We start from the raw sequence: 57,671 nt of genomic DNA on the forward strand, positions 1-57,671 counted from the left end.
GATGTTATTACTGATTCACTATCTTGTTTAAAAGCTTTTGGTAAAGATTTACATGGAGTTCGAATTGATACTTCTAAATCAATGCGTGACAGAATGTTTGCAGAAAACGAAGATGAGTTTGGTGTAACAGTAAAACAAGTTAAGAATTTACGAAAGGCGCTTGATGAGCATAACGGCAAGCATGTTAAAATTATTGTTTCTAGTGGTTTTGACGCCAAACGAATTGCTGAATTTGAAGAGCAAAAGGCACCAGTAGATATTTATGGTGTTGGTGCTTCTCTGCTAAAAATTTGGGTTAACTTTAGTGCTGATGCTACAAAATTAGATGGAAAAAAAATTGCTAAAGCTGGCCGCGAATATAGTTATAATCCAAAGCTTCAAGTTTGGAAAGGAAGGTAAATTATGGATGTCGAAAATACTAAAAATAGTAAAAAAATAAATCTTAAAAATCATTTTCTAAATTTTCTTGGGTTTTTTGTAGTCATTTCGTTTTTATTAATTGGGGTAATTTTAATTCTTGCCGCTAATGATATTTTTGGTAAGGTATCAAGGGGTGGAAAAATTGCTAGCTATATTTTTGGAATTATTTTTCTAATTTTATTTATCTTTATTATTATAAAAATAGTCTTAATTCTAAAAGCTGAAGATAAATATCAAAAACAAGCAATTGATGGTGATAAATTATTCGCGGATTTATCACCGTCTTCAGAGCAAGTTGAATTTCATGAACAATTTAGTGAAAACTACCCAAAATTGCGTTTATCAAGAAATACATTTTTAGGCTTCTTATATAATTTTGAAAAAAAATCATTTAAAAGAGATGACATTGATATTAAATCATTAGACGTAATTCTATTAACTGAAGAGATGATTATAAAAACAACAGAAGAATATGGCTATTTTGATGTTTATTTATCAATTGAATTAATGAAAAGCATGAACAAAAAACTTGTTTGAAAAGGTGATTTTAAGAAATACAAAGTTTATTTTGAATTTCTAAGAAAAATTATTCGATCAACTGATGAGTATATAAGATTAACTTTTGTTTCTAAAGCAAATAATAATTTAGCTTAAAAACCCGCAAAAATTAAATTGCGAGTTTTTTATTTTCACTTAGCGATAGGTCATTAATTATCCAAATTTATTTTTGCCAACAGCCTTTAATAAATTTTCTCTATGATTAATGTCACTGTCACATCTAAGCTAAATTATAAAATAGTAGCTTGGTATGTTCAATTAGATAATATTTTTAAACCTTTAATATTTGCTTTTTTATTATTCTAAAAATGCTTCAAGTATGAAAACAAAATCATTTTTCTAGCTTTATATAAACTTATTATTAGATCAGTTAAGAAATATCGTAAAAGAGCATAACTGTGATAAATTTTTGTAATAAAATTAATGTGATAGGAAAAACATCATGAAACTTATTTTAAACAAAAAATTAAAAAGAGAGAAAAGTATTATTTCAGCTAGTTTCTGGCTAACAATATTCTTTTTTGTGTTCTTTGCTGCTAATATCTCAATGCTAATACTATTTTTTGAAAAAGCAAATGAAAGTGGCAATTTTTTCATAAAAAACCCTATTGCTATTATTTTTATTATTTTGCTAGCATTAAATATAATTGCTATTCTAGCGATTGCTACGCTTAAATATCAAATGGCAAAAAAAGAAAATAATTCTCAACTTAGAAAATACTATTTGCTAACACTGGCATTAATATTATTGTTTGTTTGATTTATTCCATTTATTAGTGGCACAATGGCTTCTAAGGAAATTAATAGCGATAGAATCAATGAACATTTTATCTTACAACAAAAACAAAACTCCTAGCGTTTCGTCTAAGAGTTTTGTTTTTCAATAGATTCTTTTGCTTTGGCAGTTGTTTTAAATGAAACTTTAGCAACTTGGTATAAAATAGCTTCGCCGCGTTCTTTTATTAATTTTGCTGCTAGAGCATCAACTTCAGGACCCGCCCCTAATTTAAATTCAACACCAAACTCAGCATTCTGTTCTTTAAGATAATCTAAAAGAATAGATCTTGCCAAAATTGAAGCTGCTGCTACTGAAAGCGATTCATCTTCAGCTTTAGTTTTTAAAATAATGTTAACCTTAGGTTTACGAACTTTCATTCAAGTAATTGATTGAAGTTTTTGAATATGATTTTCAAAGGTTTCATAAGAATTTGTATATTGGTCAATAATAACATCAACTGATTTTTTTAATGCTTTTAAAAGTTGATTTATTGAATTTAGGTGACTTAAAGTCTTAATCTCATTATTGTTAATGTCATTTTTGATTAGATTATTATAACCTTTTTGTGATAGAACATTTTTTTTGAAAACAACATATGGTTTAATTTTGTTAGCTATGTCAAGGATTTTAGCATCTGTTAATTTTTTGCTGTCCTTGACTCCCATTTCTCTAACTATTTCAATATTCTCTTCTGGAATATAACAAGCTACAGATACAACTGGGGTGAAATAATCACCAACACCAGTTTCATCTACTCCAATTAATTTATCAAATTCATTCACTACTATTCCTTACCTTCACCATTAAAAAATGTATCAGCTTTAACGGTGCTCAAATTCTTTCTATCTTGATTTTTTTTATCTTTTGCTTTTTTAATGTATTTTTCTGGATTATTAAGGAAGGCCTCAATGAAATATCCCACTGCACCTTCACGATTAGTTTGTTTCATTACTACTGTTGACATCTTTTTAATTAGTGGTTCAGCATTTGCTGGAGCAACTCCAACATTACCTACATCAAACATACTTAAATCATTGTATGAATCTCCCATAACAACAGTATCATCAATATCGATGTTATAGTATCTCATCATTAATGAAATAACTTTTCCTTTATCAACCCCGATTGACGTAATATCAAAAACTGGACTTAGACCTTCACCTTTTGATCATGAAGAGAATTCACCCAAATCACCATATTTTCTTTTTAAATATGTTAATAGTTCAATAACATCGGTATTAGGTTGCACATCAAAGACAATTCCGGTTGGTTTTAGTGGAATTTTCTCCAAATTGATGTTTTCTCTAAATTTTGTTGCTTGGTTAAATCCAAACACTTTTTCCAAATTTGGATCACGGTGCATTAGTTGTACCCAGTCTGGACCCTCAATTGCGTAATTCGATATTTCTTTTTTAACTTTCTCATCTCCTAAAATATATAGAACTTCATTTAAGTCTAAATATGTAATTGTTGGAATGAAAAATGGGTCAGCAGGATTATGGATATGAGCTCCGTTATAATTTCCTACTATTGCATTTAGGCCAAGTTTTTCATAAACTGGCATGGTGCTTCTTCATGGACGACCAGTGATAATTGAAACAATGTGTCCTTCAGCAACTGCTCTTTTAATGGCTTCTTCAGTTTTTGGATGAATAGTTCCCGCACCTGAATCTGCTAGCAGTGTACCATCAAGATCTAATGCAAATAAAAATCTCCTCTTTTCAGAATCTTTATTGTATGCCACGATACTTCCTTTCAAATATTAATTTTTTAGTTATTGAATAGAAGGAATAAAAATATGACTCAACTGGTTTTCTTTTATTTTCCTTTGTTTTTCAATATATTAGATCATAAAATCTAAATAAATTTTTATCAATATTAATTATAAAATAAAATTAATTTTTAAAGTATTTATACGTCTAAATCCTATTTTTATACAAAAAAAATGCTAATAATAATTAAAAAATGATGAATATTAATATAATTTATGCAAGAATAGGCTAATTTTAATTAATTAGGAGGGTAAAGTGCTAAAAGTAATTAATCATCCACTGATATCGATTAAACTAACAAATATGCGAGATAAAAATGCAGATCATTCAGTTTTTAGAAGAAATTTAAACGAAATCGCTTCGCTAATGGTATATGAAATCTTAAGAAATTATCAAACTAAACCCCGTGAAATTATTACACCACTAGACAATAAATTCATTGGGATGTCATATGATAAATCAATTGTTTTTGTTCCCATTCTAAGAGCAGGACTAGGAATGGTTGATGGGCTACTAGAATTAGTTCCAGAGGCAAGAGTTGGTCATATTGGGATGTTTCGCGATGAAAAAACTTTTGAAGCAAAAGAGTATTTTTATAAGATGCCTAATGTTGCAAAGGATAGTTATGTCTTTGTTGTTGATCCAATGCTAGCAACCGGCGGATCAGCTGTTGATGCAATTAAAAAATTAAAAAAAGACGGATTTGTTAATATTCAACTTGTTTGCCTTGTTGGTGTAAAAGAAGGAATAGAAAATGTCGAAAAAAACTTTGGCAAGGATTTTGGAATTTATTTAGCATCACTAGATAACAAATTGAATTTAAACAAATACATTGAACCAGGTTTAGGAGATGCCGGAGATAGAATATTCGGAACTAAATAATGATATTTACAAAGTGCACAATTATTCGTGTGCTTGTTTTTTATAAACTGCTAAATGTTTTAGACAATGATAATTTAATAATTTATTTCACTTGTTAAATAAAACAAAGGATACTATTAAAACATTAGTTTCTAGTTTCAAGATCAAAAATAAATTAAACATCGTTGGGTATAATTTTTACAATGTTAGGGAGATTAAAGTAAAATGAAAACAATAAGCTTAATTATTAGTGAATATGATAATAAAAATTTAGATAGATTTATTAGACAATACTCTTCAGAGCAAATGATTTATGTAAATGATAAGTGATATATCAAAAATAATGATGGCTTAGAAGAAATTAATTTTAGAATAAAAATTTTAGATTTTAAAAGCATCTCAAAAACAACTTTTTTAAATTGAATTGAAAAAATAATTTTAAAATCAATTGAAAAAGCTAAAGAGGCTACTAATAATGTTGAATATCCTGGTGATTTTATTTTAGTAAATGAAAATTACCAAGTTATTGATAGAGTTGAGAGTTTGCTTTTGCGATATCAATATCAGGAAAATTGAAGTATTATTGATTATTACATTGATTTATTTTTATTTATATTAGAAGCACACCTATTTAAAAATGGAAATAAACGTTTTGCGTTTTCATTGCTTAGAAATTTAATGGTAAGTTCAGGTTTTTACCTTAGATGGTCAAATGAAACTTATTTGAAAAAACACCACTTGTTAATGATTCAATTCATAAAGAGATTATATGTTTGAATATCTGTCTGTCAAATCGATCGGCATCTGATGCGATTATTACAGCACATGAGCAAGCAGATGAAGGTAGCCAAGATTATCTAAATATTTTAGAAAGTTATCAAAATTCTGACATTAAAGTTAGACAAGAGAACATAAAATTAAAAGTAAAAAAATGAATTCAAGACACCATTGAAATAAGCGATTAATTTAAAGGATAAAAATGAAAAATAAAATTGTTTATATTACATGAGATGTAAATTTATTAGGTGATCAGGAACTTGCCAATAGAGAAAAAAGATGATTAGCAGAAAAGGCTAAAAGTGAAACAATCTTTGAAAATACTATGAAAATTCTGGAAAAAATGTAAATTAGAAAATTGCTAAGTTAAAATTGGCAATTTTTTTATAATAAAAACAAGTCAACACTATTAATAATGTTAAACTTGTTAATTTTTATACGAAAGTTAATTATCTAATTTTATTAGTATGAACCTTTATTATCAGCCTTTTTATTTTCCATAATCGCAATTGATTTTGATGTTCCAAGACGACTAGCGCCTAGTCTAATCATTTCATTAGCATCTTCAGTTGATTTAATTCCGCCTGATGCCTTAATTAGAATTTTATCACCACAAACTGATTTCATAATCTTAACATCTTCAAAAGATGCTCCACGGTATGAGAAGCCAGTTGAGGTTTTAATATAATCTGCTCCTGATTGCATTACTATTTCGGTAATTTTCGCAATTTCGTCATTTGTTAATAATGCAGTTTCAACAATAACTTTTAGAAGTCTGCCATTACATGCTTCTTTAATTGCTTTAATTTCATTTAGAACATATTCGTATTGTTGATCTTTGAAACGGCCAACATTGATTACCATATCAATTTCATCAGCACCGTGTTCAACAGCAATTTTGGTTTCATAAACTTTTACACTTGTGGCATTGTAACCAAGTGGAAAGCCAATAACGGTACAAACTAACACGTCTGAGCCTTTTAATTGTTCTTTTGCATATTTAATATATGATGGTGGAATACAAACTGATTTAAAATCTCATTTCTTAGCTTCTTCAATTAGTTTGTCAATATCTTTAAATGTAGCTGAAGCGGCTAAATTTGTATGATCAATATATTTATTTAATTTCATTATAATTTCTCCATTTTTTGTATTTATTAGTATAATTTCGCGAAAACTTCTTGAATTTCATGCTTGTTATTACTAAATTCTATAGCATCTAAAATTTCTTTTTCTAAATTAGTGTCAATTTCTTTTGAAGAATATAGGGTAAATAATGTATCGTTAACCTTTACATAATCATTTGAAGATTTATTTAAATAAATTCCCGCTTCAAAATCAATGCTATCTTCTTTTTTAGATCTTCCGGCACCTAATTTCATTGCAACAAGTCCAAAAGCGATTGCCGAATTAATTTTTAAATAACCTTCGCTATTTGACTTAATTTCATACTTATGCTTTGGATTAAATCAATTAGGATTATCTAATAATTCAACTTTTCCGCCTTGAGCCTTGATTCATTCCCTAAATTTTTCATATGCTTTTCCACTAATAATAGCTTCATCAATCATACTACGAGCTGTTTTTTCATCTTTAGCAACTTTAGCTAACATTAAAAGTGTTGAACCTGATGAATAAATAATTTCTGTAAAATCTTTAGGACCTTTACCTTTTAGTGTATCAATTGCTTCTAGAATTTCAATTTTGTTACCAATTGCTCTACCAAGTGGTTGATCCATATTGGTAATTTCAACTGCAATTTCTCTTCCTAGTTTTTTACCAATTTCAATCATTAATTTACCTAATCTTTTGGCTTCGTCAATGTTCTTCATAAATGCGCCATCGCCACATTTAACATCAAGCAAAATACAGTTAGAGCCAGTTGCTAATTTTTTTGACATAATAGATGAGGCAATTAATGGAATTGATTGAACTGTTGCTGTAACATCACGAAGAGCATAGATTTTTTTATCAGCAGGAACTAAATTTGTATTTTGTCCAATTACAGCAATATTGTGTTCTTTCACAACATCTTTAAATTCTTGATCTGAAAGTAAGATATTATATCCTTCAATTGATTCTAACTTGTCAAGTGTTCCACCGGTGTGACCCAATCCTCTTCCAGACATTTTAGCTACGGTTAAACCAAGTGAAGCTAGAATTGGACATAAAGCTATACTTACTTTATCTCCAACTCCTCCAGTTGAATGTTTATCAACAATAGTCTTATTTAAAAATTTTCAATCCAAAACTTCACCTGAATGCATCATAGCATCGGTTAAATAAGCAGTTTCAGTATCTGTAAGACCATTTAATCTAATAGCCATTAGTAAAGCTGAGACTTGATAATCAGGAATAAATTCCTTAACATAACCATCAATAAAAAATTTTATTTCCTCTTTAGTTAGTTCTTTTTTTTCTGATTTCTTTGTAATAATGTCAATAAAACGCATTTTATTTAAACTCCTCAGCTAAAGATAAAGCTAATTTCATCATTTCATTGAATGAGTTTTGCCTTTCTTCACTTGTTGTATATTCATGTGTAATTAAATTATCTGAAATTGTAAGAAGTGTTGCAGCTTTTTTGTTTAATCTTTCGGCAACCGTGAATAAACCATAAGCTTCCATTTCAACACAAATTGAATCACCTGATTTTTTAGCTCTGTCTAGAGCAGATATATCTGAATAAAAAGCATCTTCAGATAAAATTCTTCCTTCATGAATTGTCATATTCAATTTTTTTGCGTGCTTTTTAATTAATTCATTTAGTTCTGCATTTGGCTTAGCAACATGACTATTATCTCCTAGAATGTTAGTTCTAAATGATGTACTGTCACTATATGCTTCTGAAGCTAAAACCATTTCATAGTTTTTAATTTCTGCTTTAAATGAACCGGCTGAGCCAATTCTAACAATAGCTTCAACTCCATATTGACTAAATAGTTCATATGAGTAAATACCAATTGAAGGAACTCCCATACCTGAAGCACAAACTGATACCCTATTTCCATTATAGTATCCGGTATACATTAGAACGTTTCTTACATCTGAAACAAGTTCAACATTTTCTAAGTATTTATCAGCAATATATTTTGCCCGTAATGGATCTCCAGGCATTAAAACTAGTTTTGCAAAAGCGCCATCTTTTGCGTTTATATGTGGTGTCATAAATCTCCTTTATATTTTAAATTCATACAATAATAATTTTACTATTAAAAATAAAAAGCAAGTACTTTATTATGGCACTTGATTTAAATTTGTTATTAACTTTGCCCCACAATTTATTAGTTCGATATTATCATTTTTATCATCATTTTCCAAAACAAAGCAGAAAACATCTTTTCCTTGTTCAATAAAATTATCAACAATTGGCATCATTTTGTGGTCTGTCGATGAAATGAGTACTAAGCTTTTGGAAACTGAGCTTAAAATTCGATTTCTCGCAAACAATGACTTTCTTGTAGGATGATAAAGATTGGGATATTCGCTAATTAGTAGAACATTGGGGTTATCAAATAATTTTGGATTGCATATTGATTTAAAATATTCAATACCACAATTTAAAACAATAATTAATTTTTGCTCACTTTCTATGATTTTTTGGGCAATTTTGCTATCAAATCCAGCTCATAATTCAGTAACATAGACATAATTTCGTTCTTTAAAATCTAAATTTTCTAAAATTTTATTAGCGGCTGCTGTTTCATAATTTCCAGTCAAACAAATTTTGTTTTTTTCATATAAAATGTCAATATTGCCATAATAATAAAGAATAAAAGGTGGTTTATGCAAATAGTTAAAAAGGTCGGGATAGTGTTCATCTAAAATACTAATATATTCACGGTCTTTGATATTGTCTAAGTTTATATAATCAAGCATTTTTGGCTCTTCAATTTCTTCATATGATTTAATAGCTTTGTAGATGCTATCTCAATCACCGGAATATTTCATACTAAAATATATTAAAAGGTCATTCATTTTTTTCTCCTAATCTAAATTTAGTTGAAAAAATAACATAAGTTGCAAAATGACGAAAAAAATAAGAAAAAAGATCGGGAGGCGACCTTTTTCTTTACACTATAAACCGCTTTTTGTACTACTTTCGTAATGCCTAAACATCTAGAAATGTAGTGCTAACTATTTATCTAAACTATTTTCATAGCTTTCAGACCTTTGTTGAATTTCATTGGTCTAATTCCCCTACCAAAATTTGGGTTTCTAACTCATGAAGTTTACATCGTTGCATCTTAACTTAATAAGCTCGTCTCTGTTGCACTAGTTGTCAACTTTTAAAGTTGCCTAGACTTATTAGGTCTAGCATGATCACTACTTGCATCTCAGCAAGTGCTAGAGCGGATTTTCCTCTATATTATAATATTAATACAGCAGTTAGCCGTGCTCATTAATTTTATAATAAATCTTAAGAATAATTTGCTAATTTATTAAAATAAAGATAAATATTAAAAAATATTAATCAAATAGAAAATATGATAAAATAATAAAGCAAAAATTAATGGCGTTCGTGGCGAAGTGGTTAACGCTCCGGGTTGTGGCTCCGGCATACGTGGGTTCGATTCCCATCGAACGCCCCATTTTTTTTATTTCTTTTTCACAATAAATTAAATATATTTATTTTCTTAATTTCAAAAACAAATAAAAACGCTAATGATTTTGACATTTGTCCAATTGAAAAGTTCATGCGCAATTCAACATTTGTTTCTTAATTATTCTATGACATCAAAATTCTCTTGCATAAATTGATTTATGCGAAATTATCTATTTTGAAATTTCTCTTTGAATGTTATTTATTGCATCATTTGTAACATTCTAGATATCTTTTAATCTGTAGCATTGAAATTATTATTAAGTCATTAAAATTGTTAGCCTTCTTTACTCAAAAATCCATATGATTTGACTATGTAAGAGTGAATATTAATTAATCTTATTAATAATACGCATGAATTTGATTCCATTATCAATGATTTTTATGTCTTTCTAATGATTTCTAAGCAATGCTGTGATTATCTTAATTTTCAGAATATGATTAATTCTGCCATTTCTTTTCAAATTATCGAGACACTTGAATTTATTTTTTTGTAATTATTTTCATAGCAAACTTTTTGTATATAAATTTGAATTGTATGTTTGCATGTGACAAACATATATAAAACCCTCTTGCAAGCAGTTTGAGCGGCTTTTTTATTTATATGAGATATTAAAAAATCAATTTATTTTTACATTAAATGATCGCATCCAAACTTTCGATTTAGGCTTTATTTGGTACGACCTTGTTCACATACTATGATAAAATTTAAATATAATAGAGAAAAGAAAAGAGGAAAATATTATGAAAAAAAATAAATGACTAGCCACTTTATCATTATCTGTTATTGCAATGCCATTAATAGCTGCTGCTTGTAACAATGTAAATATGAAAAAAGAAATGCCACAAACTCCACCAACAACTCCAGAAGCTCCTAAACCAACTCCGCCACAAAATGATTCTCCGCAAACACCACCAACAAATCCGAAATCTCCACAAACTCCTCCAAAAATGAATGATTCAAAGCCAGATTCTAAGGATATGACACCAAATACCCCGCCACCTAATAATATGGACAATAAAAAAGAAGAAAGCCCAAAAATGCCTTTAGACCCAAAAGATTCAAAACCTTCTCCAATGAAACCAATTGTCCCTGATAAAGATAAAACAGAAGCGGATTGAAAAAAGTTTTTACTTGAAAATGTAGAAATAGATTATTCTGAAAAACCAATAGATTTAAGTAGATTTGACTCTAAAAAAGTAACAGTAAAGACTCCGGATGGATGAGTTGCTCATTATGACGAATTTTCTATTAATGTTTTTCCTTCTGAAGATTCAAAATCTCTACAAATTAGTGTTAATATGACATTGACAAATGAAAAATATCCAAATATTAAAATAATGATTGACAAAAAAAATGGTATTCCTTTAAAAAGTGAAATGAAATAATTTTTTATTAATTCTAATAACGCAAAAAATTGAAATTGCTAAAAGAATATTAAATAATTAAAATTTAAAAATTTACTAATTATTTACCTGTAGATATTAAAAACTCTAAAATCATCTTTATAAATAATTAAACGTTTAAACTAATAATATTGGAATAAAAATAGCAAATAAAATATAAAAAATTATAAAATTTTTTTAATAAACAAAAAATCATAGAAAAAAAATATATAATTTAATTGAATTTTTCCAAAATCAAAGTTCAAGTGCAAGCTAGCACTTGAACTTTTTAATTATCTTATAATGACAAAATTCTTGCATAAATTGGTCAGATGATGTTTCATAATTCAAAATTTCTCTTGACATGTTATTTATAGAATTTATAATTTCTTCTAATTCATTTTTAGTTATCAAATTAAAGTTAAAACCTTTTTGAAATTCTTTTAATTAAACCATTAAAGTTTTTTTACTTCCCCATTAGAAATAATCATACTATTCCACTTTATGAACTTAAATTTTTATAATTTAGATAATAGCTCATTTTTACAAATTCGATACCATTATTATCAGTTATGACTTTTACATTTAAAAGATTTCCCCAACCAATATAATATTTGATAAATTATTTTATAAAGTTAACGATTTTTTTGTTTAGGTCAAACTTAAATAAATATTATTTTTATCGCTTTTAAGTGATTTATAGGTAGCAATTTTTGAGTCATAGCTTCTATACTTAATTTTATTTATCTTCAAATTGTTGGGATACTTTGATTTAATTCTTTTGTAACCATTTTCATTGGCATACTGTTTTATATATGCGTTTGAATTAGTGTTCTCTCTTTACCTGATATATTTTGTATTTTCTTGCTCTATAAATTATATAAATCGTTCACTAAAGCCAAATTGAGGGATTTTTATTTTAGCCTTTTCTATAATGATAAAAAATATTAAAAAATTCAAGGCCCCAATTTAATTTTTACATTAATTAATTGATTGCTCTTGAAATTTCAATTCGGCAAATGCCAATGATTTTAACGTCTTCTATTATGCATCATATTCAGCTAAATTTTGTGTTTCTGCTTCTAAATCTTTTACAATTTCAGGAATTAATTTTGCGTCGTTAATTTGTGCACCAGATGCCCGGTGATGACCACCGCCACCTCATTTAAGGGCAACATTTCGCACAGCACAACCATTTGAACGGAATTCGCAACGGATTTGGTTAGGCTTCTCTTGAGTGAAAAATACTCAAGCCTTATTATCATCAATTGAAGCTAAAGTGAAAGGACGATTAGCTTTTAGAGGATCGTCAATTCCCATTTTCTTTTGATCTTCAAGATTAAAATAAAATCAAACAACACCATTAGCAATATTCATATTTTGTTGAATAAAAGCATTAATGCGGATATCTGACAATGATCTTTTTGCCATTTCACTATGAATTAAATCTTTTCTTGCTTTATTTGCTCATAATCAACTTACTAAAAACATCGTTTTTTCATTGGTAAGATTAGTAGTTAAACGAACTGAATCAGTATAAATTCCTAAATATAGATATGTTGCTGCATCAGCATTCATTTTTCAATTTAGGCCATATGCTAATTCAACAACTTGTTGAGCTGCAGCAGGTGCTTCAGCTTCAATTCATCTAACTGAGGCATTTAAATCATCTTCATTTGGATGGTGGTCAATGCGAATTACATCATCAAATAAATTATTATCTAAATATTCACGTTTTTCTAGACGCTCTTTATAATTAGCATCAACAATTATTGCTAATGAATTAGGTAATTTTTTAAAAGGTAATTCATCCATTTTATCAAAGCCAAGATATGGAAAACTTCCTTTTGCATCACCAATTGCATACACATTCTTATCCTTAAAATTTTCTTGAATTAAGGCCTTCATTCCAAACTGCGAACCTAGGCAATCACCGTCAGGGCGAATGTGGTGAAAAATAACAATATTTTGATATTTTTTAATTTTGTTTTCTATTTCCTTAAACAATTGTTTTTTTTCTTCGTTTATACTAATCATATTTTTTAACCTCTGCCTTTAGTTCATTAATTAAATTACGAATATCTCGACTATTTTTACATGTTGCTCCAGCTGCGAGTTCATGACCACCGCCAGGGGCAAATCTTTGACAAACGTGATTGATTCAAATTTTATTACTTCTAACTCTTGCTCTAATGCTGCCATCAGGTTGATCAATAAATAGCACTCAAACCTTACAGTCACCAATATTAGATAAAATGCCTACGTCGCTAGCTTCAGTTGGACTTAGATTAAACTTTTCAAGCATTTTTTTAGTAACGTGAAAATAAATAACATTGTCTTCTTTTTTATAATTGTAAAGTACATAAGCATTGAACTTTACTTTTTTCTCTTCTCTAATTGATAGTGGAAAGTTTATATCTCAAACCTTAAATCCTTCGGCATTGTGTAGATATGAAACAACATCAAAAGTACGTTTTTGAACATAATCATACATAAAACGGTTTGAGTCAGTATTAATTCCTAAATATAAATATCTTGCAGTTGGCAGAGAAATTTTTAAATTTGCCATCATAGCAATATAAGCAATTTGTTCAGCACTCGCAGCATAGGTTGCATCTTCTCAAGTATAATCATATGCAATATCCGGATCATTTGGATGATGATCAATACGTAGCATATGAGTAAAATGTTTTTCTAAAATAAGATTTGAAAATTGAATACGAATTGAATCATTTGCATCCACCACGATCCCAAGTGAATTATTAAGATATTTTTTATCAATATCTTCAAATTTATCAAAATCTCAAATCATAAATGGAAAGAGTTCTTTATTTTCTCCCAAAACAAACACATTTTTTTCAGGAAAATTGCTTTTAATTAGCTCCCTTAACCCAAACTGTGAACCCAAACAATCACCATCAGGTCGAATGTGATGAAAAATAAAAATATTAGCATGATCTTGAATTGCTTTAAGCGCAATTTCTCATGTATTTTTTGCCATAAAATTATCTCCTATTATATTTCGTTGAATATATTTAAATTATTAACTTAATTATAATATTTATTTCTTTAAAATCATAAGTAAATAAAATAAAAAGCATTTTCTATTTTTTAAATGCTTTAATAATTGATTTATTTTTATTTAAATAGATATAGCGATAACCTTCTTTTTCTAAGATATCTTCAACTATAAATTTTATTGCCCCACTGCCGTTTCCGGCAATGAAAGTATATGTGTTGTGATATTCATCTTCCTCTAATTCTTTTAAGGCATTCAAGACTATTGCTGTTGCTTCTATAGAATCACAACCATGTAAATCAACTTCTAACTCATCAAAATTAAAATTCATTAATATACCTTTTGACAATTAGGACATGAATATGTACCACGTTGATTTACTTTAATTTTTTCAGTTGCATTTCCACATTCAAGACATTTTTTGATTTTATCATTATGAATTCTTAAAAAGTTTTGGTATTCACCGATTTGTTTGTTAAGACTTTCATAGGAGAATAGTGTCGTTCCCCCTTTTCTAAAACTTTCATCCATAATGGTCCTAGCATTTTCTAAAATGTTGGCAATTTGTTCAACTGTTAAATGTGAAGAGGGTGTGGTTGGATGAATTTTAGATTTAAATAGTGCTTCATCAACATAAATGTTTCCAATTCCGGCGACAATACTTTGGTCTAATAATTTGGTTTTAATTGGTGTTGAAGAGTGATGAATTTTTTTAAAAACTTCACTCGCTAAATTTTTAGATGGTTCCATAGCAACTTTTGATAGCGGTAGAATTTTTCTGTAATTTTCATAATTTCTTAAATGAAAAGTGCCAAACATTCTCGAATCAACATAATGTAATGATTCACCACTATCAAAATATATTTTCATAATTAAATTTGAATCATGAGACTCTTGATTTTTTTGATAGAAACGATATTTTCCTTCCATTCTAAGATGTGATAATAAAATCAAATTATCACTTAGTTTAATAATAATATGTTTTCCAATATTTTCGATATCTAAAATCATTTTATTTTTTAAATTTTTAGCAAAGATATGTGAATCATATTCTTTAAATAATTTAGGCTTAAAAATAAGGACTTCACTAATTTTTTTATTGATAATATTTTCTCTTAAGGCTTGACATACGACCTTAACTTCTGGTAATTCTGGCATGCATTTATTATATTATCTTTTACCTTTATTTGCTATAATATGGTTGTGTTTAATAAATTTAATAAACTATTTATTTCAACTACTGACACAGTACTAGGAATTGGAGGAGCAGTTGAAGATGATGTTAAGAATTTAATTTATGAAATTAAAGGAAGAGATCGAAATAAAAAATTGATAATTTTAGTGGGTTCGATTCAACAAGCGCGAAGCTTTTGACAATGAAATAATGAAGCAGAAAAATTAGCAGAAAAATTTTGACCAGGACCAACAACCTTAGTGGTAAATGATCAAGGATTTAGAATGCCAAATCAAAAAAAATTATTAGCATATTTACAAGCTAATGGCCCAGTTTATATGTCAAGCTGTAATTTATCTGATGCGCCGGTTTGTCAAAATATCAAAGAAGCTAAAATAGTTTTTCCACAAATTAAACATTTTTATAATTTCGGGAAAATGACACAACAACCAAGCCAAATAATTAGTGTTGAAACAAAAAAAATATTGCGAAAATAAAGGAGACACAATACTTATGATAGTAAAAATTACAAGTGATCATGCCGGTTATTCAGCTAAAGAAGAATTAGCAAAAAGATTAGAAGCTGAAGGATACACAGTTGAATTACGTGGAGCAACTTCAGCTGATATCCCAGTATCATATTCGGATATGGGAATTGATTTTGCAAAAGAAATTGTTAAGGATAATGACCCAAATATTAAATATGTTGCATTTTGTGGTTCAGGAGTCGGCATTAGTATTGCTTTAAACCGTTTTAAAAAGATAAGATGTGCGAGAGTAACAAATACTGAAGAAGCTAAATTATCAAAATTACATAATAATGCTAATGTCCTATGTATGGGCGGAAGGCTATTAGATGCCGAACAAGTTGAAGCAATGTTTCACGAATGAGAAAAAACCGAATTCGAAGGTAACCGTCATATCCCTAGAGTGAATAAACTTGATGAAGTTGGTCAAGAAGTTAAATAGAAAAGTAGGTTTAGACCTACATTTTTTTATAACTCAGGCAAAATAACTTAAACAATCACTATACATAGTATGAAAACATAGTATGGCGGTTACAATCTAATTTTTTGTATTATTTCTAAATTAGAATATCTTATACATTTACTAATTTAACTATAAATTATCCTCAAATTTGAATTGTTTTATTTTATAAGATCGATATTCTATCATTACAGACTTGTAAAAAATATTCTAATCGTTATTTTTTAATGAGTGTACTTCAGCTAACACTGATTGCCCTTAGCGAATTAGTTAAAGATTCATAAATAAAGTGAGTTTTTTTGTTATTTAAAATAATTAATTTTGTTATTCATAACAAACGATGATTTATCTTCTAATGATTTTCATACTTTTGCTTTTAGATTTACAATAAATGTATTTTTGCAATGACTTTCCTTATCTAATCTATGTATTAGGGTAATCATTACTGAAATTATTTTTAACTAGATTTTTATTAGCTAAGTATAATTAAACTTTCGAAAAAAGAAAATAAAAAACTAGAAAAATTAATTTAAAAAAAGAAAAAGAAGTTAGAAAATGCTAACTTTTGTATATTTATCTTTATATTTTTTTGTTTTTTTAGAAAAGATTAAAAAATATGATAATATTAAAATACAAAACAGGTCGGAGCGAAAGCTGTTGGCCAACCATTCAAAAAGCTGGAGAAATCCAGCTTTTCACATTTAATTTTAATATTAATAAATTTATTAAATTTATAAATTCAATTAAACTACCAATTAATTTAATAATTTATGAAAATCATAGCAAGGCTTTTGTTGCATTTAGCGGTAATTTTTATATAAATAATTATGTATGTTATCTTAATTTTCATACTAGAAATAAAAAATGATATTCTCACCCTATTAATTTGCTAAAAGCTTGTAAATCTAAAAAATTTCCAATTTAGGAAAATAATTAAATTTGAATCTTTATACAAGTTAAATTTTATTGATTTAAATAAGAATATAAGTGCTAAAAAAGCAAAAGATATCTATAGACATTATGCAAAGAATTTAAAAATAACAATATTTTAATAATTTATAAGGTGGCAAAAGATTTTTTGCAAAATTAAATATTATATTCGAATATTCTAAGTGCTAGTATAACGCCGTTATTTTTGCAGTTGTTTTTTTATATCTAACCCGTGCATTGAAGCAGTGATGTCTATATTCTTCATAACGGTATTTACTATTAAAAATAAACTAAATTGAAGCAATTTAAAATCCTTTTTCACTTAATTTGTAGTATTTTATTTTTTCGGTGAATAAAAATTGTTTCAACATAAAAACACTCCTTATCTTGGAGTGTTTAAATTATGCAAACTTGATTAATACATTTATTTATTCGATTTTTGAAGTATTAAGTTTTCCAAAAATATTATGAATTTTGGTTGTGGTAATTCATGCGTCAGGATCGGCTTTTAAGACTTCTTGGCGAATCATATTTTGTTCTAGATATAAAGCAAATGTTTCAATTTTAACAGTTTCGGTATTAGTATATCCTGAAACCATTCTAGCAATGTTATATCCATGTCAGTAGTTAATTGCTTTAAAATGGGCAATAATCACATCTGGTTTCTTAGTATAAATTTCCATTTTGATCTTTTTATATTTTGGATAGATAAGTTCAATAAAGTAGTTATATAAGAAGACATAGCCAACTGTACATATTGCTCTTAGTAAAATTGCAGCATTATTCGTTGGTTTAGAATTTTGAGCTGAAATTGCTCCAGTTAGTTCAAGAAGTGAAATCAAAATAATTGAGAAGCTAGCAAAACATAAGGATACAATAACCGAAACGTGGCCAACACTCTTTTTCTTTTTTCTTGAAATATAGTAGATTATAAAATCACTACCAGCGGTTGAAGCAGAATTTTTTCAAGCAATTCCACCAGCTGAACCCGCACATATACCACCAATAACAGTGTAGATAATGATTGGTCAAGTTGGATTTGAATAACCGGTTTTTTGAATGGTATCAATAAATGTTTTAATATTTTGAATATCATTGTAAGTATAAACGACACTATTAATAGTAATAGTTCCACCTTCTTTTATACTTGAAAGATCCACGGCTTGAAAATCTTTTAATTTTAGAAAGTAATTTCCGTAAACATTTCATGGAATCAGGGTTCTAAATGAATTAACTGAATTTTCATTTTTAGGTGAATATCAGTTAACATAATAAATTGAAATTTTATCAAAGAAATTAGAAATAACTGGTATTAGTAAAAATGATTGAAATGCTACTTGCCAAATTAATCAATAAACTGTTAGTAGAGTGAATAAACGCGAATTTTTTTTCCAAAAGATAATAATAATTGGAAGGTTAATCGCGAGATAAATATAAGCAAAGTACGGAGCAGTTGCTGTAACGGTATATGTTAATGATTGAACCAAAGCTGAAAATCCTGTTGCAACTGTTGCTGCTTTTGCCAAAAATGTCGAAATCCCGACGTTATAGAGAATGGCCGAGATAAAAATCATGACCATTTTCTTAGGGAATTTAACCCAAATATTGAAAAAATTTAAATTGTATGGATTAAGAGAATTAGGATCAAAAATAGGTTTTTTATTTGGATCCTTGATTCTTTTTTTGGTTTGTTTGGTTACCATTTGTTGTTGTGATGTAATTTCTTGTGTTTTCATAATTGTATTGATGAAAATAATAATACCATTTTTTTATTTTTTTTACAAAATATTAAAATATTTGTATTTAGTCAACATATGAAGTATCAAATTCACCGACTAAACCATGAATATTAGAAATCGTAATTCACGCATTTTTATCCACACGTTTAACTTCATTAATGATCGTATCACGTTCTAAATATAGTGCAACAGTTTCGATTTTTCCAAATTCCGTGTGACTATAACCACCAACACCGTAGAAAATATTAAAGGCATGAATGTATCCAAATTTTTTGAATGCTTCAGCAACAATTTCTGGTTTTTTGGTATGAATATCAATTTTAACTTTTTTGTATTTAGGATAGAATTTGTTAACAATGAAAGTTAAAAGGAATAAATAGATAAATGTCCCCATAATACGAACAATAAATTGCTCTGGTCTTCATGGGTGACCTTTAATGTAACCAACTGATTCAAGTGACCCAACAACAATTGTTGAAAATGAAGAGAAACATAAAGCTACGATTAAAAATGTATTACCAATTGGCTTTTTAGTTTTTGAAGCTATATAGTTTGAGATAACAGAAGTTCCTCCAATTGAACCTTTTTGAGTTCAAGCAATAACTGAGGCAAATCCTTCGCATACCCCTCCTAATGAAGCGTAGACAATTACTGGTCATGTTTCTTTATTTCACACTTTGCCAGTAATATTATCTCCAATTTCTCCATATGGATCTCAATAGCTTCCTTTACCATTTGGATTATAAATTGAGAGACCTTCATTAATAAATTTGACAATTGGACTAGCGCCACCATAGTCAATAAAAATTAATTGAATTCCGACTTGGAACAACATTCAATAATATGTTAGCACCATAAACATCCGTGGATTTTTTCATCAAAAGAAAATCATAAGTGGTAGATTAACTAATACATAGAAAAGTCCATAGAATTGCTCAGTGCTAGGAGCAAGGAAAGTTATAATTTGTGAAAGTGAAGATGTTCCACTAGCAATAGTTGCTGCTTTTTTTAAAAAAACTGCAATTTCCACATTATAAAGAAAAGCACTCACAAGCATTCATAAAACTTTTTTAGGATAACGCTTCCAAATATTCATAATATTAATTTTTAAAGGATTAAGTTGCTCCTTATGTTCTTGAGCTAAAGCTTTCTTTTTAGCATAAAGGGCTGCCCTCTCTTCAAATGAAAGCATTTTTGGATTTTTTTTCATATCTTAATTGGCATCCTTTCCAAAATCAATTGATTGATTATTTTCTCTTATTGATTCATCGGCGAATTTATTATATTCCGGAATAAATGCCAATTCAACAACCCCTGTGCCACCATGACGGTTTTTTGCTACAATCACATTAGTTTTGGATAAATTTTGGAAAGGGCGCTCACTATCAAATGAGCTACTATTTGAATTTTCATTGACATTTTTTTGTTTATTATAATAATCAGGACGGTGTAAGAATAGAACAGCATCGGCATCATTTTCAATTGAACCCGATTCACGAAGATCTGACAAAATTGGAGTTTTATCTTCTCTTCTTTCCACGCTCCGACTTAATTGTGCTAATGAAAGAATAGGACAATTAAGTTCACGTGCTAATTTTTTAAGTCCACGAGAAATTTTACTTACTTCATTTTGTCGATTTTCTGATCCACGTAGAGAAGAGTCGGTGATTAATTGTAAATAATCAACAATTACTAAATCGATTTTTTTATTGTTAGCGGCAAAACGCCGTGACAAGGTAATAATATCGGATATTGTTAGTGATTCATCATTACTCAAATGAATATTTCACTTTTCAATATCATTAATAGCCCAATTTAAACAATTTCTTTCATCGTTAGTTAATAAATTCTTTTTAAGTAAACTAATTGGAATTAAAGATTCAATTGCCAGCATTCTCTGCACTAGTTGCATATTTGACATTTCAAGTGAAAAGAATAGTACAGTCTTACCAGCTTTTGCCACAGTGTTGGCAATATTTAGAGCAAATGCAGTTTTCCCCATTGCTGGACGGGCTGCTAAAATAATAAGATCTCCTGGATTGACGCCCAGAAGAAGCTCATCTAGCTCTTTAAAACCAAGTGACAGTCCCACACCAGTTTCATTATTTATATTACTATAGATATCTCGCACAATTTTTTTGGCGACATCACCAATTTTTTGATAATCTGAATTAATCTGTGAGATATCTATATCAATTAAATCAAGTTGTAAATTACTAATAATTTTATTAACTTCATCTGGATGTTTTTCAACTAGGTCTTTAGTTTTTTCTAATAGCTTATTTAAACTATCTCGTTTAAATTGATCAAGTATATTTTTAACATATGTATCAATTTCAGAACTATAACCGGCATTTTCAGTTATAAAAGTAATATAGTTAACGCCTTTATAATTTTGAACACCAATTTTGTCAATTAATTTTTTTGATACTAAATAATTAATTAAAATAGTAGCATCAAATGATTTCGAAGAATTATGGACTTCAGAAATTGCTTCATAAAGTATTTGATTACCGGGAAAATGAAACATATGAGGTCGGAGAATATCCCCAACCTCCAAATAACTATCACCTTCACGCATTAGCAAACCGAGCAATGAAGCTTCGTTATTTGCAATTGATATTTCTTTTTCGTTTAAAACTGCCATATGTCTCCTTTATAAATAATAATTTTTATATGCTACTTTTAAAATACTATTTTTCTTCAATAATAGTAATTGCTAAAATAGCCATGACATGGGGATGTAGTTTGATAAATACTTTATGATTCCCAAAAGTATTGTAAACATCATTAGATAGTGAATGATGTGGAATTTTAATATCATGTTTTAGCAATTCTTTGACAATGGCTTTGTTTGTGACATGACCATGTACTGTATTCCCATTTGATTTTAAAGAAAAAAACAAATTTAATTTTTCAATATGATTTTTTAGAGCATTAGCCTCAGCAATTCTCTCTTCTTCTTGTTCTTGTAAATCTTTTTTTACTCTTTCTAAATTAGCAAGAGTTTTTTTGTTAACAGGTTGAGCATATCCATTTTTAATTAGGAAATTTTTAGCAAAACCATCGGTTACTTCGATGATTTCATTTACTTTGTATTTATCGTAGTTTTTAATTAATATCACTTTCATCTTTTACACTCACAATCGCTTGTTTTATATTATCAATAAATAAATCTATTGATTCGGAACTTTCTGCTGCGGCCGTTCCGAAATGACCGCCACCGCCAACTAATTCAGCAATTAACTGAACATTAATCCCGTTACCACGAGCTGACATTTTATATTTTTTTACGCCTGGTAATTTAGCAACCACAAAGGCAGCTTTTCGACCATTTACCCGCAAGATTTCATCGGTGGCAATTGAAATCATGTCAGTTGAAGCTTCAATATTTTTATAGGCTAAATAATAACCTGATTTAACTTCTTGTAGATTTTCGAGAAGTTCTTGGACAACATTAAACATTTTCTCATTCATCTTTAGGGTATTAACTGAATGAATAATTTTAGCTCCCCACTCTTGAAGAAGTGATGCCGCAATAAATGTTTTGGCTGTTGTTTGTTTTTGAAATGTATTAGTATCTAAATAAATTCCATCTAGTAGATGCTGAGCAACTTTGCTATTAATTTTGTCATGATTGTTTGAAATAGCAATTATTTCAGTCACAATTTCAGATGCCGAACTGGCTGATGAATCGACATAGAAATTTTCATGAATAGCAAAATTTTGATTTTTACCAATCCGGTGGTGGTCAATAACTAAGATATTTTCACGCTTAACACCACTAAAGGCATTAATATTTTCAATTCTTGTTTCATCAGACGTATCACATAAAATTACAAGGGTTTTATCATCATTTAAAAAAGTTGCATCTTTTGGACTAATAAAATCGTTTTGCACATCTTTATCTAGTTTTTCATAAATTCGAGTAGTAGTATCATCAAATGTTTGGTTTTGAATATATGCTTTTTTATTAAAACTTTTTGCTAAAGTATAAATCGCATAACATGAACCAAAAGCATCTAAATCAGCATTTTTATGTCCGTAGATAATTACTTTTTGAATTTGTTTTGATTTTAGTTTTAGCAGAAGATTTTTTGCCATGAATTTTACGTTCGTTCTTGATAGATTAACATCAATTTCCGAACTTGATCCATAGTGACGCGGTTTTTCATCTTTAGTTAAAATAGTAACCTGGTCTCCGCCCCGAGTTTGTGATTGTAGTAGAGCCTCTTTTGCCATTTGATCAAGTAAATCATATTTATAAATACCATATGAAAACCCGGCTGAAACTGTAACAGTAATATCATCTTTTAAATTTTCTTTTTGCTTTAGATCATTAAAGAACTCAAAATTTAGTTGTTCAAATTTTTCTAATGTTTCTTGGTTAGTGATGATAAAAAATCTTCCATTTTCATATTGACGATAAATTAAATTATATTTTTTGGCTAATTCATCAAGTAAATTAACAACTGATGAGTATAGTTTAAATAATTGCTCCTGTGGCAGTGAATTTTGATAAAGATTGATATTATCAATATTAAGCTCACCAAAAACAATTCTTTGAAGACGATAATCGTTCAAAAGATTGGTTTGCATTGTAATATCTTTTAAAATTACGATATTATGTTCAAGTGAAACGTGTACCTCATACTCAATATCATTAAATGAAAAATTAAAGTCTAAATTATCAACTCTCCACTCATCTACTTTAAAAATTTCCTTAATATTTTTTGAAATAATTTTTTTACCAAAATTGTTCTTAACCATGTCAGAGATCCAAATTATTTTCCCACTATTCATGAAAACAATTGTTCCCACACCATACTGAGAGATCTCTCTTTGAATATAGTAATTTAGTGAACTCTGGGATACGGCAATATTTTTTAAATATCTTGTCATCGATATTGCAAGATAACTTCCAATAGCAATAATATAAATTGTGTACAAAATTGCCGAAATTATTTGACCAAGGCCACTTAATTTGAAAATCACAACATAAAAAAGAACTGAAGGGATTAGAAATAAAAATATTATCTGCAAAATCAAGTGAATTTTTTTACGATTTTTATCATTCATAATTTTAATTATATAGAAAAACCAGATAAAGATATTAATAATAAAACAAAGCAAGAATTATAATTCATAAAATTCAATTATTTCCTCAAGACCTTGTTTTTTAGTAGCAGATACTAAAAAAATATTAATATCATCGCTAAATGTTAGAGCTTGTTTTTTTACTTTATGTTTTTGTGCTTGATTAGCTTTGTCAATTTTTGTAATAAAAATGTCAAATTTAATTTTAAGCTCGGTTAAATATTCAATCATTTCTAAATCGATTGGCATAAATCCAACTCGTGAATCAATTAAAATGCAAACATTTTTTTCATGATGATCATTTTTGAAATAAAAGTCAATAATCGAAGCAATTTTATATTGCATTTTTTTGCTTACAGCTGCATAGCCATATCCTGGCAGATCAACAACAATTTTTTTATTAGTAGTTTCAAAGTAGTTTATTAATCTTGTTCTTCCAGGAGTTGATGATGTTTTTGCAATTTTAGAATTTGCTAAAGCATTAATCAAACTTGATTTGCCAACATTTGAACGACCCCAAAAAATAATTTTCTTTCCCACAATATCAAGTCAACTACTATCAGCTGACGCACTTTTTAAATATTTTCACATAAGCTAATTATATAATTATTTTCGCCACTTTTCATAAGCTAGCCGCGCAATCATCATCGCATTATCAGTGCTATATTCAATTAAAGGTAAAAAAGCAGTTCTGTCAACTTCAAGAAACATTTTTCTAATCGCAGAATTAGCACTAACTCCACCAATTAAAGCAATTGATTTGGGTTGATATTTTTTAATGGCTTTTTGCAAATGATTTTTTAGATAAATTACAACTGTGTTTTGAAATTCAGTTGCATATTTATTAACATCAATTTCCTCTTTACGATTAATTTGATTATTAATTAGGTTAATAACTTGTGTTTTTAACCCACTAAAAGAAAAATTAAATTCATTTTCGGTGTGCGGTATTGTATAGTGAGAATGATATTTATCAGCATTTTCCTGTCAAAGTTTATCGATAATTGGACCGCCGGGAAAGCCAAGATTTAGTTTCCGAGCAATTTTGTCATAAACTTCGCCAACAGCATCATCTTGAGTTTCACCAATAATTTTATATTCATCTTTTGAGCTATAAAGCATTAGCTGCGAATGCCCACCAGAAATTAAAAGTCCTAAGGCAGGATATAAAACTTCTTTGCCAATGAAGGCCGAATAAAAATGACCTTCAAGATGATTTAGGGGAAGTAGAGGTTTATTTAAATATAAAGCAATTGCTGATGCTACCATATGTCCAACATGTAGTGAACCAATTAATCCTGGCTCTTTTGTATAAGCAACGAGATCAATTCTGTCAAGATCAATAATACTCTTAACCTCATTTACCAAAATTCCGATATTTTTAACATGCAAACGTGAAGCAATTTCAGGAATTGTACCACCATAATGTTTGTGAATTTCAGTTTGTGATAAGGTTTTCATTCATAATGGATTATTATCTTCAAGTAAAGCAAATGAAGTATCATCATGTGAACTTTCAATAGCTAAAATTATCATTATTGTCCTCCAATTTGTGGATTATGAAAATATTGTAAATCAACATCACTAACATCATCAACTTCATGAAAATTTAATAAGTATTGACTAATATGATTTTTTAGGAGTTGATAGTCCAAAATATCAAAATTATTATGATTTTCGATAAGATTGCATGAAAATGATGGATGAGTTTTAATTTCATAAATATTATATTTGTTAGCCTTGATTCTAATAGTCAAATTCTTTTCATTTAAAAGTTGTTTTTGAGTTAGAAATAAATTATAAGTTGGAGAAAGAAATAATTTAATATTGGAAATTTGTGAAATAGTTTTGGCAAAAAGAAATCCAATTCTTGTGCCAGAAAAACTTCCGGGACCAGTAGTTGTGTATATTTTTGAAAAGTTATTTATTTTTACTTTACTATTTTTTAGCAGTTGATTTAAACCATCATAAAAATAATCAGTTTTTTTCACAAGATCTTTAACATGTAATTCATCTACTATTTTTTCATTGTCAATAATGGCAAAATACAAATCCGCTAGAGATGTTTCGATAAATAATTCCATTAGCTAACCTCTTTTACAATTTCAAAAACATGATTTTGATTTTCATCAAAATAAACATCAATGGCTAAATAATTTTTAAAATTAGTAATAACATTATTTGCCCATTCAATCACAACCAGCTTATCTTCAAAATAATCTTCATAAGCAAAAAGATCACCTTTTAGTTTATAAGCATCAATATGTACTAATTTGTCATAAACTAAAATTGTGTTAAAAGTTGGTGAAATAATTGTTTTTCTTTCACCTAACTTATTAGCAATTTGAGCTACCAAAGTAGTTTTACCAGCTCCTAATTCTCCATTTAACAGTACTGCTTCTAAATTTTTTATGCTTAAAATATAATCAACTAATGAAGTTAATTTTTCAAATTTTTTAAAAACAAATTTTTTATGCATATTTATTGATATTTAATTTTATTTAATTCAGCTTCGTTAAACTCTTTAACAAAATGAATTAATAAATCTCCAGCTGCTAAAAGATCACTTATCGCACAAACTCCAATTGGACTATGTAAATATCTTTGGGGAAGTGAAATTGTTAAAGTAGCAGCTCCACCTTTTGCATATTGTAATTCATGCGCATCAGTTCCACCACCCATTGCTATATATTTATATGAATCAATATTATGCTTTTTCGAAAGATCTTGAAATACTTTTACAAGCTTTGGATCCATCATTGTTCCACGGTCTTTAATTCTAAGAGCAGCTCCTTTAAATAGAGCAGTATTACCGGCAATTGTTCCGATTGTATCATGTGAAGCACATGTATCTAGAGCAATTCCAATATCCGGATTAATTAGTGATACACTAGTTCTAGCACCACGAGTTCCGACTTCTTCTTGTGTTGTTCCAACTAAATATAAATCAACATCTAATTCAATATTTTCAATACTTTTAGCAATATATTCTAGTACTGTGACTCCAGCACGATTATCCATGGCTTTACCACCAATTAGATTTTCATCTTTAAATAAAATAGTTTCACCGCTCATAAAAACTAGATCACCAACAGCGGCTCCTTGCGCCATAGCATCTTCATCACTTTTGAACCCAAAATCAGCATATATCTCATTATTAGTTATAGCCTTTTTCACTGCTTCTTCTTGCATGATATGAATGCTAGTGTGTCCAAAAACTCCTAGGAATTCTTCGTTGCTTTGAGTTAGCAATTTTGCCTTAGTTCCAATCACAGTACTTGGTCAAATTCCACCAACTGGTGAAAGAAGTAGTTGACCTTTTTTGTCGATAAATCTAACCATGTAACCAACTTCATCCATATGAGCAGCAATCATTACTTTTGGCGCATTAGCTTTTTTAGATTTTTTATAAAAAATAATTGAACCAAAATTATCACGGCTAATTTCGAAGTTTTTATCTGTTATTGATTTTTTAAGTTCTTGAGCAACTGGATCTTCATATCTTGACATTGCCTCAATTTCCATATATTTAATTAAACGATTTTTAAAATTTTCTTCTTTTTTCATATTATTATCTCCTAACTTTATAAAGAATTATAACTATAATATTTTAGCATTAATTTAAACAATAAAAATTAAAGACGAAAACCCTTTCTAAAAGAACTTATAATACTAAATTTAATGTTAACTGCGATTTTAAGATAAATAAAAAAGTTAAATTAAATTAATGATTTTAGCAAAATAATAAATGTCATCGCATTATAAAGATAGGTAATTTTAATGTTATGTGTTGTGTAATTTATTGAATTTTTCAAAGAAAATATTACTAAAGGCCTATATTATTCACTTTTATGATTACAAATGATGGTCATAAAATTAGTAGTTTATAAAATTTTTAGTTAAGAATATTAAAATTTTTTATTAGCTAATTTTTAAATTATAAAAATTTGTAATTAGAATTAATAAAAATAGCTAAAAAATCTAAATAAAATTTTTTAAAATAAATTATAGAAATTTTATAGGAGATAAAATTGCCAAATTATTTGAAATTTAAACAAAAATTATTGATTTTTTATTGAATTTTAATAAAATGAAAAATTAAAATTTTTTCAAATTGAGGCAAAAATATATTTTTTTATAAAAAATACATATAAATAAGACTTTTTTTGCGTAAATTTAGCATTTTTTTTAAAAAAAATGGGAAAAAATAAAAATAAATTGAAAATTATAATAATATTATCTTGTTCGTAATTGCTCTTAATTATTTAAAACCGAGATATTACAAACATAAAATTAAATAGAAATATTAATTTAGGTGCTTACAAATCAATGAATTTTCAATAAAAATTCAATAAAATCTAATTTTGTTTGATTAAAATAATTTAACTTAGGTAAGTTTTAGAAGAATAATAATTCTATTTTGTTTATATAAATGTTAAATTAACTATAAATATATTTTTTCAAACCCAATATGTTTATATATAGATAGGAGAGAAAATCTTATGAAAAAAAATAAAAAGTTTGCTAAAAAATTAATGACATTAGGTGCGTTTATTGTTTTAGGATCAGCCGGAGTTATCGCAGCTTCATGTACCACTAAGATTAAAAAACCAACATATGAGCGTTTAGTTTTTGATCAAAGTGAAGTTTCTGGACAAATAGATTATGTTGCTTTAGGAGATGATTATGCCGCCGGAAATAACTACAGTGATAATAATTATCTTTTAAATGAATATAATATCGACACCGAAAGTATACAAGGAGTTTCATACGCCTCATACTTTGCTAATGCCGTAAAAGAATTAAAAGATAGCAAAACTAATTTAAGAAGTTATAAAAATTATGGTCTATCAGGATCAACAATTGAGGAATGACTTTATCTTTTAAACCCAGAAAAATACAGAAGCAATGCTATAATTGAAAAAAACTTTGAATATAACAAAAACCTAATGGCAGCTAATGGATCTAAACGTTTAGAAAAGACTTTTGGCAACTTCGAAAATTCAAATTATAATGAGCTAAAAGATAGCATTAAGCGAGCAAATCTAATCACCCTATCTCTTGGATATAATGATTTCTTTGCTACAAATGATATTTTTAATTTATTACTTGAATTTCATAATATTGATAGTAATCTTTCACAAATGGAAGAAAAATTAAAGGCATGGTTAGATAGAGCAGAACAAGTGTCATCATTTATTTATGAAAATTATGACCGTTTACTAACTGAAATTAGAAGAATTAATCCTAATGCTAATATTACTTTAGTGGGATATACCAACCCATTTTTAAAATTAAGCACAATTATCAAAAATCAATTTGCTTCAAACAAAGATTACGTTCATGAGGGCTTAGAAATTTTAAATAAACAAATTAAAGCTGTAGCTCTAAGCAATAATGTTAACTTTGTTTCATATTATAATGAAGAACAAATTCTTAATAATCCAAGCAAATTTTCTTCAGATTTATTTGAAATGTTCCCTTCAGTTGAAGGATATAAGAAATTGGCGCAAGATTTATTTATGAAGCTTGCACTTGGAGAAAGTGAATATAACGCCATCATAAGTGATCAATTAGTTGTTGGAGTTGATAATCAAGGATATAAAAAATCGATTCTATTTGATACTAAATCTGATAGCGTTAAATCAGCTATCGTTGGAGATAGTGGCGATGGATTAAGTAAAAAATACGATTTTGAATCTCAAGAAATTAACCAAAAATTAATTGATAATCAAAATAGTGGTTTCAATGCCAACATATTTGGAGTTTATAAAGCCCAATTTAATAACGGAATGAATATGTCAGGGTTTGAATTAATTGAATATTTCTTTAAAACATTGAAAATTGTTGGAATTGATTTAAATGAATATCGTGATTCATTTACTTTGCTAGAAGATGAACTAGGCAGAGATGACACCCGTAATTTATTTATCGAATTCATAAATACTGTTTTTGATAGTCAAACTCTTGATAGTGAACTTAAATCATTTAATAAAAAAGCTAATGAATTAATTAGAGTAACTCCACCAGAAATGCTAACAACCAAAGCAATTGCTAAAATATACTACGAAGAATTTTCTTCACCTGACCACATTTATAATTTTTTTAAGGAAATAGCTAAATCTAAATTTGTTCAAGATCCTAAAATTAATAAAGAATTTAGAGAATATCTAAAACCTTTTATGAGGAAATTAACTAGTTCGAATTTATATAAAGCATTTTTCGATTTATTAAAAGTTTCAATCGAAGAAAAATCACTTGCTCAAATTGATTTCGAATTACAATTAGATACTTTTGTTGATAGTATGATTAACTTAGTATTTGACGAACCTAATAAATATTCAGAATATTCAAATTACATTGAATTTTTAGGAGCATTAACTCAAAGAAGTAAAGTTGAAATTAAAACCGTTCTAGATTCATTTGTAACTTGACTACAACAAGACAAAATCGTAGCCGATAAAATTGTTGATAGTATTGCCGGATCACTAATTGATCTTTACAAAATTGATGGAGAAAATGCCAAAAGTGTTAGAGAATTTGTTCGAATTTTTGTACTAAACTTTAACAAATTAAAAAATTCTGATGTTTTAGTTGGTTTCATAGCTGAATCATTTAGCAGCATTAAACTTGAAATTTCTAAAACACCAACCGTTAGCGAACTTTTTGCCACCTTCATTGATAGTATGATTACTGATAGATATGATGCAAATAATGAAAATAAACTACTATTTACTTTGGCATCAGCAAATCTAGGACAAACTGAAGAAGAGAAAAAATCATACCAAGCTGGACTTGAAGTTATCAGTTTATCATTTATTGCAAAAGAAGATTTCTTTGACACTCAAAATACAAATTATTTAGAAAACAACCAAAAACGTGAAAGATTATTCAAATTATTAACCAATCTAATTAAAGATAAAGATAAAGAACTAACCCAAGAAGGAAGACAACTTATTTCAAATGTTTTAGGTCGATTAGTTGAACAAGCATTTTTGGATGAAAAATCAGACCTAAATGTTACAATCAAAAAATTATTAGATTACTTCATTATTGAACCATTAATTCTAAACTTCAAAAATAACTTCAAAGGCAACGATGCTAATGGAATTGAATCAATCGAGAAATTCATTAGAGACATTTGAGCTACATTATGATCACAGATTAAAAATAAGGATTCAATTGATGGAATTAAAAACTTATTTGCTAAAGTGCTTGAAAGAGCAGAGCAATATGATAATGAATCACTATATGCATTCGTAATTAGTGTTTTCAAAGACGGTGAAAACAATAAACTATATGACTTAATTAAAATCATAGTTTCACAACTAACGGCAACCGATGGAGTGTTTGATAATGTCTTTAATAAAGCGATAGATTGAATTCAAAAAGAAACTAAACACACATTTAGTGAAGAAAATAAAGCTAAAATTAGTGCTTACTCTAAAGAAATACTAAAAAATGCCCCAAATACTACTTTATACGACCATATTGAATCTAAGGTAAAAGAAATTTCTAAGACATTAGATAAGACAAAACAAAGAAATTTCGAAGAATTCTCAAAATATTTTGGTAGTGAAATGAATAAATTTCTAACAGTTAATAATAAAGGAATTGTTCCGGAACTTCTGGACGTATTTTTAGCCCGTGATAGAGATAATAAATATCACATTGAATTTAATAGAGTTATTGAAACATTATCACTATTTTTCAAAGAGGATAAAATAATTGAATATATTATTAATAAATTCGATTTAAAAACAATTATTGAGTCAACTTTAGATAGTATCAAATTTAAAGGTGAAAATAGTCAAAAAAATTGACAAAAGGTTCTAATTGACCTAAAGAAATTTATTAATGATAAATATACTAATTTTATTATTCCTACAATTAGGAAATCTTTTAATACAATTTTTTCTGATAAAGAATTAATCAAAAAATCTAAATCATTTACGGAATTAATTGTTAATTTTATAACTCAAGAAAAAGAAGAATTAAAAAAACAAACTGTTAAATATGTTAATGAGTTATTATTGGATAATAAAACAAATTTAAAAAATAATATTTCAGAGCTAATTGTTTCTGTTGTCGACGAAAGTTTTAATAATGTAGCATTAAACGATAACCAAAAGTTGGAAACAAAAAAAATGATTACAAAATTATTAGACTCATTTACTAAATTTAAATTAACTGAAAAAATGGTTGAGATTATATTTAACAATTTAGAAAAGAATATTAAAACTCAATTATTTAATTTTAGTAGATATGATATAAAATTAAACTTAGTTGAGATTTTCAATGGAGTTGATCATAGTGAGTTAATCAATTTTATAAAAGAATTAACATCAAGTGAAGTGAAAAATATTTCAATAATTGCTCTTAAAAATTGAAAAATAATATTAAATAGTTTTATAACAAATTCTAATGAGTCTAACTCAAATAATCAACAAAATGGAATTTTCGAGTTATCTGGGGATTTAAAAATAAGTAGTAATGTTTGATTAACTTTATTCAAAGAAACATTTAGTAAGTTAGATGAACAAGGCAAGAATGAAATTAAAGGCGAATTAAACAAAATTTTGGTTGATGGTTTTAGCACAAATGTAATATTCAAGCAATTTATAAAAAATCAATTTAATAATATTAAAAATCAAATTATAGAAAAAGAACCCTTAGCTGATAAATTACTATCCAAAATATTTGATTCAACTTCTAAGACTTTTGAGGATCAATTAGTTACAAATATACTAAAAAACGTAAGTGAATGATTAGTTAATCTGGACGGAAAAACAATAAATAGCATTTCAGAGTTAAACATGCAAATTACTACATTGCTTAATGAAACAAAAGAAAAATTTGTTCAATTAGTTAAAAAAACAGTTAAAGATCAATTTAAAGAAAAAGAAAACACACTGGAATTGTCAGGATTAATTTTTGATTTATTAAACCAAAAATATGAATTAGATGCTTCAAATATAAATAGCGAAAATATAAAATTATTTATATCTAGATTATTTAAAAATATTGGAAATTCTGCAATCATTGATAATTTCATTGAGAAATTAATAGAAAAAATATTTCAGATTAAATTACTTGATGAAGAATTTATATTTAGCAAAAACAAAACTTTAAAGCAAACTAAAGAACTGATTGATTCTATTAAATTTGATGAAATTTTTTCAAAAGATAATTTAGATAAGTTATTTTCAGATATGTTAAAAAATAACGAAGTTGATACCTTAAAAGGTGAAATTGTATCATTATACGAATATATTACAACTAATCTTTCAAAATTAAAAGAATTAAAAAATGAAAATAAAGATTTATCTAATAAATATTTTGAAAAATTATTTAAGGATTACAAGAAATATATAATTAGAACCTTAAATTCTATAAACAAAACAATTAAGGATGATGGTACTAATAAAATTAAAAATTCAATTACCGATTCATTAAGAGAAATATTGAAAAAATCAATTGATGATATTGAAGATTCAAAATTAGAAAATAAATACATTGCTCCTGATAAAATCAAAAAAATTTCAAGAATGGTAATTAATTATGATGAAACAAAAAATTTAATAAACAACTTAATAACAAAACTTGGGGAAAATGAATTTGAAGAAACTGGTAATTATGATGAAATATTATGAAAGGTTTTTGACAGTTCAGAAAAAGATTTAATTACAGATTTGACACGAATTATTACTAGAATATCAAGTGATGACAAAACATTAGATATTCTTGTTGACGAAATTTTTAGGTTTTTATCACTAGAAAATGTTATTGAAGAAGATAAAACATTTTTCAAGAATTTAATTAAAAAAATGGTTCCAAAAATTCAAGAAACTGATTTTTACAAAAAGAAGGTAATGAATCGCTTATTTAAAATCTTCAAAAATAAGGCAAAACCAGCTGGCATTCTTAACTTCAATGTTTGAATAAAAGAATTAATGGAAGAATTTGTTTCAATATTTAGTTTAAGAGATGTAGGAATATTTGTTGACTTAATAGGTGAAGGAAATGTGATTGATGGTCCTGAATTTGTTAAATTAATTAATCTAATTTTAGGTAAATCAAATTTAGAAAATTCATTTGTTTATAATAGTCTAAAAAATATCAACAATAATCCTGATGCTCTAAAAAGAAGCAATATTGATACCTTGAATAATCTTGCTTGAAATAGAAACTTCTTTGGTGAAGAAAAAATTAGTGATGACCCGGACAATGTAAAAGTTGAATTTGACCCACTTGCTTTTTTAGACAAGGCATTTAAATTATTAGCTATTGAAGTAACAAAAGAATTTAAATTATATAAAGATTATGAAAATGACTATTTGATTAGATATAATAAGGAAGCATATAAAGCTACATATCGTTTCTTAGTTGCTTTAAAATTTGCAATATTTGAAATGTTTGGTAGAGAAACAATTGATTATTATAGAGAAGTAGGTCCCACAAAAGTCGGCCTTTACACTAGCAAAACAGCTATATTATGAGAAATTCAAGAAGGTTCTGGTCTTAAATGAATATCAAATGTATTTAAAGGAATGCAAAACTACTTTTTACACACAAATATAAGAAGAGAACTAACTAATTATGTTGATAGAAAAGGAACATTTAATTATTACTACGCTCAAGAAGAAAATTATACTCCTAGCTCAATTGATTATTTAATTGTAACTAGCGGATATCATAGTTCTGAACAAAATAAATTAGTTCCATTTAAATATAAAGTTACTAAAGATGGCCAAACGAGAACAATTAGCAAAAGAGATTACATTCTATTAACAATTAGAGAAGGTGGATTTGCTAAATTTATGAAAATAAATAATGAAAAGTCGAACTCTAGTTGAAGTGGTCTTGATAAGGTTGATTTTTCAAAAGTAGAGGAATAATTCAAAAAATGTAAAAGAAGGCAAAATAAGCTTTCTTTTTTTATTTAAATTTAAATTCATTTGCCTTAACCATTAAATAAACATTAATAAAATCATATTTTTTCATATAAATAATTATTAGTTATTTTATGAATTAGGTATTAAAAAATGCTTATGTATATTTATATATAGACATAGTATTTACAAGTGTTTCTCATACAAAATTTAGTTGAATTTAATACTATTATTAGTGTCTTAAAACATTTTTCGTTTTTATTTAACTTTGTTAAGGTCAAAAATACAACAGTTAGAAATAAAGATGATTAAGTAAATGAAATTTGTTTACAAACATAATATAAATAAAGGAAAATTATGAAAAAGAAAAACTTTAAGTGTGAATTGCTTTACCAATCACAATTGCAACTTTACCGCTAATTGCTGCAGCATGTGATCAAAATAATAAGAAAACTAAGCCTATAACCAAAGGTGTAGAAGAATCTAAGCAAAGAGATAAAAAGTACTACATCCTATACTTCTCAACAAGGTAATAAAGGTACTTCAAATGAAGGATATCAACAAGATAGTAAAAGTACTACACCTGATGGAAATCAAGAAGAAAGTAAGGGTACTGCAACTGAAGAACCTCAAAAAGATGACAAAGGTACTCAAGATAATCCTATTACGGCTTGATTCAAAAAAATATTCGGTATAAAAAAATAATAATCAAATAAGATCGAAGAAATAAGTTATCTTTGAATATGTAAAGAAAACTGGTAGTGGTGTAAACAATTTCAATTTTTATAAAATTCAATTAAGAGACAATATTGATGTAATCAAAAAATAAATTTGAAATTGTTTTAATTCAATTTATCATCACACTAATATACGTGATTAGAATTTGAATAAAATCACTACAAAAATAATGTATTATTTTTTAACTAATTTAAGGAAGGCAAAATAAGCTTTCTTTTTTATTTAAATATAATTTAATTTGCTTGCGAAGGTAGTTAAACAAGCACTAAAATAAATCATATTTTTTTACCAAAATAACTAATAAGTTATCCACTAAGAAGGGTAGCAAAAATGTTATATATATATAAATATATATAGAACAACATAAATGCGCGTATTTAGCATATTAAATCCAGCTAGTTTTAAGACTATTATTTAATTTAGAACACTTTTTATTTACCTTTTGTTAAAAGCAATTAACAATTATAAATGAAGATATCATGACTAAAATGAAAATTGTTTGCAAATATAAATGAATAATTAAGGAAAAGTATGAAAAAGAAAAACTTTAAGTGATGAATTGCTTTGCCAGTGGCAATTACAACCTTACCACTAGTCGCAGCGGCATGTGATCAAAATAATAATAATGAAAAAAAAGAAACTAAACCTATAACTGATGGAAGTGATCAAAAAATAACTACACAAGATAATGGCATTAAAAAAGATCCAATGACAAATTTACCAATGACTGATCAAGATGGCAAAATGGGAGAAAAAGATAAAAATAACTCAAATCCTGTTCCCCCAACAACTAAAAAAGAAGAAGGAAAGAAAGAAGATACCGAATCTAAAAACCCTCAAACAAATGAAGGAAAAAAGGATGAAACTCCAAAACCCCCAGCAGTTGATAAAGATAAATCTCAATCTGATGAGCAATCGTCTGAAAACAATTCCTCAGATTCTACAAAAAATGATAGTAAAACTAAATCCGAAGAAAAATTAAAAAAAGAAATGGAATTGCAAAAACAAATACTTGATAAAAAAAATAAGATAAAACAAATAATAAAAGCATACTCATTAGGTGATGAATTAACAAAAGAACTAGAAGTTGAAAACAACTTGGAAAAATTAAACGCGGTTGAGTCTAAAGCATTAGAAGAAGTAAGTAAACGTATAAAGCAAGTTCTAGAAAATGAAAATAAATTAGATGATATTCCTTCTCTAATTCAAAAAATAAAAAATCTTGACTCTTCAACATCAGAATTAGTTGGAATAAAAGAAAAAACAATTAAAGAATTTTACTTAGAATTTATTAAGGGTTTAGAATCTAAAAATGTTGTTGAATTTATGGAATTGCAAGATTTAATTAATAAAAATAATAGTAACAAAGATTACTCATTCATAGAAAAAATCTATAATTCATATAATTCTAAATACTCTCCAATACTACAATTAATAAAAAAATATAATTTGGAAACAAATTACAAAAAGCAAATAGATGCTAATAAATCATTTTCTCAGTTATATGATTTAAAAAAATTGGTTGATGAATTTATTTCCAAAATAAAAACTATTAAAGAAATAAAAATTAATTCTGAAAACAATGAGTTTACATTCCAACTAAGCGACGGTAGAAAAAAATTAGAAAAGGATAAATTTCAAATATTTTTTAAACAAATAGATGAACCTAAATCAAATGAATCTATTATTGCCCCAACTCGAGAAAAATATAATGATATTACACTTGAATATACAGTAAAATTCATGAGAAGAAAGGGTAAAAATAAGAATATAAAATCAAAAATTTATCTTTTAGGAGTGCAAATAGAAGATCAAATATACATAATTCCTGATATATCATTAGATAAAATATTAGAAATTAGAAAAAATGAAAATTTTGAGTCTAAAAATTACCCCGAATTAAAATATGTACTAGAAATTGATTAATTTTGAAAAAAATAAAATAGATATATACTACCTTTAATTTAAATAAGTTAACACTCCGGGATAAGGGGTGTTTTTATGATAAAACAATTTTCATTTAATGAAAAACTAAAATCCTGCAAATTATTATAGAGGACATATTTGAAATTCCTTTAATTCAATTTATCGTCGATATTAATTATCAATATAAAAATATATCGCCAAAATAATACATAGATTAGATATGAAGAAAGGACACTAATTTCACTAATTTAGAGAAAGCAAAATAAGCCTTTTTTTTATTTAAATTTACTTAATTAAATCATCAACAAGCACTAAAACAAAGCATATTTTTTCATCAAAATAACTAATAAGTTATTCATTAAGAAGGGAATAAAAATGTTATATAAATATATATAGAACAACATAAATGTGAGTATTTAGCATATTAAATCCAGCTAGTTTTAAGATTATTATTTAATTTAGAACACTTTTTATTTACCTTTTGTTAAAAGCAATTAACAATTATAAATGAAGATATCATGACTAAAATGAAAATTGTTTGCAAATATAAATGAATAATTAAGGAAAAGTATGAAAAAGAAAAACTTTAAGTGATGAATTGCTTTGCCAGTGGCAATTACAACCTTACCACTAGTCGCAGCGGCATGTGATCAAAATAATAATAATGAAAAAAAAGAAACTAAACCTATAACTGATGGAAGTGATCAAAAAATAACTACACAAGATAATGGCATTAAAAAAGATCCAATGACAAATTTACCAATGACTGATCAAGATGGCAAAATGGGAGAAAAAGATAAAAATAACTCAAATCCTGTTCCCCCAACAACTAAAAAAGAAGAAGGAAAGAAAGAAGATACCGAATCTAAAAACCCTCAAACAAACGAAGGAAAAAAGGATGAAACTCCAAAACCCCCAGCAGTTGATAAAGATAAATCTCAATCTGATGAGCAATCGTCTGAAAACAATTTCTCAGATTCTACAAAAAATGATAGTAAAACTAAATCCGAAGAAAAATTAAAAAAAGAAATGGAATTAAAAAAACAAATAACTGATAATAAAATAAAATAAATATAAAAGCATACTCATTAGGTGATAAATTAACAAAAGAACTAGAAGTTGAAAACAACTTGGAAAAATTAAGCAAACTTGAATCTAGAGTTCTAAAAGAAGTAAGTAAATATATAAAACAAGTTTTGCAAAATAATAATAAATCAGATAATATTCCTTCTCTAATTCAAAAAATAAAAGATCTTAACTCTTCAACACCGAAACTAGCCGAAATAAAAGAAAAAACAATTAAAGAATTTTACCTAGAATTTATTAAAGGTTTAGAAGCTAAAAATGCTATTGAATTTATGGAATTGTAAGATTTAATCAATAAAAATGATACTAACACGGGTTACTCATTCGTAGAAAAAATCTATGCATTATATAATTCTAAATACTCCCCAATACTACAATTAATAAAAAAATATAATTTAGAGAATAATTACAAAACTCAAATAGATAACAATAAATCATTTGAACAATTATATAATTTAGAAAAATTAGTTAATGATTTTATGTCTAGCATTAAAACCATTACTAATGTAAAAGTTGAATCTGATAAATTCAAATTTAAATTAAGTAGTGAAAGAAAGGTGGTAGAAGGTGGTGTATTTAACGTAATTATTAAAAAAGTAGACACAACTACGCCGTCAAATTCAAGAGATTCTATTATTATTTCAGAACCAATTATATTTAATAAGGATACAAATGAATATGAAGCAAAATTTAGAAGGAGAAATAATAAAACAAATATAAAATCAAAAATTTATCTATTAGGCATAGCAGTTACTACAGAATCTGGAAAAAATACTGCTACTATTTAATTCCTGATTTATCATTAGAAGAATCCACTAAAATATGTGATGATCAAAATTTTAAATTTGATAAATATCCTGATGAAATAAAATCAAAATTAAAATATGTGTTGGAAATCTAATAATTTTACAAAACAATCATATTTAATTTTAATTTACATTAAACTCCTAATTTAAAATCCATATTTTCCTACATATAATACGGATTTTATTTTTTATTTTTTTGATTTAAATTAATAAACTCGATGTTATTTAGCTTATATATTAAAATTTTTTATTTAATTTTGTCTATTGTTGTTTATATCCTTTGCTTAAAAATTAAAAATGCAAATTTTATATAAAAAAATCAAACAAAGCTATTTGCTATTGTTTGATATTTAAAACCCTAATAATTATTTATTATTTACTAGATTTATTATTTGGATTTAATTGTTTTCCGCGATTTCCTTGGACATTAGAGTAAGCTTTGTTTTGTCCACTTGTACCTTTGTTAGGATTTGATTGATTAGATTTATGATTGTTATTATTTTGATTATTCATATATTTACTTTTTTTATAAGTAATTTTTTGATTTTCACCTTTTTTCGTTATATTACATTCATTATTTAAAAATTCAATTAATTATCAACTTAAATGAAAAAATAGCTAATTTAAAGTATAAAAAAAATCCAAAACTGGATTTTAGTGCGTTATGTTTTTGTTCTCTGAAAACTGAATATCGTTGTAATTTAGATTAATCTGCTATAGAATTCACTATTAAACCGTTCAATTTATTAGTACTGGTCAGCTGAATGCATTGCTGCACTTACACCTCCAGCCTATCAACCTCATAGTCTATAAGGAATTTAAAAGGGAATACTCATCTTTGAGGGGGCTTCCCGCTTAGATGCTTTCAGCGGTTATCCCTGCCGCACTTGGCTACCCAGCTATGCTTTTGGCAAAACAACTGGCACACCATCGGTGCGTCCACTCCGGTCCTCTCGTACTAAGAGTAGCTCTCATCAATATTCCAACGCCCACATCAGATAGGAACCAAACTGTCTCACGACGTTTTGAACCCAGCTCGCGTACCGCTTTAATGGGCGAACAGCCCAACCCTTGGAACCGACTCCAGCTCCAGGATGCGATGAGCCGACATCGAGGTGCCAAACCTTCCCGTCGATGTGATCTCTTGGGAAAGATAAGCCTGTTATCCCCGGGGTAGCTTTTATCCGTTGAGCGACGGCCTTTCCACAAAGAACCGCCGGATCACTAAGTCCTGCTTTCGCACCTGCTCGACTTGTAGGTCTCACAGTCAATCACACTTCTACCTTTATGCTCTAAGATACGGTTTCTGACCGTATTGAGTGTAACTTTGAACGCCTCCGTTACCCTTTAGGAGGCGACCGCCCCAGTCAAACTACCCACCACACACTGTCCTCTTACCAGATCATGGTAACAAGTTAGAAGTTCAACGTAACAAGGGTGGTATTTCAACGGTGACTCCACTCAGACTAGCGTCTAAGCATCATAGTCTCCCACCTATCCTACACATGTTAAATCAAACTCCAATATGAAGTTATAGTAAAGCTCCACGGGGTCTTTTCGTCTAGATGCGGGTCTCCGGCGTCTTCGCCGGAACCATAATTTCACCGAGTCTAATGTCGAGACAGTTAAGAGATAATTACTCCTTTCGTGCAGGTCAGTATTTAGCCGACAAGGAATTTCGCTACCTTAGGACCGTTATAGTTACGGCCGCCGTTCACCCGGGCTTCACATCAATGCTTCGCAGATGCTAACACCTTTGCTTAACCTTCGGGCACTGGGCAGGAGTCACCCCATATACATCGTCTTACGACTTAGCATAGAGCTGTGTTTTTGATAAACAGTTCCCCCTTACTATTCACTGCGGCCCACTTTTTAAGGTGGGCATCCCTTCTTGCGAACTTACGGGATGATTTTGCAGAGTTCCTTGACATTAGTTTTCTCGCTCGCCTTAGAATACTCATCTTGGGGACGTGTGTCCGTTCTCGGTACGGGTTTCACAGAATTTAAGTTAGCAGCTTTTTTAAGAGGTATGAAATCGTATAATTCGCTACTTTGTTGCCATTTCACTATGCATCATAACTCCCGGTTATGCCGTGCGGATTTGCCTACACGACCCAGTTATTATTTACCCCACAATCCAATAAGTGGTAATACTATCCTCCCCCGTCACTACATCACATTCTAGAAAGTACAGGAATATTAACCTGTTGTCCATCGGCTACGCCTTTCGGCCTCGTCTTAGGACCCGACTAACCCTGGGTGGACGAACCTTGCCCAGGAAACCTTCCCCAATAGGCGTCAGAGATTCTCACTCTGAATCGTTACTCATACCGGCATTCTCACTTGTAAGCGCTCCACCAGTCTTCACAGTCTGGCTTCAATGCCCTTACAACGCTCTCCTAACGCATTTCTGCCCGTAGCTTCGGTATTGTGTTTTAGTCCCGTTAAATTATCGGCACAGAGTCTCTCGACTAGTGAGCTATTACGCACTCTTTAAACGATGGCTGCTTCTGAGCCAACATCCTAGCTGTTTAAGAAACTCCACAACCTTTCTCACTTAACACAATTTTGGGACCTTAGCTGACGATCTGGGTTGTTCCCCTCGCGTGCATCGACGTTATCACCGATGTACCGACTGCATAGTAGTTCATGATAGTATTCGGAGTTTGATTATAGTCAGTACGGCTAGGCGCCGCCATTCCATATTCAGTGCTCTACCCCCACCACTTAACACTACACGCTAGCCCTAAAGCTATTTCGGAGAGAACCAGCTATCTCCAGGTTCGATTGGAATTTCACCCCTACCCACAAGTCATCCGGGCACTTTTTAGCGTACTACGGTTCGGTCCTCCACTTAGTGTTACCTAAGTTTCAACCTGCTCATGGGTAGATCACCTGGTTTCGGGTCTATATCAACATACTAAAGCGCCCTGTTAAGACTCGATTTCTCTACGGCTTCGCTTTATTCCACTTAACCTTGCATGTTGACATAACTCGCCGGTCCATTCTGCAAGATGTACGCCATCACCCATTAACGGGCTCTGACTAACTGTAAGTAATTGGTTTCAGGATCTATTTCACTCCCCTCCCGGGGTTCTTTTCACCTTTCCCTCACGGTACTAGTTCGCTATCGGTGTCTGGTTAGTATTTAGCCTTACCGGGTGGTCCCGGCGGGTTCAGACAGGGTTTCACGTGCCCCGCCCTACTCAGGATACTACTTGAAGACTTATTCATTTCGCTTACGGGAATTTCACCCTCTATGTTTAAGCATTCCAGCTTATTCTGCTATGTTTAAGTTTTGTCTAACTTCGTATAAGTAGTCCTACAACCCCAACATCAAATGTTGGTTTGGGCTCTTCCCCGTTCGCTCGCCACTACTGAGGGAATCATTCTTTATTTTCTTTTCCTGCTGCTACTGAGATGTTTCAATTCACAGCGTGTCTCTTCATTCGACTATGAATTCATCGAAATGATAATTGAGGATTAGCTCAATTGGGTTTCCCCATTCGGAAATCCCCGGATAACAGCTTATTTCCAGCTAACCGAGGCTTATCGCAGGTAATCACGTCCTTCTTAGACTTCCAGACCCAAGGCATCCACCAAAAACTCTTATCTTGTTTAATAGTTGTTTTGTTATTGTTTGTTGTATGACCTATTGTTGTCTTTAATTTTGATATATATATTCTATAGGTTGATCTAAACTTTGAAATATTAATTAATATAATTTTTCAATGTCGATATTCAGTTTTCAAAGAACAAATATAGAGAGATAGATCTCTCAAAACTGAATACGAATATTTTTTCCATAACTAGGTGTACTCCGTAGAAAGGAGGTGATCCATCCCCACGTTCTCGTAGGGATACCTTGTTACGACTTCACCCCAGTCACCAGTCCTACCTTAGGCAGTTGCCTCCGAGGTTAGCAAACCGACTTTGGGTATTACCAGCTCCCATGGTGTGACGGGCGGTGTGTACAAGACCCGAGAACGTATTCACCGCAGCATAGCTGATCTGCGATTACTAGCGATTCCGACTTCATGGAGTCGAATTGCAGACTCCAATCCGAACTGAGATCGGCTTTTTGAGATTTGCTCCATGTCGCCATATTGCTTCTCTTTGTACCGACCATTGTAGCACGTGTGTGGCCCCACTTGTAAGAGGCATGATGATTTGACGTCATCCCCACCTTCCTCCCAGTTACCCAGGCAGTATCTCTAGAGTCCTCAACATTACTTGTTAGTAACTAAAGATAGGGGTTGCGCTCGTTGCAGGACTTGACCAAACATCTCACGACACGAGCTGACGACAACCATGCACCATCTGTCACTCCGTTAGCCTCCACTATATCTCTATAGCTTCGCGAAGGATGTCAAAAGTGGGTAAGGTTTTCCGTGTATCTTCAAATTAAACCACATGCTCCACCGCTTGTGCGGGTCCCCGTCAATTCCTTTAAGTTTCACTCTTGCGAGCATACTACTCAGGCGGATCATTTAATGCGTTAGCTGCGTCAGTGATTCCTCCACCGACTAATGATCATCGTTTACAGCGTGGACTACCAGGGTATCTAATCCTGTTTGCTCCCCACGCTTTCGTCCCTCAGCGTCAGTATAGACCCAGTAAGCTGCCTTCGCCTTTGGTGTTCTTCCATATATCTACGCATTTCACCGCTTCACATGGAATTCCGCTTACCTCTATCTAACTCTAGTTTGCCAGTATCCAAAGCGAGCCAGGGTTGAGCCCTGGAATTTGACTCTAGACTTAACAAACAGCCTACGAACGCTTTACGCCCAATAATTCCGGATAACGCTTGCGACCTATGTATTACCGCGGCTGCTGGCACATAGTTAGCCATCGCTTTCTGACAAGGTACCGTCAGCTCAATAGCATTTCCTCTACTGAGTGTTCTTCCCTTATAACAGCACTTTACAATCCGAAGACCTTCATCGTGCACGCTGTGTCGCTCCATCAAGCTTTCGCTCATTGTGGAATATTCCCTACTGCTGCCTCCCGTAGGAGTTTGGGCCGTATCTCAGTCCCAATGTGGCCGTTCAGTCTCTCGACCCGGCTAAACATCATAGTCTTGGTGGGCCATTACCTCACCAACTAACTAATGTTCCGCACCCTCATCCTTTAGTGGAGCTTTGGAGCTCCTTTCACAACAGAATCATGCGATTCTATGCGTATCCGGCATTAGCCAATGTTTCCATTGGGTATTCCAATCTAAAGGGCAGATTAAGTACGTGTTACTCACCCATTCGCCGCTAGGTCCTAAAAGAACCTCGCTCGACATGCATGTATTAGGCACACAGCCAGCGTTCATCCTGAGCCAGGATCAAACTCTTAATATTTGATTTTGGTTGTTATTTTGTTTTTTTGTTATTTAAATTATTTTTTAAATTGACGTTATGGTATTCGTATTCAGTTTTCAAAGAACTATCTAGGCACAACTTAATAAATCGCACAATTACTATTATACATATTTTATTTTTTTTAAGATGAAAAAATATTTTTTTATTATAAATTTATTTTGTCGTAAAAAAATAAACCGATTAACTCGATTTATCACTTATTAAATTATATATATAATATTGTGTTAATTCTAATGTCACTTTTAAATTATAATATTGATTCAATTTTGACTTTATATTTGTGTGGAGCTTCAACTTCGACTATATCTTTAACTTTTTTTCCTAATAAAGCTTTTGCCAATGGTGAAGTGTTAGAAATTTTATTATTAAATGGATCGGCATCCAAAGCACCAACGATGGTAGCTTCTAATAATTCATTTGTCTCCAAATTAATTGCTTTAATTGTTGATCCGATTTTTACGTTGTGTGATTTTTTTGATTCAATCACTTCACAATTTTCTAGTATGTGTTGAATTTCAAGAATTTCATTTTCAATTATTGCTTGCTTATCACGAGCAGAATCATATTCCGCATTTTCTGAAAGGTCACCTTGATTTCTAGCTTCTTTAATTTCTTCAATAACTTGTGGTCTAGCTACTTCTTGTAAATATTTTAAACGTTCTTTATACTGTTCAAAACTTTGGACTGTAAGATATATTTTTTTATCATCTTGTTGCATAATTATCTCCTTAAAACTAAGATAAATGTATTTTATCTATTTATCAATAAATAATATCATATTATTAATTATTCTTCACTAACTTTGTCTTTAATTTCTTCATGTGCTAAAATTAATACTTTTTCATTTGCAAATTTTAAATTTTCATAACGCAACTTATAACTTGTTAAAATTGGTTTTGATAATTTTATTTGTTCAAAACTATTAACTGATATAATCATCATTCCCTTTTGATTCAAAAATTTTAAATATTTTTGTAAATGTTGCTCAATTGAAAAATTTTCATTAGACGAAAATATTAAATCATAATCTTGTTTTTGCGATATACCATAAGTTAATTTAATTGTTGACAAATCAGGAAATTCATTTTTTATTTCATCGTATTTTGATAAGTATTTCTGATGAGAATTATCACAAAAAACATTTGATGATGCCAAAGCTGCCGATGAAATAGCTAAATAATCATTTTGGTCATTTATTAAAACATTTTGATATTTGTTCAAATATATTGTGTTGATTAAAAAAGCTACAAAAAAATCATTAATAATGTTGTTATCATAATATTTTTTTATCCCATTTAATACAACGCCATAATTTGGATTTTTTACTCGTAGTTTGGCAATTTCTACTTGCTCTTCTGGATTAATCATTTTTTTAGATATCCGTTTTTTAATAACTAATGTTGCAATAAGAATAACAATAGCAATTATCAAAACAACTACCATGCTAATTGCTAGTGCAGTTCTAACTTGTGGGGAAAGACTTGATGATTTACCACTAAATAGATTTTTCACTATCGTCCCCAATTAATTTTGCAAGTAGGTCACTTTTTTGATCTCGATCTAGAACTAAATTATCTTTGGCAAATTTAAATAATAAGTCAACAAGAATATCAATTTCACCCTCGTCATCAATTTCTGTGATTTTTCCATTGTGTTCTTTTACAAAAAATAGCGCTTCTCCATCAGTTAAAATTAAATAATAATCGCCATTTTCTTCTAAATCAAATAATACATAAATCTCATCACCATCATCAGTAATGATTCTTCGGTCTTCAGTAAAAATATTTATTTCTTTTCTTGACATGATATTCTCCTTAAATACTCTTCTAAAATTAGCTGCGCCGCTAAAGAATCTTTTTTGGTTTTTCGTTTCTTAGAATTAAAACCAGCATTTATTAATATTTCTTCAGCATTAATTGTACTTTGTCTTTCATCCTGAAATTCAATTGGAAGTGAAATAATTTCAGACAATCGGGATGCAAATCTCTCAACCATATAGGTTCTTTTACTTTTTGATAAATCCATTCTTATAGGATATCCTAAAACGATGGTATCAATTTCATTTTTAAAATTACTTTCATTAAGATAATATAAAACTTTTGCAATAACAAGCTTAAAGTGGTTTTCTTCAAAATTAAAATTTTCAAGACCAGTAGCGATGATTCCAAGCGGATCAGAAATGGCAAAACCACATGTTTTTGTGCCCAAATCTAAACACAACTTACGCATTTAAGTCCTTTTTAATTCATTCAACAACGTCTGATAATTTAAATTGATTGTCAATTGACCCTTGACTTACAATTTTATTACCTCCACCCTTACCATTAAATTTAGCAACTAATAAATCAAAAATTATTTTTGAATCATATGTTTTAGAAGCAACCATAACAAAAAATGTATTTTCTGATTTAGCAAGTCCAATAATTAAAGAATCATTATAAGTTTCTCGTAATGATACAATTGCTTTTCGCATAGTATTAGCATCTAAATCCAAAATAATAAATATCTTTTTACCATTAATTATTTCCGGTTTATAAGCTGATGTATCAACATTTTTTGATTGCTCTTGTTTTAGTAGTTTTCGATAATCTTCACGAATTGCATTTTCATCTTGGTCATAACTATCTAGTAACATTTCTTTTGCTTTACTTGATTGTGGAGTAGTTTTTAGAAAATCAAAAGTGTATGAACGATCAAAATTTTTATTCGCTTCAACTAAAGTTGCTAACAATTTTTCTTTATTCTTAATTTCATTTAATAAATACTCTTGTACCAAAGCTGATGAAGTAATAGCCCTTAGCCGATATATACCAGTTCCTTTTGAATCAACACCGACAATTTTAAAGTCTTCAATTAAGCTAGATCTCTCAACGTGAGTTCCCCCACAAAGATCTTTTGTTATTCCTTCAAATTCCACAACTCTAACTGCCTTGGCATCATGATATTCTGATTCTTCGATAGTCATATAAGCTCCCATTTCTTGAGCTTTTTTTATTGATGTAACAACGTAATTTCGCTTAGAATCTTTTTCAATATATTCACGCATGATTTTTTCAATTGATTTTATTTCATCTTTAGTAGGTCGATGATCTAAACCGAAATCAAAAGTAAAATGTTCAGGAGTAATATTTGAACCTAGTTGTTCAATAATTTCATGCGGATATGTCTTTCTCAAAGCATGAAACATAATATGTGTTGATGAGTGATTTCTAGCATAATTAAGGCGTTTATCAGCATCAACAAAACATTCAACTTCTGATTTTTTATTAATTTTTCCTTTTATCATGTGAACATGATTTCAAAACTTATCTTTGAAAACATCAAGAATTTCAATTTTATTGCCATCTTGTAATATATATCCAAAGTCATGATTTTGACCACCACTAGTCGCATAAAATGGAGTTTTATCTAAAATTAGATAAGAAATTGCTTCACTATCATCATTTTTTTCAATCATCTCTTGATCATTTAATAAATATAAAATTTTTGATTTACTTGTTAAATTATCATATCCAATAAAATCAGAAACCTTGTTTGGAATAAATGCAAGTGAATTAATAACTTTTTGCATTCCCATTTCTTGATTGCCACGAGAGCGTTCTTGATGTTCTTTTAAATAGGCGTTAAATTCATCAATATTCAAACTAATACCTTTTTCTTTTAAGATTTCATTGGTTAGTTCAAAAGGAAAACCATAGGTATCAAACATTTTAAAGGCAATTTTCATATCAATTTTTTTATGTTTCTGAAATTCTTGTTCTAATAATTTTTCACCTTCATGAATTGTTTTGGCAAATAACTCTTCTTCTGCTTTAATAATATTTTTAACATATTCAATATCAATATCAAAAATTAAAGATTTTTTTACAATTTCAACTAAACGATATAAAAAGGCTTTTTCTTGAATATGTAAAGCCATACCTGAACGGTAGGCGCGACGAATAAGACGACGAATAATATATCCTCGACCAACATTCGAAGGGCTTACTCCATCATTAATCGCATTAACAGAAGCACGAATATGGTCAGCAATAATTTTAAAATGAGTATTAATTTTACTTTGAGCAGCATCTTTTGTAAAGTAATTATTAATGTCATATCTTAGTTTAGTAAACTTTTCAGTTTCACGAATAATCGGTAAAAATAAGTCAGTGTCAAAGTTTGTTGGTGCATCTTGTAATATCGAAGTAATTCTTTCTAGACCGGCACCAGTATCAATATTTTTGGTAATTAGTTCTGTGTAATTATTTTCTCCATCATTATTAAATTGTGAAAAAACAATGTTTCAAATTTCAACATAGCGATCATTTTCAATATCATTAATTAATAATTCAATTCCCCTTTTGTCATATTTTTCACCACGATCAAAAAATATTTCAGTATCAGGTCCACAAGGTCCTTGACCAACATCTCAAAAGTTAGTTTCGCGAGTCCCTTTAATCATATGACTAGGATCAACTCCACATTTAACTCAAAAGTTATAAGTATCAGTATCTTCAGAAAAATAAGTAATATAAATCCTATCTTTTGTTAATTTTAAAACGTTGAAAATAAATTCATATCCGAATTCAATAGCTTCTTTTTTAAAATAATCGCCAATTGAAAAGTTTCCCAACATCTCAAAAAAAGTATGGTGGCGCGCAGTAATTCCCACATTTTCAATATCATTAGTTCTAATTGATTTTTGTGAATTAGTAATCCGCTTCGATGGTGGAACTTTTTTACCACTAAAATAATCTTTTAAAGTTGCGACACCAGAATTAATTCATAGTAGTGAGGGATCATTTTGCGGAATTAGTGATTTTGATTCTACTACTAAGTGATCTTTTGATTTAAAAAAATCTAATCACATTTGTCTAATTTGTTTTGATGATAACATTATCTTTTTTCTCCTAATTATAAATAAGTTTTTTCTTTACCTTGATAATATACTTTATCAATTATAGCACCGCCAACCACCTTATCTCCATCATAGACAACAATTTCTTGTCCGGGAGTAACTGCTTCAGTCATGGGATAGGTTACTTTAATTTGCGAATTTTCAAGTATTGATAATTGAATCGGGATGTCATTTTGACGATATCTAAATTTAGCGGTTAAATTATTGATATTGAATTTATAAGCAATTCGATTGAAATTTATGGCAATAAGCATATCTGAAAGTAAATATTCTTTATGGTCATCATTTGCCACATAAATAATTGATTTTTCAATATTATGTCCAACTACAAAATATGGCTTACTAAAACCCCCTAAATTCAATCCTTTTCTTTGCCCAATTGTATAATACATTGCCCCTAGGTGATTACCTACGACTTGATTTGTGGCGATATCGTAAATTTTTCCAGGTTTAGCCGGAATATAATTTTCTAAGAATTTAGCAAATTTTCTCTCACCAATAAAACAAATTCCTGTCGAATCTTTTTTATTAGCGGTTGCCAATTTAAGTTCCTTTGCAATTTCTCTTACTTCAGGTTTTGTTAATTTTGCTAAAGGAAAAATTACCCTTTTTAATTGTTCATTATTCAATTGAGCTAAAAAATATGATTGATCTTTATTTAAATCCTTAGCTTTATAAAGTTCACCATCAATTGCATCTGCATAATGACCCATGGCAATAAAATCAGCATTCAAATTATTAAAAGCATAATTAGCAAATGATTTAAATTTAATATATTTGTTACAAAAAATATCAGGATTAGGGGTTCTACCAATTTTATACTCTTCAATTAAATAGTTAAAAACATGATCTCAATATTCTTTAACAAAATCAACGCGATGAAGTTCAATTCCTAGCGCATTTGCAACTTCTTGGGCATCTTGATAATCTTTTTCTTGTGGACATATTTCTTGGTCAAGATCATCATTTCCTTTAAAATCATTATTCAAAAATGAATCTCAGTTTCTCATAAATAAACCAACAACTTCATATCCTTGTTTTTTTAGCAAATAAGCGCAAACTGATGAATCAACACCACCGCTCATTCCCAAAACTACTCTCTTCTTCATGGTATTTCCTTTCCTTAATTTAAACTCACAAAATAAATATAGTGCATTTAATTAGAATGCTTATCAATTAAAATAGTAAATAATTCTAAAAATGTAATATTAAGTAAATTAATTTTTTGAAATTTTTAGAATACAATTTCTAATAAGAAATTTTAAATTAAAAAATAAATTTAATGTCTTTTTTAACAATTAAATTTATTTTTAAAACCCAAATAAGTATGATATTTTATTTAATTAGCTTTTTTATTCAAATCAATTAATAAAATGTAACTAAAAATACAATAAATATTGTTTCTATTAGCTAAATTAACTAAATTGTTTTTAGATATTAATTTAAATTTTTTCAATAATTAATACTTTTTCAATTTTTGTAGCTTTTCCCGCTTTCGAATTTAGCATATTAGTTGTTTTATTGTTTTGTTTATAATTTTTATCATAGTAGATATTAACGAAAGTATATTTAATTTCGTTTTTTAATTTTTCTCAAACATTTTCTATTAGTTTTTCGCCTTTTATATCACCAACAACCAAACATACTTTGGCATTTTTTTTAAGTTTAGGATAAATGGCATTTAAATAGTTTTTAATAAAAATAACATATTCATCGTATTTTAGCTTATCTGATAATTTTATATCCTTTAAAGTACTTTTGCGATCATATCCTAAAAGTCATAGTTTGATTCAATTACTATTTTTATAATCTACAATGTTCAAATAAGGTGGCGATGTGATTACCAAATCTACCGAACTATCCATAATTGCATCATTTGTTTTTGTTGAATCAAAAAGAAAACATTTCCCGCAATATTCTTTAGATAATAAATCATCAAATTTATTTTCAATTCTAGATTTAATATTTTCAAAAATGTTTATTTTTGGTTTTATTAAATTGTGATTAGCCACATAATTTTTAACATAATTAGGAGCCATTGATATAACATTTGGCATATCTATTGAAAAATAAATTGATGAGCCATCTTTTTTAGATTTTCCATGCATCAACCCTAAAGCAAAGGCAATTATGGCATTTTCATTTTTTCCTAATTCGTATCATTTTTTTCCATATTCTTCTCTTAAAAAAATTAATTGCCTTAATGTGTCATCAGAATAAAAGTATTTTAATTCTTCATATTTGTCCGGAATGGCAAAATTCATATAATTTGAATTTAAAAATTGGTTATTCATTTTATCTAATAAATTTAAAATATCTTGCTTATTTAATTTTGAAATTTTAAAGTTAGTTAAAACATAGGCATATGGGTTTAAATCTGAACCAATGAATTTCCTATTACATTCTCTTGCTACGAGTGCTGTAGTACCTCGACCAGAAAAATTATCCATAACAGTGGCATTTTCATTAGTATATAATTTTATAAAATAATCAGGAAGAGAGGGGGCGAACATCGCCAAATACGAAGAAATACTATGTATTGGTGAAAAATTTTTATTCTTTGTTCGACCCCAATTAATATTTAATGTTTTATAACTCTCTTGATTACTAATAGGATTTTTATCAAAAATCAATATTTTATAATCGTTCATTTTAGCTAATATCCTTTCTTTTTTTAAAATTGCATACTATGAAAAGTCACTTCAAAATTTATAACTATTTCTATTATAGAGATAAATTAACTATTATTATTTTAATAACTAAAAAATGATAAAAATTAAAATTATTTATGGTTTAGATAATAAAAAAATAAATATAAAACAGTTTATTTGGCATTTGTACGTTTTATAAAATTTCTAGGATTAAATAAAAATTCAGCATAAAGTATTTTATGAGTTTAAATATTTAAAATTGGATAAATTATAGCTCTATTAATTAACAAAATGCTATACATATATGTCTTAACTTAATTATAACAATTATAATATAAGGTATAAATGTAAAAATTAAATTATAAAATTTTGGAGCAAACATGAAGATTAATTTTAAGCCATTAGCGGCTACTGATGATGAATTAGATAATAAAATAGTAAAAATAGACAATGTATTTTTAAGTCCAAATAACCCAAGATACACGCTTTTAAAAAAAATAACCGATGATTTAATGAAATTCATAACAAATGAAGGTCACGAAAGTATTTCAGATCAAAAACAAAATGAAATTTTCAAAAAATTACTAAAATCAGAAGGAGATTTTAAACAATTTAAAAGTTTATTAGAATCTATTTATGAAAATGGATTTACCAATAATTCTGAACCGCTTTTATTTATAGAACTATTAAGTGATATAGATAAATTCATGATAGCTGAAGGAAATAGAAGACTAACTATTTTAAAGTTGATTGTTGGTTCTTTTAGATTACCTGATTTTGATCATTTTATTAAAAATGAAATCATTTATGTGGACACTGATTCGACAGATGAATTTAATGTTGACTATAAAAATAAATCAAACGTAAAAGATACCTATGATGATTGTCGAAATTTAATAGAAGAAATAAAGAATAAATATTCGGAATTTAATGTTTATTTCAAGATAATAAAAAATTCAGATGAACTATGAGATGAAATCTATAATAAACATTTAACCGGTGAAAAACCAGGATTAAAAAAATGATCACGTTCAAAATATTTTGCAGACCTTTTAAATCTATTTCCCGAAGGAATTTCCGATGAAAATTTTAGTGATATTTTTAAAAAAATTAAAAGGGATAAAAAGAGAGTTGTTGAAGATTTTAAGCAAGCTCAATTTGTTTACTCGTGTTTTTATGCAAATAAAAGAGAATCTGATTTTTCAAATTTAAAATTTAATGATGAAGATACTTTAGGAAGGATGGCACTTGCTTCTGGAACATCCGCTCTTGAAGCAACGCACGCATTTTCTACTGTTAGAAGAAGTATTTGCCAAGAAATTTTAAATATCGATGAACAAAAATTTAAAGAAGAATACTTCGAAGTCACATTTAATAAAAATCATCAAATTTTATTCAATAGTAAAAAATTAAATGCTAAAGATTTATTGAATTTTATATTTGAAAATTGATCGAAAAATATATTAACTACCCGTAATATATTAGAAAAAAATAAAGGAATTTTTTTAAATGATCTTAATTTTTTATTAGCAAATACCGATGGTTTAGATTATGAGAAAACCGATGAACAGCTAGCAGGAATAGAACCATTTTCATTATCAAAAGAAGCCTATGACTTAGTTTTAGAAACGAACAGGTTAAGAAAAAGTGAAGAAATAACAAGGCTTAAAAAAGAAAAAAATACAATATATTTAAACGAATCCATATCAAACGAATTAAAAAGTAAAAATCCGATGCAAATATTTTCAATATTAATTCAACAATTTGAATATTTACAAAAAAAACCAAAATTTATACAAGGAATTGCCGCGACAATTAGGGCTTTGTTAGAGCAATTACTATGTTGAATGTACTACAATTACCTAAAACAAAACAATTCTAAAAACGATCCATATAACTATATAGATTTTTTAAAAAGTTTAACAAATCTGGACACAGTTGAAGAAAAAGACCAATATAAAAAAGTGTGAATTAGTAATTTATTAAATGAATTTGTTTCTAATAATGATAAGAATGTAAATATGCGTAAATTAAGTAATATGCTAAAAAATATCTATAAAAACGGGTGTCCCGAAGAGATATTCGATGATCATTTACGTAATTGAATAGATATTATTTTGAGAAAATGAGATTATTTTGAAATTGAAAATTATTTAATGATTTTAAACAAAGCAATTCATAATTCTCATAGAATAATTATTTTAAAAAATTATAATAATTTACTTGAAGCCTTTAATAAACTTCAAGAGTTTTTGTCAAATGTAGTGTATTGACTAGATGATGATAAATTAAAAGAAATTAACGATGATATCTTAAATAAAATAGACGAGCAATAATTAAATTATTTTTGTTCAAAAAATTTTAAATAAAAGGCCTAATTACTTTAGGTTTTTTTAAGATTTTAAATTACAAAATCTTTAATTTTCATGAATATTTGGTCTAATATTTTTGATAAATCCGTTATTTTATCTAAAAATGAACTATCATATTCCAAACCATATTTTAAGCAATATTTTTTTGCAATTTTGGCTCAATATTCTTTTTTATTATTAATTATGTTTGTATCTTCTGATCAAGAAAGCTGAACTAACATTCCATTATTCGGATAAGTAGTTTGGGCCAAAACTATTAAATAATGTAAGAAAAAATGTTCTTCAATAGAAACTAAAATTGCTTCGCCATATTTATAATCTTCTAGTGTTCTAAAAATTGCTCCTGATATTTTAATTTCATCAATATGATGCCTTTGAAAATATCAAACTTTAGTTTTGAATTCAAGAAAATTTTTGGCATATTTTTTTATCCGCAATTTATTAAAAGGCATCACCACATGTTTAAAATCAGTTTCATTTTTTAATTTATCAATTATTTCATAATAAATTTTTACATACTTATTTGTCAAATTTTCTTCTTTTCAATTTGGATTTCTTAAATTTGTTATTTGATTTTCGGGAGATGGAAAAGAATATAAAAAATTCGATTCATCTTCGACATCTTTTGATAAGAGATCATCTCTAATTATCTCATTAGCAATTTTTTTGTTCATACTAATTCCTATCTTACTTTATTGAATAAGTTTAATTTTATAACCATGTTAAGTTTTGAATATAATTTTGTAAAAAAACAATAAAATATATTATTTTGAATATATTCATTTTAAATAATCTAATAAAACTCTCCCCATAAAATAAATAGGGAGAGTCATTTGGTTTGTTTTTAACTAAAATTGTTTATAAAATTGCTAAGGTTCTCATAATTAAATCAATATCTTTATTTTCCATTTCTTGAATAATGTGTAAATAAGTTTTTTGAGTGGTATGAATTCCGGAATGTCCAAGTCTTTGGGCCACAGTTGCTGTTGAAACACCAGCAAATAAAAGTAATGAAGCGTGAGTGTGTCTTAATCCATGAATTGAGATTATAGGAATATTATTTTTAACACATAATCTTTCAAGACGTTTATTTATTGTTGAATTGTAAATTTTTTGATTAACAAAAATTGGTTTATTTTTTGGAAATTCTTTTAATAATTCTGAAAATTTAACAACAATTTGCCAATCAATTCTTATTTTACGATTTGACGATAAATTTTTCGTTTCAGCAAAACCAGAATGTTCTTTATAATTTCAAGTTTTATTAATTCTAAGAATTTGATTTCTAAAATCAAAATCTTCCGCTGTTAACGCAAGCGCTTCTGAAAAACGAAGCCCAGTTTTTGCAACTAATCAAATTAAATAATCTCAATTAATTTGACCTTCTAATTTAAGATTATTTAATAGTGTTTTGAGTTGAAATTGATTTAAAAATTTTATTTTTTTATTTCCGGGATTTTTTCCTTTTATAATTGCTTTTCTTGTAGGGTCCTTTTTTATTAATCCGTCATCTAAAGCATCTAAAATAACTGCTTTTAGATGATGATGAAAATCCATGGTGGTTTGTTTTTCATGTTCTTTTGAATAGCGATTTAAAATCATTTGATATGTTACTCGGTCAATTTCATGAACATACAAATTTGGTACTATTTTTAATAGTCATTTATAAGTATTTAAATATTTTTGATAAGTAACTTTTCGTACTCCACCCTCTTTATAAATTGATATTCAATTTTTAAAATATTGATGAAAAATTAAATTTTCATTTTCTTTATTTTTCATTTTTTGCTCCTTGTTATTTAAGATCGTCTATGAGTCAAAATAACAAAAAAAGCCCACTTAGCGTGTAAGCTTATTATTAATTAATTTCTTGAATATCTTTTATTTCCCAATTATAGTTGTCGATATCAAATGTGTGTTTAAGCACAAATTTTTTAATAAACTCTTTAAACATTGTTTTAATTTTAAAATCTTGATATTTAATGGAATTATTATCAAAATATGTTTTTATTTCTTCTTTGGGAATGTTAATGATTTCATCAAGTACCCCATCTTTATTGATATCATAACTACCACTAATTGGTTTATTAAGTATAATTTCAAGTTTATCAAAATTTAAACTAGGAAAATTTTCTATTAATTTATTTATATAGTTCTCTTTAGTTTGATTTTTTCTTCGTTCTATTTCTTGAGTAAGAATTAAATCTGTGTAATCACTATTTTTTACTTCATTAATAATTTCCTTTGCATATTTTTGATCTTCGCGACTCATAGACGCAATTGTTTTTTCAAGGTCATCAAATTTTTTATTTTGAAATAGGTAATTAATGTATTTGTAATCAATTTTTCCAAGATCTTCATCAACTAAATCTGGATTGATATGAATTTCCATTGGTATACAATCATTGTCAATATCTTGCTTTACTTGTTCAACTATATCGCGATATTGATTTTGAAAAATTTGTAATGAATTTTTGTTAGGCAACAAATTAACTTCCTCAATTCGTTCTTCTCCAAATTCTAATGCTTGTTCTTGACTAATTATCTCAAAATTATTTTCATCGTCAAGAGCAAAATAATAAGAATCTTTGTCAAAATCCAATCCCTGAATTTTGGCCGCAGTAATTGTTTTCATTAAATCGTTATAAAGTTTTGTAAATTTTGTTATATTTACTTGGTCTTGCAATGGTTCAGTGATATTAATATTTTCAGATGAATATAGATCTTCAATTTTTTTATAGATATCATTAATCTTTTTAATATTTTCTGGTAATTTGTCAACAAATAATTTTAGTTGATTATTTTTAGAAGAATAAAGTTTAACGGCGTC

General features: G+C 28.1%; 49 protein-coding genes, 1 tRNA gene, 2 rRNA genes and 1 other RNA gene (2 of these 53 running past the window's edge). 18 read left to right on the top strand and 35 right to left on the bottom strand.

Going from position 1 to position 57,671, the window contains the following annotated elements:
* The 3 genes from DA803_RS01850 to DA803_RS01860 all read left to right on the top strand — a co-directional run.
* Window positions 1-399, top strand: the 3' end of a protein-coding gene (locus tag DA803_RS01850) for a nicotinate phosphoribosyltransferase (RefSeq protein ID WP_114190934.1). It extends 600 nt beyond the left edge of the window; 399 of the gene's 999 nt are visible here — the last part of the coding sequence; its start codon lies off the left edge, out of view; the stop codon is at window positions 397-399.
* Window positions 400-402: 3 nt separating this feature from the next.
* Window positions 403-1,074, top strand: a complete 672-nt coding sequence (locus tag DA803_RS01855; protein WP_114190935.1) for a hypothetical protein — start codon at window positions 403-405, stop codon at window positions 1,072-1,074.
* A gap of 346 nt (window positions 1,075-1,420) precedes the next feature.
* Complete coding sequence (locus DA803_RS01860) at window positions 1,421-1,834, top strand: hypothetical protein (protein WP_114190936.1); 414 nt, start codon at window positions 1,421-1,423, stop codon at window positions 1,832-1,834.
* Between the two features lie 8 nt (window positions 1,835-1,842).
* Here DA803_RS01860 and DA803_RS01865 read toward each other — a convergent pair whose 3' ends face one another.
* Window positions 1,843-2,538 (bottom strand): ribonuclease HIII, encoded by a 696-nt coding sequence (locus DA803_RS01865; RefSeq protein WP_114190937.1) that lies wholly within the window; start codon window positions 2,536-2,538, stop codon window positions 1,843-1,845.
* A gap of 2 nt (window positions 2,539-2,540) precedes the next feature.
* Entirely contained in the window at window positions 2,541-3,500 is a 960-nt protein-coding gene (locus DA803_RS01870) for a Cof-type HAD-IIB family hydrolase (RefSeq protein ID WP_114190938.1), read from the bottom strand.
* Between the two features lie 283 nt (window positions 3,501-3,783).
* Between DA803_RS01870 and upp the strand changes: the two genes are divergently transcribed.
* From upp to DA803_RS06340, 3 genes are all read left to right on the top strand, one after another.
* Window positions 3,784-4,410: a uracil phosphoribosyltransferase gene (gene upp, locus DA803_RS01875; RefSeq protein WP_114190939.1), complete on the top strand. Its 627-nt coding sequence runs from the start codon at window positions 3,784-3,786 to the stop codon at window positions 4,408-4,410.
* Between the two features lie 204 nt (window positions 4,411-4,614).
* The gene (locus tag DA803_RS06335; protein ID WP_114190940.1) at window positions 4,615-5,250 is read left to right on the top strand and encodes a type II toxin-antitoxin system death-on-curing family toxin; all 636 of its coding nucleotides are present in this window, start codon (window positions 4,615-4,617) and stop codon (window positions 5,248-5,250) included.
* A gap of 118 nt (window positions 5,251-5,368) precedes the next feature.
* A complete protein-coding gene (locus DA803_RS06340) occupies window positions 5,369-5,515 on the top strand; it encodes a hypothetical protein (RefSeq protein WP_170120264.1) in 147 nt (48 codons plus the stop codon).
* 113 nt (window positions 5,516-5,628) lie between these two features.
* On the opposite strand, the gene deoC is transcribed toward DA803_RS06340, so the two are convergent.
* The 5 genes from deoC to rnpB form a co-directional block, all read right to left on the bottom strand.
* Window positions 5,629-6,297 carry a deoxyribose-phosphate aldolase gene (deoC, locus tag DA803_RS01885; RefSeq protein ID WP_114190941.1) on the bottom strand — a complete coding sequence of 223 codons (669 nt, stop codon included), beginning with the start codon at window positions 6,295-6,297 and terminating at the stop codon, window positions 5,629-5,631.
* A gap of 26 nt (window positions 6,298-6,323) precedes the next feature.
* Window positions 6,324-7,619 (bottom strand): thymidine phosphorylase, encoded by a 1,296-nt coding sequence (locus DA803_RS01890; protein WP_114190942.1) that lies wholly within the window; start codon window positions 7,617-7,619, stop codon window positions 6,324-6,326.
* 1 nt (window position 7,620) lies between these two features.
* Window positions 7,621-8,334, bottom strand: a complete 714-nt coding sequence (gene deoD, locus DA803_RS01895; RefSeq protein WP_114190943.1) for a purine-nucleoside phosphorylase — start codon at window positions 8,332-8,334, stop codon at window positions 7,621-7,623.
* A 69-nt stretch (window positions 8,335-8,403) separates the two neighbouring features.
* Entirely contained in the window at window positions 8,404-9,144 is a 741-nt protein-coding gene (locus DA803_RS01900) for a DNA-processing protein DprA (protein WP_114190944.1), read from the bottom strand.
* Window positions 9,145-9,241: 97 nt separating this feature from the next.
* Window positions 9,242-9,567: RNase P RNA component class B (gene rnpB / locus DA803_RS01905), an RNA gene on the bottom strand.
* 115 nt (window positions 9,568-9,682) lie between these two features.
* On the opposite strand from rnpB, the gene DA803_RS01910 reads away from it, so the two are divergent.
* Together DA803_RS01910 and DA803_RS06345 are read left to right on the top strand one after the other, a co-directional pair.
* Window positions 9,683-9,758, top strand: a tRNA-His gene (locus DA803_RS01910).
* 755 nt (window positions 9,759-10,513) lie between these two features.
* Window positions 10,514-11,158, top strand: coding sequence for a variable surface lipoprotein (locus tag DA803_RS06345; RefSeq protein WP_114190945.1), 645 nt, complete (start codon window positions 10,514-10,516; stop codon window positions 11,156-11,158).
* Between the two features lie 1,041 nt (window positions 11,159-12,199).
* Here DA803_RS06345 and nrnA (DA803_RS01920) read toward each other — a convergent pair.
* The 4 genes from nrnA (DA803_RS01920) to mutM all read right to left on the bottom strand — a co-directional run bounded on the left by nrnA (DA803_RS01920) (window position 12,200) and on the right by mutM (window position 15,332).
* On the bottom strand, window positions 12,200-13,192 hold the full coding sequence (gene nrnA / locus DA803_RS01920; RefSeq protein ID WP_114190946.1) for a bifunctional oligoribonuclease/PAP phosphatase NrnA: 993 nt from the start codon (window positions 13,190-13,192) through the stop codon (window positions 12,200-12,202).
* A complete protein-coding gene (gene nrnA / locus DA803_RS06350; protein WP_114190947.1) occupies window positions 13,185-14,156 on the bottom strand; it encodes a bifunctional oligoribonuclease/PAP phosphatase NrnA in 972 nt (323 codons plus the stop codon). The genes nrnA (DA803_RS01920) and nrnA (DA803_RS06350) overlap by 8 nt, the downstream gene beginning before the upstream one ends.
* Before the next feature lie 103 nt (window positions 14,157-14,259).
* Window positions 14,260-14,505, bottom strand: coding sequence for a DNA mismatch repair protein MutS (locus DA803_RS01930; RefSeq protein ID WP_114190948.1), 246 nt, complete (start codon window positions 14,503-14,505; stop codon window positions 14,260-14,262).
* Window positions 14,505-15,332, bottom strand: a complete 828-nt coding sequence (gene mutM, locus DA803_RS01935; protein WP_114190949.1) for a DNA-formamidopyrimidine glycosylase — start codon at window positions 15,330-15,332, stop codon at window positions 14,505-14,507. The genes DA803_RS01930 and mutM overlap by 1 nt, the downstream gene beginning before the upstream one ends.
* A gap of 45 nt (window positions 15,333-15,377) precedes the next feature.
* On the opposite strand from mutM, the gene DA803_RS01940 reads away from it, so the two are divergent.
* Both DA803_RS01940 and DA803_RS01945 read left to right on the top strand, forming a co-directional pair.
* Window positions 15,378-15,845 carry an L-threonylcarbamoyladenylate synthase gene (locus DA803_RS01940; RefSeq protein WP_114191199.1) on the top strand — a complete coding sequence of 156 codons (468 nt, stop codon included), beginning with the start codon at window positions 15,378-15,380 and terminating at the stop codon, window positions 15,843-15,845.
* 16 nt (window positions 15,846-15,861) lie between these two features.
* Window positions 15,862-16,317, top strand: coding sequence for an RpiB/LacA/LacB family sugar-phosphate isomerase (locus DA803_RS01945; protein ID WP_211305575.1), 456 nt, complete (start codon window positions 15,862-15,864; stop codon window positions 16,315-16,317).
* A gap of 320 nt (window positions 16,318-16,637) precedes the next feature.
* On the opposite strand, the gene DA803_RS06355 is transcribed toward DA803_RS01945, so the two are convergent.
* The gene (locus DA803_RS06355; protein ID WP_170120265.1) at window positions 16,638-16,778 is read right to left on the bottom strand and encodes a hypothetical protein; all 141 of its coding nucleotides are present in this window, start codon (window positions 16,776-16,778) and stop codon (window positions 16,638-16,640) included.
* Between the two features lie 173 nt (window positions 16,779-16,951).
* Between DA803_RS06355 and DA803_RS06360 the strand changes: the two genes are divergently transcribed.
* Window positions 16,952-17,260 (top strand): hypothetical protein, encoded by a 309-nt coding sequence (locus tag DA803_RS06360; protein ID WP_114190950.1) that lies wholly within the window; start codon window positions 16,952-16,954, stop codon window positions 17,258-17,260.
* Window positions 17,261-17,693: 433 nt separating this feature from the next.
* Here the strand turns inward: DA803_RS06360 and DA803_RS06365 are convergent, their stop codons facing one another.
* From DA803_RS06365 to DA803_RS02000, 10 genes are all read right to left on the bottom strand, one after another.
* Window positions 17,694-19,001 (bottom strand): YitT family protein, encoded by a 1,308-nt coding sequence (locus DA803_RS06365; RefSeq protein WP_114190951.1) that lies wholly within the window; start codon window positions 18,999-19,001, stop codon window positions 17,694-17,696.
* A gap of 67 nt (window positions 19,002-19,068) precedes the next feature.
* Window positions 19,069-20,214 (bottom strand): YitT family protein, encoded by a 1,146-nt coding sequence (locus tag DA803_RS01960; RefSeq protein WP_114190952.1) that lies wholly within the window; start codon window positions 20,212-20,214, stop codon window positions 19,069-19,071.
* 3 nt (window positions 20,215-20,217) lie between these two features.
* Window positions 20,218-21,651 (bottom strand): replicative DNA helicase, encoded by a 1,434-nt coding sequence (gene dnaB, locus DA803_RS01965; RefSeq protein WP_114190953.1) that lies wholly within the window; start codon window positions 21,649-21,651, stop codon window positions 20,218-20,220.
* A gap of 46 nt (window positions 21,652-21,697) precedes the next feature.
* Complete coding sequence (gene rplI, locus DA803_RS01970) at window positions 21,698-22,135, bottom strand: 50S ribosomal protein L9 (protein ID WP_114190954.1); 438 nt, start codon at window positions 22,133-22,135, stop codon at window positions 21,698-21,700.
* On the bottom strand, window positions 22,116-24,083 hold the full coding sequence (locus DA803_RS01975; RefSeq protein ID WP_114190955.1) for a GGDEF domain-containing protein: 1,968 nt from the start codon (window positions 24,081-24,083) through the stop codon (window positions 22,116-22,118). Before DA803_RS01975 ends, rplI begins: the two co-directional genes overlap by 20 nt.
* A 57-nt stretch (window positions 24,084-24,140) precedes the next feature.
* On the bottom strand, window positions 24,141-24,692 hold the full coding sequence (yihA, locus tag DA803_RS01980; RefSeq protein ID WP_114190956.1) for a ribosome biogenesis GTP-binding protein YihA/YsxC: 552 nt from the start codon (window positions 24,690-24,692) through the stop codon (window positions 24,141-24,143).
* A 15-nt stretch (window positions 24,693-24,707) separates the two neighbouring features.
* Window positions 24,708-25,637, bottom strand: coding sequence for a tRNA (adenosine(37)-N6)-threonylcarbamoyltransferase complex transferase subunit TsaD (gene tsaD / locus DA803_RS01985; protein WP_114190957.1), 930 nt, complete (start codon window positions 25,635-25,637; stop codon window positions 24,708-24,710).
* Window positions 25,637-26,185, bottom strand: coding sequence for a hypothetical protein (locus tag DA803_RS01990; RefSeq protein WP_114190958.1), 549 nt, complete (start codon window positions 26,183-26,185; stop codon window positions 25,637-25,639). Before DA803_RS01990 ends, tsaD begins: the two co-directional genes overlap by 1 nt.
* Window positions 26,185-26,580 carry a tRNA (adenosine(37)-N6)-threonylcarbamoyltransferase complex ATPase subunit type 1 TsaE gene (gene tsaE / locus DA803_RS01995; RefSeq protein ID WP_114190959.1) on the bottom strand — a complete coding sequence of 132 codons (396 nt, stop codon included), beginning with the start codon at window positions 26,578-26,580 and terminating at the stop codon, window positions 26,185-26,187. The genes DA803_RS01990 and tsaE overlap by 1 nt, the downstream gene beginning before the upstream one ends.
* A gap of 2 nt (window positions 26,581-26,582) precedes the next feature.
* Entirely contained in the window at window positions 26,583-27,668 is a 1,086-nt protein-coding gene (locus tag DA803_RS02000) for a zinc-binding metallopeptidase family protein (RefSeq protein WP_114190960.1), read from the bottom strand.
* Between the two features lie 935 nt (window positions 27,669-28,603).
* On the opposite strand from DA803_RS02000, the gene DA803_RS06370 reads away from it, so the two are divergent.
* The 6 genes from DA803_RS06370 (at window position 28,604) to DA803_RS02025 (ending at window position 39,531) form a co-directional block, all read left to right on the top strand.
* Window positions 28,604-34,999 (top strand): SGNH/GDSL hydrolase family protein, encoded by a 6,396-nt coding sequence (locus DA803_RS06370; protein WP_114190961.1) that lies wholly within the window; start codon window positions 28,604-28,606, stop codon window positions 34,997-34,999.
* A 371-nt stretch (window positions 35,000-35,370) separates the two neighbouring features.
* Window positions 35,371-35,526, top strand: coding sequence for a variable surface lipoprotein (locus tag DA803_RS06375; protein ID WP_170120266.1), 156 nt, complete (start codon window positions 35,371-35,373; stop codon window positions 35,524-35,526).
* A 736-nt stretch (window positions 35,527-36,262) separates the two neighbouring features.
* The gene (locus DA803_RS02010; RefSeq protein ID WP_114190962.1) at window positions 36,263-37,657 is read left to right on the top strand and encodes a hypothetical protein; all 1,395 of its coding nucleotides are present in this window, start codon (window positions 36,263-36,265) and stop codon (window positions 37,655-37,657) included.
* A gap of 570 nt (window positions 37,658-38,227) precedes the next feature.
* Window positions 38,228-38,728, top strand: coding sequence for a hypothetical protein (locus DA803_RS02015; protein ID WP_114190963.1), 501 nt, complete (start codon window positions 38,228-38,230; stop codon window positions 38,726-38,728).
* A 59-nt stretch (window positions 38,729-38,787) separates the two neighbouring features.
* Window positions 38,788-39,027 (top strand): hypothetical protein, encoded by a 240-nt coding sequence (locus DA803_RS02020; protein ID WP_114190964.1) that lies wholly within the window; start codon window positions 38,788-38,790, stop codon window positions 39,025-39,027.
* Between the two features lie 195 nt (window positions 39,028-39,222).
* Complete coding sequence (locus DA803_RS02025) at window positions 39,223-39,531, top strand: hypothetical protein (protein WP_114190965.1); 309 nt, start codon at window positions 39,223-39,225, stop codon at window positions 39,529-39,531.
* Window positions 39,532-39,921: 390 nt separating this feature from the next.
* Here DA803_RS02025 and DA803_RS03340 read toward each other — a convergent pair whose 3' ends face one another.
* From DA803_RS03340 to DA803_RS02070, 10 genes are all read right to left on the bottom strand, one after another.
* Window positions 39,922-40,062 (bottom strand): hypothetical protein, encoded by a 141-nt coding sequence (locus tag DA803_RS03340; RefSeq protein WP_170120267.1) that lies wholly within the window; start codon window positions 40,060-40,062, stop codon window positions 39,922-39,924.
* Between the two features lie 212 nt (window positions 40,063-40,274).
* Window positions 40,275-43,173: ribosomal RNA gene (locus DA803_RS02030) — 23S ribosomal RNA — on the bottom strand.
* 202 nt (window positions 43,174-43,375) lie between these two features.
* Window positions 43,376-44,897: ribosomal RNA gene (locus DA803_RS02035) — 16S ribosomal RNA — on the bottom strand.
* Together the 16S and 23S rRNA genes form the textbook arrangement of a ribosomal RNA operon.
* A 268-nt stretch (window positions 44,898-45,165) precedes the next feature.
* On the bottom strand, window positions 45,166-45,636 hold the full coding sequence (gene greA / locus DA803_RS02040; RefSeq protein WP_114190966.1) for a transcription elongation factor GreA: 471 nt from the start codon (window positions 45,634-45,636) through the stop codon (window positions 45,166-45,168).
* Window positions 45,637-45,704: 68 nt separating this feature from the next.
* Window positions 45,705-46,430: a BC85_0335 family putative methyltransferase gene (locus DA803_RS02045; RefSeq protein ID WP_114190967.1), complete on the bottom strand. Its 726-nt coding sequence runs from the start codon at window positions 46,428-46,430 to the stop codon at window positions 45,705-45,707.
* Window positions 46,414-46,722 carry a hypothetical protein gene (locus tag DA803_RS02050; RefSeq protein ID WP_114190968.1) on the bottom strand — a complete coding sequence of 103 codons (309 nt, stop codon included), beginning with the start codon at window positions 46,720-46,722 and terminating at the stop codon, window positions 46,414-46,416. The genes DA803_RS02045 and DA803_RS02050 overlap by 17 nt, the downstream gene beginning before the upstream one ends.
* The gene (gene ruvX / locus DA803_RS02055) at window positions 46,704-47,147 is read right to left on the bottom strand and encodes a Holliday junction resolvase RuvX (protein WP_114190969.1); all 444 of its coding nucleotides are present in this window, start codon (window positions 47,145-47,147) and stop codon (window positions 46,704-46,706) included. The genes DA803_RS02050 and ruvX overlap by 19 nt, the downstream gene beginning before the upstream one ends.
* Window positions 47,140-49,797, bottom strand: a complete 2,658-nt coding sequence (alaS, locus tag DA803_RS02060; RefSeq protein ID WP_114190970.1) for an alanine--tRNA ligase — start codon at window positions 49,795-49,797, stop codon at window positions 47,140-47,142. Before alaS ends, ruvX begins: the two co-directional genes overlap by 8 nt.
* Window positions 49,798-49,814: 17 nt before the next feature.
* Entirely contained in the window at window positions 49,815-50,927 is a 1,113-nt protein-coding gene (gene mnmA, locus DA803_RS02065; RefSeq protein ID WP_114190971.1) for a tRNA 2-thiouridine(34) synthase MnmA, read from the bottom strand.
* Between the two features lie 333 nt (window positions 50,928-51,260).
* Window positions 51,261-52,469, bottom strand: coding sequence for a DNA methyltransferase (locus DA803_RS02070; RefSeq protein WP_114190972.1), 1,209 nt, complete (start codon window positions 52,467-52,469; stop codon window positions 51,261-51,263).
* 380 nt (window positions 52,470-52,849) lie between these two features.
* Here DA803_RS02070 and DA803_RS06380 point away from each other — a divergent pair, with 380 nt between their 5' ends.
* On the top strand, window positions 52,850-54,805 hold the full coding sequence (locus tag DA803_RS06380) for a hypothetical protein (RefSeq protein WP_114190973.1): 1,956 nt from the start codon (window positions 52,850-52,852) through the stop codon (window positions 54,803-54,805).
* Window positions 54,806-54,870: 65 nt separating this feature from the next.
* Here the strand turns inward: DA803_RS06380 and DA803_RS06385 are convergent, their stop codons facing one another.
* The 3 genes from DA803_RS06385 to DA803_RS06395 form a co-directional block, all read right to left on the bottom strand.
* On the bottom strand, window positions 54,871-55,515 hold the full coding sequence (locus DA803_RS06385) for a hypothetical protein (protein WP_211305576.1): 645 nt from the start codon (window positions 55,513-55,515) through the stop codon (window positions 54,871-54,873).
* 184 nt (window positions 55,516-55,699) lie between these two features.
* The gene (locus DA803_RS06390; protein WP_114190974.1) at window positions 55,700-56,623 is read right to left on the bottom strand and encodes a site-specific integrase; all 924 of its coding nucleotides are present in this window, start codon (window positions 56,621-56,623) and stop codon (window positions 55,700-55,702) included.
* A gap of 76 nt (window positions 56,624-56,699) precedes the next feature.
* On the bottom strand, window positions 56,700-57,671 hold the end of the coding sequence (locus tag DA803_RS06395) for a type I restriction endonuclease subunit R (protein WP_114190975.1). Its footprint extends 2,130 nt past the window's final position; only the last 972 of its 3,102 coding nucleotides appear in the window; its start codon lies beyond the right edge, outside the window — the gene reads right to left on this strand; the stop codon is at window positions 56,700-56,702.

Origin of the sequence: [Mycoplasma] phocae (assembly GCF_003332325.1) — a bacterium.
GTDB lineage: Bacteria > Bacillota_I > Bacilli_A > Mycoplasmatales > Metamycoplasmataceae > Metamycoplasma > Metamycoplasma phocae.